The organism is Lacinutrix sp. C3R15 (assembly GCF_018860825.1).
Lineage (GTDB): Bacteria > Bacteroidota > Bacteroidia > Flavobacteriales > Flavobacteriaceae > Oceanihabitans.
The window spans coordinates 57,672-115,342 of sequence record NZ_JAHKPZ010000031.1 but is presented as its reverse complement, the minus strand read 5'-3'; the positions used below and the strand labels follow the sequence as shown (position 1 = coordinate 115,342).

Genomic DNA, 57,671 nt, shown 5'->3' with positions numbered 1-57,671 from the left:
ATTTGTAATACTCTTGTTTTTAGCGTGTTTAAATTGTTTATTTAAACTTTTACTTGATATTAAAGGAAGGTTTCTTTTTTTGGCAATTCCGAAAGATTTTTTTAAAATAGAAGCAGTAATTTGATTAGAAAACATAAAATTGGTAAGCTTCGGAAAAACGCTACCAAGTTGATTTAATTGGTTGTTATACGCAAACAATTTGGTACGTAAAGAAACCCCATTTTCTTTTTGATATTGGTATAAAAACTCAGCTTTTAAACTAGCAACATCTACACTACTTGGGCACTCACTAGAACACGCTTTACAACTTAAACATAAATCAAAAACCTGTTTTAATTCTTGATGGTTAAATTTATTAGCTTTCTCTGAGTTTGTTAAAAATTCACGCAAGGCATTTGCTCTTGCTCTAGTGGTATCTTTCTCGTTTTTTGTTGCTCTATAACTTGGGCACATGGTACCACCAAATTCTGGAAGCTTTCTACAATCACCAGAACCATTACATTTTTCAGTAGCACGAAGAATACCTTGTGATTCTGAAAAATCTAATAAGGTTTCTATTTGTGGCTCTACTCTATCTGCCTGGTAGCGTAAATTTTCATCCATAGCATACGCATCTACAATCTTACCAGGATTAAAAATGTTAGCAGCATCAAAAGTAGCTTTTATGCGTTTTATAATTTTATAATTAGCAGCACCAATCATTAACGGAATAAATTCTGCACGAACAATACCATCACCATGCTCACCACTCATAGAGCCATTGTATTGTTTTACTAACTTAGCTACATCTGTTGTTATTTTTCTAAACAAAACAATATCTTCCTTTTTCTTTAAATTTAAAATAGGTCTTAAATGTAGTTCTCCTGCACCTGCATGCGCATAATATACTGCTTTTTGATTGTAGGTTTTCATTAACCCAGAAAATGCTTCAATATAATTAGCTAAATCTGGTAAAGCTACTACTGTATCTTCTATACAAGCAACCGTTTTTTTATCGCCAATCATATTACCCAGCAAACCTAAGCCTGCTTTTCTTAATTCTACCGCTTTATTAATAGCGCTATCCACTAATAAAGGGTTTGCATAACTTAAACCTTGTTTATTAATAGATTTTACAAGTGCTTCTGCTTGTTTTTTAGCTTCTTCAATGGTGTTTCCTCGCACTTCACACATTAATATGGCTTCCGGATCACCTTGAATAAACTGCCTGTTTTCTTGTTGTGTTTTATTGTGTTTGGTTAAATCTAAAATAGTTTTATCCATCATTTCACAAGTATGCAAATTATGTTGCATCACGTTTTCTACACTTTTTAAGCAATCTGCAATACTCTTAAAATGTGCAGCAACCATAATACTTTCTGTTGGCGGAAGCGTATCTAGTTTTAATGTAATTTGCGTGGTAAATGCAAGTGTACCTTCACTACCAGAAAGTAATTTACACATATTAAAATTAGAGTCTGATTCTGAAAAAACACTTGTTTTTATTAACTCATCTATTGCATATCCTGTATTTCTTCTATGTATTTCTGGATTTGGAAACTCTTTTTTTATTTGTTCTTGAACAGCTTCAAGAGCTAATTCTGAAAATATACTTTTATAAATTTTTCCTTCTAAGGTATCAAGTTTTGTTTTGTCATTAAATGCTTCTGCAGATAATTCTGTAAAGACAACATCACTACCATCACTTAATATAGTATGCATTTCTAAAACCTTATCTCTGGTTACACCATATTGAATAGAGGTGGTTCCTGAAGAATTATTACCTACCATTCCTCCAATCATACAACGATTAGACGTGGAAGTATTTGGACCAAAAAACAAACCAAAAGGCTTTAAGTAATTATTAAGTGCATCACGCACTACTCCAGGCTGTACTGTTACTGTTTTTTCTTCTTTATTAAGGCTTAAAATAGAAGTAAAATACTTAGAAACATCTACCACAATGCCTTCACCAACACATTGTCCTGCCAGAGATGTACCTGCAGTTCTAGGAATTAAAGAGGTGTTATTATTTTTTGCAAAAGCAATAAGTAATTTTATATCCTTTTTGTTTTTAGGAAAAGCGACTGCTAGAGGTAATCTTCTGTAAACCGAAGCGTCTGTTGCGTATATAGAACGCATTAAATCATCATGATATAAGTCGCCAATTAACTGGCTTTGAAGTGATTTTAAAGCATTTTTCATTGTAGTATATTAAATAATGAAATGGTAGTTAAATAAGCCTTAAATTTACGGTTAGTTTACCAATAATTATTAAATTAAAACGTTATTATTTTAATAAAAAAAATGAAACTTATGAAAACAAAATTTTTAATTGGATTTGCTTTATTCGGATTTGCTTTAACAACAACTGCACAGGAAATTGCAGAAAATGCTATAGGATTACGTTTAGGAGATAGTCGTGGTTTTGGAGCAGAAATATCATACCAACGTGCTGTTTTAGATAAAAATAGAGTTGAAGTAGACTTTGGGTGGAGTGATGGAAAAAACTATGATGGAGTTAAACTTACAGGGATTTTTCAATGGATTTGGAAAATAGAAGGTAATTTTAATTGGTATGCAGGACCAGGAATTGGTTTTGGTGCTTATCGATTTAAAAATAACAATGGAAATTACAATAGAGATTCTTTTGTATACCTTTCTGGAGATGTTGGTGTAGAATATAAGTTTGATTTTCCTTTGCTTTTATCTTTAGATATTAGACCAGAATTTGGTTTAGGTGATGATTTGTATGACAACAATGATTTAGATTTAGATGTTGGTGTTGGTGCCAGATACACTTTTTAACCACCTTTAACATAAAAAAAAAGCCATTTCAAATAGAAGTGGCTTTTTTTTATGCGTATATATAATCGTAAGAAACTTAATCTTTAATAAGACACCTACTTAAAGTTCTTTGGTAAATAGCTTCGTATTGTGGTACAATATTATGTATATCAAATTTTTCTGATTCTTTTCTGGCATTTGCTTTAAAAGTATTTAATCTTTCTATATCACTTAAAACGTAAATGGCATTTTTAGACATTTCTTCTATATCACCAACATCGCTTAAAAAACCTGTAACACCTTGTTTATTTACTTCTGGTATTCCTCCTGTGTTACTGGATATAACTGGAACTCCAGAAACCATTGCCTCTAAAGCTGCAAGACCAAAACTTTCGGTTTCACTAGGCAGTAAAAACAAATCACTGAAACACAAAATTTTATCTATTTCATTACTTTGCCCAAAAAAGATTACTTTTTCATTAATACCTAATTTTTCGCATAATAGTTCTGCTTTTTCCTTTTCAGGACCTTCACCAACCATCATTAATTTTGCAGGCATTTCTTTTTGTATGTTATAAAATACTTTTACAATATCTTCAATTCGTTTTACTGGTCTAAAATTACTAATATGTGTAATTATTTTTTCTTCATCTTTTGCCATCATACCTCGTTGACAATCTGTAAAACCATGATTATATTTACCAATATCAATAAAATTAGTAACTACATCAATTTCGTTTTTAATATCAAACAAACGTAAAGTATCTTCTTTTAAACTCTGAGAAACTGCAGTTACAGCGTCTGATTTATTAATACTAAAAGTTACTGCTGTTTTGTAAAAAGGATGCGAACCTACAAGAGTAATATCTGTACCGTGAAGTGTAGTAACTATAGGTACATAAATATTTTCTTCTTGCAACATTTTTTGCGCCATATACGCTGCATAAGCATGCGGAATAGCATAATGCACATGTAACACTTCAATTTTATGAAGCTTTACCATATCTACCAATTTACTAGACAATGCTAACTCATAAGGTTGGTAATGAAACAAAGGATACTCTGGTACATTTACTTCATGATAATGTACATTGTTACTCAACAACTCTAAACGTACTGGTTGGTTGTAGGTAATAAAATGAATTTCATGACCACGTTTCGATAATTCTATACCTAATTCTGTGGCTACTACTCCACTACCTCCAAATGTTGGGTAACAAACAATTCCTATTTTCATTAATTGGTATGTATTATTTTAATAATTTTTAATTAATCAATTATAGCTTCATAAATTGCAGCTTGAATATTGGTTCTAATATCTTCTTTTAGTAACAAGTTTTTTCCTGCTACAGGGTAAGTTCTGTTTGCTAAAAAGATATATACAATTTCTTCTTCAGGATCTGCCCAAGCATAGGTTCCTGTAAAACCAGAATGCCCAAAACTAGTCATAGATATACAACCACATGTTGGTCCTGCTTCTCCTAATTGCGGTTTATCAAAACCAATTCCTCTTCTGTTATTATCATCACAATAATAACAAGTATTAAACTTATCAATAGTTTCTGGTAGCAAATAACGTTTTCCGCCATAAAACCCTTTTTGCAAATACATTTGCATAATTTTAGCTACATCATTAGCGTTGCTAAAAATACCTGCGTGACCACCTACTCCGCCTTGCATTGCTGCTCCCATATCATGCACATACCCTTGAATTTTTTGAAATCTATAATAATCATCTTCTTCTGTAGGAACAATGTTTTTATTACTCACCTTATTATTAGGATTGTACATGGTATAATTAGCACCTAAGGACTCATAAAAACGATCTTTAACAAGCTCATCTAAATCTTTGTCGTAATGTTTCTCAATAAATTTCTTTAAAATGTAATAAGGTAAATCACTATAGCGATAACGCTGTCTACTTAGTAGGTCTGTATCCTTAATTATTTTTTGAATGGAATCTTTATAGTCTTTACGCATATACAATTCATCTGCAATTTTTATACTAAATTCTGGGTCGAAACTTTTCCTGTAATATTTAGAATCTGGACGTTTTGTTACAGAATCTAAGGTGGCATAATAAAAAGGAATCCAAGGTTTTAATCTAGCATAATGTGAAAGCATGCTCTTAATTGTAATATCTTTTTTATTTGAGTCTTTATACTCTGGCAGCATTTCTGATAATTTGCTATCTAAAGAAACAATACCTTGCTCTTCTAACTCCATTAACAATGGTAATGTAGCTAATATTTTAGTTAAGGAAGCCACATCATAAATGTCATTAAACTTTACTTTTTCTGCACCTTTATCATAAGTATGAGTCCCAAAGTTTTTATTGTAAATTACTTTTCCTTTTCGGGCAATAAGTAATTGAATTCCTGGCGTCATTTTACCATTTACAGCATAATTTGCTATAGAATCTACCTTTTTTAATTTATTAGAACTCATACCAACACGTTCTGGAACAGTATAAGACAAACGATTAATATCATTATATAAATCTCCTTGACCAACACTAAAATCTACACCAGAAGAAACAGGTAATCTTCCTTTTGCTGGTAATGCTCCAAAAATAATCTGAGCAGATTTTTGTTGGGCAATGTCACTGTTTTGATAGCTAACTACAACGCTTTTAATATTGTTAATAGGGTCTAAATCTAAAAGCGCATATGGCTTAACAAATATATCTAGTATAACCGTATTATTTTTTGCAATTTCATATAACCAAGTAAGTTCTTCTTCTGTAAACTTATAGCTTTTCCATGGGTTGTCATTAGATCTGTGCAAGCCTACAATAACCGTATTATAAGGTTTTAATTTTTCTAAAATACCATCTAGGTTATCTGCTTTAATTTCATGAACACGTGTGTATTTTTTTAAGGCATTATAGAAAGTAGTACCATCTGCATCACCAAACTTTACATATGCAATACTTTTAGTTTCTAAGTTTTGTAATGGTAATACACCTGCTTTATTTTCTGCTACAGTAATTGCATTTTCTAAAAGCTCTTCATATAAAATATCATCTTTTAATCGGTTTAAATCAGTAATTAAATTAGTAGTACCTATAGGAGAGTAATTATTTAAACCTACTTTATATTTTGCTTGTAGTATTTTTTTAACCGAATGAGCTAAACGTTCTTCTGTAATTACTCCCTTACTAAATGCATCCATAAATTTAGCGATTCCTTTCTCTGGATTTTCAGACATTAGCATCACATCGTTTCCTGCTAAAAATGCCATTAAATCTATTTCTCCGCCAGTAATTATTGTGTTTGCAGTAGTATCATCTAAAGACTTTTCAATATAATCTGCCGCACCTTTCATAGTTAAAGCATCTGTAAAGATTAAACCTTTAAAACCTAAACGTTCTTTTAAAATATTTGTAACTATATGTTTTGATAAAGAGGAAGGAAACCCTTCTCGAGATTCTAAACTAGGCACATTTAAATGCGCAACCATTACGCTTGACAAGCCTTCTTGTATTAATTTTCTATAAGGATATAACTCTATAGAATCTATTCGTTTTTCATTAAAATCAACGGTTGGTAAGGTTTTATGCGAATCGCTTTCTGTATCACCATGTCCTGGAAAATGTTTTGCATTTGCCAAAACGCCAGCACTTTGCATACCTTTCATAAAAGCCAATGCTTTTTCAGTAACATTATCTCTATCTTCCCCAAAAGAACGATTACCAATAATTGGGTTTTTAGGATTGGTATTTATATCTACAACAGGAGCAAAATTAAAATGCACACCTAAACGCTTACAGTGTTCTCCAATATGTTTTCCTGCCTGTTCTACCAAATTATTATCTTTAATAGCACCAAGTGTCATGTTCCAAGGAAAAGCATAAGTAGAATCTAAACGCATACTTAAACCCCATTCTGCATCCATGCCAACCAATAGAGGTACTTTTGAGGCTGCTTGCAATTCATTATTTAATTTTGCTTGTCTTACAGGACCTCCATTAGAATAGATTACACCACCAATTTTTTGCCTTTTAATAAGGTTTACTACCTTGGCTTTATTAGCTACATCTTGATTAGAAAAAACTTGAACCATAAAAAGCTGGCCTATTTTTTCTTGAAGTGTTAAACTGCTATACAAGCTATCAACCCATTTTTTTTGAGCAACACCATCGCCTTTTATAAGCGGATTAACTTCTTGTGCATGATTAAAATTAGAGAAAAATAATATGAAAAATAATATGAAATAGTGACGCATAAAATTGCTTTAAAAGTATAGCATAAAAACTATGCCAAAATAACATTTTTAAAACGAAGTTTTACAGACTTTATGATAGATTTTAGAAGAATTATTAACGAGTTTATTAATAACTTTAGGTGTTTGCTGTAAAAATGAAGTGTAAAAAAACAGATAGCAATTAATTAAAAATCAATTATTAAAACACACCTACTAACCGAACATAAAAAAACAAGCGCTCTTATACAAGCACTAATACATTACAAACTTAAAGGCTATTGCAAAAATGTTTGCAGACAAACCTGTGTTACGTTTATAATTATTGTATTTAAAATCTACATTCTTTAATCCTAATTTCCAGATATTAAATTTTGTAAAAATATCTGTGTATGATACACCGAAACCGTATTGATTTGCTGAAAATTTAGACAAATCATAATCAGAAGTATAAAATTCACTAGTAGACAAGTTTTCTTCATATGGAGCAAAATAATCAGCCTCTGTTTGGTTATAAAATCTGTACGAAGGATATAATGTAAATTTTGAAGTGATTTTAATAGGCACTTCTAGATTAAGGGTATGTGAGTTAATTCCCCAATCATCATAGTAGTAACGATAATAAGTTCTTAAAGAAACCGTTTCATTTAAGTAATAGTTAAAACGTAAGCCTAACGGAATTTTAAACCTACTATCTGGCAATCTTTCTATATCATCTGCTAACTGAAACACCTCTCTATTACTAGAAGATGTATAACTAGAAATATTATCTGCATTACCAACATAATAATTATCAACATCTGCAAAATACACACGCTGCATAGGGTTTGCTAACCAACCTTCTTGTTTTACCAAATCAAAAAACAAAGACATTTGCGCTTTTTTACTTAATATTTGCGAAAAAATAAAAGAAAGCGAGTATGAATTTCTAGATTTATCCTTAATTAATCCAAAACCTGTAACAGGGCTCCAATCTGTACTCACATTTCCATTTTGATCTAATATTTCTATATCTTGAAAAAAACCTTGATTTAAGTTTCCGTTAGTTTGCACATAAGCATCTAATTCTGTTGGGTATTTTGGACTCCAAGCATCTAAATACACATTAGCTTTTACTCCTATTTCTGTGTTTTTTTGGTTAAAAAGTTTTGCAAACCCTCCTCCAAAACCAACAGAGGTATAATCATATTCTGTAGCAAAAGAAACATTAGCATTCCAAATTTCATTTCTATCCTCAGAACTGTGTGCGTAACCAACATTTACATTTCCCCATGTGTCTTGTTGTGATGCACCAGATGAAGCCACCCAAGGGCTAGCTCCTTTAGAACCATCAAAAGGATTTAAATTACTTGAAGAAGCAGAACTATAGGTAGAGATTCCTGCATCAACCGTTAATACATCATCTGCGTTTAAGGGCAAACTAACAATAATAGTTGGCGTAAAATCTGTTAATTTTTCGGTACCAATTCCTCCTGTAACTGCAGCGTTGTCTCCATCTTGCGTATAGTAACTGGTTAAGAAATCTACTTCTGCAGTTTCTAAAACCCGTTTTTTATAGACTGTTGTACTATCTTGTTGCGCTATAGTATTACTAATAACAAATAGAAACACTATTATTAGAATATTTTTCATTTTTAATTTTTTAGATACAATATTGTTCTGAAAAGAAGTAAACTCAGCCTGTAAATTTTATAAGTTAAAAAAATAAGGCCTCATTTAATTACAACCACAACCACCTCCAGATTTTCCTCCATTTGCCCCAGAAGCAGCTTCACGATATACTTGAAAATTAGTTTCAAAACGATCTACTTTTTTTTGCGATAAATTCATATCAGGATCATTTATATACACTTTTTCATATTCTTTTACTGCAACACATGAACTACATGTTGCAACTACCAATACTGTTAATAATCCTTTTTTAATCATTTTTATTTTGTTTAAGTTCAATATTATTTGATGTAATAATTTGATTATTACCATCCACTATAATACACTCTACATCTTTCAGCTGGTTAATAAAATCTAATCCTACATCTTTTCCCATTACAAAAACCGAAGTTGCTAATGCGTCTGCTAATTCTGCAGAGCTAGTAAAAACAGACACACTTAAAATACCTTTGCTTGGGTAACCAGTTCTTGGGTCAATAATATGTGAATACAATTCACCATTTAAACGCACATATTTTTCGTAGTTACCAGAAGTAACCACAGCACTATTATGCACAGGAAGCCAAGAAAAAACTTTATCTTTATTTAGTGGGTTTACAATAGCAACCATCCAATCTGCATGGTTTGGTTGTTTTCCCCAAGCATTTAAATCGCCAGAAGCATTAATAATTCCTGCTTTTACACCTTTACTTTTTAATAAGCGCTTTGCTTTATCTGCTGCGTAACCTTTACCAATAGCTCCAAAACCTATTTTCATTCCTTTTTGTTTTAAATAAACTGTTTGTTCCTTTTTATTTAGAATAACGTTTTGGTAGTTTACTTTTTCAACAGATTTTTTTATTGCTTCAGAAGAAGGCATAGCTGTCATAGAGCCATCAAATTTCCAAATTTCATCCATAGAGGCATAACTAATATCAAAAGCTCCATTTGTTAATTTTGAAATTTTCAAAGCACGCTCTATGAGTTGAAACAATTCAAGATCTACTTTAACTGGTTTAATACCTGCTTGATTATTTATTAAAGAGGTTTGTGAATTTGCATCCCAAGAGGATATTAATTTTTCTATTCTTGTAATTTCTTGTATTGCTATGGCTATAAAAGCATCTCCTTCTGTTTTAGAAGTAGCCACCACAGAAATATCAAAACGACTTCCCATAAGTTTTATGGTTTTATTAAAAACCTCTTGTGAAAAACCTTTGAAACATGCTAAAAAAGCTAATATGAAAAGTGTTTTTTTCAAAAACTATTTAATTTGTTAAAGTATTTTTTTGGAGTAGTTTTTTCGTAACCTAAATTTCCTATAACTTCTCCTTTATGATTTAAAACAACAACAAACGGAAAATAACCATTTGGGTTATATTTTTCTGCTAAGGCATTATTATGTTCTTGTAGTTCTGGAGATAATTTGTTTCCTTTTCTTTTTGGAAAATCTGCCTGTAGCATTATAAAATGGTTGGCTGCTAGCTTTTGAAATTCTTCGGTACTCCAAATTTCTTTATCTAACTTTATACAAGGCGCACACCAATCTGAACCTTGAAACACTAAAATTATTTTTTTATTAGATTGAGTAGCTAACTCCTTGGCATCATCAAAATTTGTAATCCATTCTTGAGCAAAGCTTGATACTGAGAAGAACAGTATAAAAGCCAAAGCAATTATCTTTTTCATGTAAGTAAATTTAATATGTAAAGGACGAAAAAAGTAAATACATATTTGGTAACAATAGTTACATACTCAATAAAAAAATGGCTTTAATCTATTAAATCAATATGCCTGTCGTGATATCCTAAAAGATATAAAACACCATCTAACCCTATACTAGATATAGAGCTTTGCGCATTATCTTTTACGGTTGGCTTTGCATGAAAAGCAATACCTAAGCCAGCCAAACTAAGCATTGGTAAATCATTTGCACCATCACCAACAGCAATGGTTTGTCTAATATCAATACCTTCTGTTTTTGCAATTTCTTTTAGGTATTCTGCTTTTTTGTTTCCATCAACAATTTCACCAAGATATCCTCCTGTTAAAACACCATCTTTTATTTCTAATTGATTGGCATACACATAATCTATGCCTAATTCTTTTTGTAAATAATGACCAAAATAAGTAAAACCACCAGAGAGAATAGCTGTTTTAAATCCGTATTTTTTTAAGGTATCAATAAGCCTTTTTGCTCCTTTTGTTATTGGTAAATTAACTGCAACTTCTTGTAAAACTTCTTCGCTTAAACCTTCTAAAAGCTTCATGCGTTTTTTAAAGCTTTCATTAAAATCTATCTCACCTTGCATAGCAGATTCTGTTATGGCTTTTACCTGCTCACCTACTCCTGCAAGTTCTGCAAGCTCATCAATAACTTCGGTTTGTATTAATGTAGAATCCATATCAAAACACACCAAACGTCTGTTACGTCTATAAATATTATCTTCTTGAAAAGAAATATCTACATCTAAATCATGCGATATTTGCATGAATTTTTCTGTTAGTTCTGTTTTATTATCAATTTTCCCTCTTATAGATAATTGAATAGATGCTCTAGGATATTCGTCTTCTTTTACTAAAGAAATACGACCTGTAAGTCTTTTTATAGCATCAATATTTAGGTTTTTTTCTGAAAGTACTTTAGTTACTTTAGATATCTGTTCTGCAGAGAGTTTTTCGCCTAAAATAGTAATGATATACCTGTCTTTACCTTGTAAATTTACCCAGTTTTCATAATCTTCTAAAGATATTGGCGTAAATTTAGCTTTCACACCAAGCTCATAGGCTTTAAAAAGCAGGTCTTTTAATACTGCTGCAGATTTTTTTTTAGATCCTATTTCAAACAAAAAACCTAATGAAAGTGTATCGTGTATATTTGCTTGACCTATATCAAGAATTTTAGCGCCATAATCTGTTAAAACACCTGTTAGACTTGAAGTTAATCCTGGTTTATCTGGTCCAGAAATGTTTAATAAAAAAATCTCGTTAGTCATATGTATTTATAATTACTAGCTACTAATTTAAAAATCTACTATGCCAGCTCTCACTAGCAGGTACTTCCCAGTTTTCTTTAAATTCTGCTACTGTATTCACTAAATTATTAAAAACAATTGTGTTTTTTGAAACGGCTTTATCTTTAGCCATTTTTCTAAAATCAGTTAATGATTTATAAGCAATGAACTCTCCTTGTTTGTAAGAAACATTCATTTTATCCATTAAATCTACATTGTAATCTTTTTCTAATTGCTGTATAAATTGCACCGAAGCATCAATAGAACAACCTGTTGCATTGTTAATGTTTTGGTTTAACCCAATAACAATAAAGCGCTTATAAACAACCTTGTAGCCTGCTTGCAAATCGCTACCATGAGCAGCCCAGTTTTCAATAAAAATATTTAGCTTATTTGAAATCTCTTCTATTTCTTTTTCTGTAAAAGAACGGTTTGCTTGGTAGATCCAAACACGAGATTCTTCTGGTAATTCGTTGAAATTAATTAACATTAAGTATTTATATTATAGTAAAGATGCTTCGACAGTGCTAGGCATGACATTATTTAAATGAATTAACAAGATTTATAAATTTTGAGAACTAGCTATAAGTTCTGCAATATCTAATACTTTTATTTGTGCTTCTTTTTCTTTTACTTTTACGCCGTCTGACATCATAGTCATGCAATAAGGACAAGCAGTTGCAATAATTTCTGGATTGGTTTGTAATGCATCTTCTGTACGAAGCTCATTAATGTCTTTATTCCCTTTTTCTGGTTCTTTAAACATTTGTGCTCCTCCTGCTCCACAACATAAAGCAGTTGCCTTACTACGTTTCATTTCTACTAAGTTAGCATGTAACGAACTTAATACTTCTCTTGGTGCATTGTATTCTGAGTTTGCTCTACCTAAATAACAAGGATCATGAAAGGTTATTTGTTTGCCTTTATAATCACTTTCTTTAATATCTAATTTTCCGGAGCTTATTAATTCTTTAATAAATTGTGTATGATGCATTACATCATAAACACCACCTAAACCTGGATATTCGTTTTTTAGGCAGTTAAAAGAATGCGGATCACAGGTTACAATGCGTTTTACCTCATACATATTTAAAACCTCGATATTCATCATTGCTTGCATTTGAAACAAGAATTCATTTCCTGCTCTTTTAGCTAAATCACCTGTAGCACTTTCTTCGGTGCCTAAAACGGCAAAATTAACGTTTGCTTTGTTTAGTATTTTTACAAATGCTTTGGTTATTTTTTTTGCTCTATCATCATAACTTCCTGCAGAACCAACCCAGAATAAAATATCTGGTGTTTTACCTTCTGCCATACACTCTGCCATTGTTGGCACGTTAAGTTCTTTACTCATTATGTTGTGATTTTCGAAATTTAAATTTTAGTTTTTAACTGCGTTAGCGATTGAGGCTTTGTTGAAGCTCTTTTTTGTTTTTCTCAAAAAAAGCGACTGCCGAAAGCGCGACCCTTGTGGTAACGCCCAGATTAATTTACTCGTTTTTCCAGTTTAATCTATCTTGTTGGTTGTACGGCCAAGGTGCTCCGTTATTTTCTATATTGGTCATCATATTGTTTAATTCTGATGGCGCTGCGCTTTGTTCCATTACCAAATAGCGACGCATTTCTATAATAATAGACAACGGATCGATGCTTACAGGACAAGCTTCTACACAGGCGTTACAGCTGGTACATGCCCAAATTTCTTCATTGGTAATATAGTCTCCTAATAATTGTTTACCATCGTCTTTAAATTCGCCATTATTAGCATCTATATTTTTACCTACTTCTTCTAGACGGTCTCTAGTGTCCATCATGATTTTTCTAGGCGATAGTTTTTTACCTGTTAGGTTTGCAGGGCATTCGCTGGTGCATCGTCCACATTCTGTACAAGTATATGCATTTAGTAATTGCACCCAAGATAAATCTTGTACATCACTAGCTCCAAATTTTGCAGGAACTTCGTCTTCTGCTCCTTCTGGTGCTGCTGCAAATGGATCTGCATTAGGATCCATCATCATTTTTACTTCTGCTGTTACAGAGGCTAAGTTGTTTAACTGTCCCTTGTTGTTTACACGTCCGTAATACACATTTGGAAATGCTAAAAGGATGTGTAAATGCTTTGAAAAGTATAGGTAATTTAAGAAAATTAAAATACCAACAATGTGTAACCACCAAGCTACTCTTTCAATAACAGGAGCAATAGAATCAGAAAATAAAGGTGCTAAATATTGACTTATTATATTACCGGATTGCATTTCTTGAAAAGTACCATCTGTAGCGTTCATTACTAAGAATAAGGTCATTAAAACCATTTCAAAATACAGAATGAAGTTTCCATCGTTTTTTGGCCAACCTTTCATTTCGTCTTTCCAGAAGCGAGCTAGTTTTATTAGGTTTCTTCTAACCCAAAAAACAGTAACAGCCACTAATACTAAAAAGGCTAAGACCTCGAAAGTACCAATTAAAAATCCGTAAACAGATGTTGGTAATACACTAGAAAATATACGATGTGTACCAAAAAGTCCGTCAATAATAATTTCTAGAACTTCAATATTTATGATGATAAAACCAACATAAACTACTACATGTAAGAAACCTGAAACTGGACGTTTAACAAGTTTACTTTGTCCTAACGCAATATTGATCATGTTTTTCCAACGCTGTGAGGTATTGTCGCTTACGTCTACATCTTGACCTAATTTAATATTACGTACTAGTTTTTTTACATTTTTAGCAAAATAGCCAAGCCCTAAAAGTAGCGCAATAGCAAAAATTATATTTGGTAAATAGTTCATGTAATGGTTAGTTTATTGTCTTTCGTCTTCTGGTTTAATATAGCCTTCTTTATCTTTTTTACCAAATACAGATACTTTTACATATCTGCTTGGGTTTAATTTAAAGTCTTGTAATAATTCTTGTAGTTGTTGTGATGCTACTTCTAAGTTATTATACAACTCTTCATCTGTAAGTAGTTTACCAAGTGTACCTTTGCCTTGATCTAAACCTGTTAAAAGTGTATTTACCTCTAATAAGGTCTGGTCTAAAGTTTTTACGGTTTTAGATATTTCTACATCTTTTAAATCATTGGTAAGTGCTCCTAAGTCTTTGCTTACTTTATCAAAATTAGAAAGCATAGAAGTAAGTGTTGCATCATTTTTTGCAATTAAAGAGTTAAATGAATAGGATAAGGTTTGAAAAGATTTAATAGTAGTGTTTAATTCTCCTATTGCATTTTTTAGTCCTTTATCAGAATCGTCTTCTACTAATTTGTTTAGGTTTACTAAAAGCGAATCTGCAGATTCTAGGGTTTCATCTAATCCAGAACTTAATCCTGAAAAATTAGAAGTTAAGCTTTTAACAAGTCCTTCTTCTACTTCTGATTTTATAAAATCTCCATTTTTTGCAGGAGCTCCACCTTCTGCAGGAATAATAGCCATACCATTTCCTCCCATTAGTCCTAATTCATAAAGACGCATTTTACTGTCTTTAGAAAATTTCAAATTTTTATCTATAGTAAAAGCTACTCGTGTTTTACCAGTTTCAAAATCATATTTAATATTGTTAATTTTTCCTACAATATTTCCTTTTATAGTAACAGGAGATGCTGGTGTTAATGCATTGTAGTCAAATTCAGTATAGAATTCGTTTTTGGATTGAAAGATGTTTATTCCTTTCAAATAATTAATACCAATTATAAGGAAAACAATTCCTAATATAACAAGTATGGCAGTTTTAACTTCTCTGGATAACTTCAACGTAAATTGGATTGGTTATGAAACAAAATTAGAAATAAATTTACAAAGAACGACTCTAATTAGCACTTGTTTTTAAGGCTTGGTCTAGAGCTATTTTTTCTCCGTCTTTAAAAGCGACTAAAAAACAACTGTTATATCCTTTGCTTTTTGCATTGGCTTGTAATTGTTTAGCCTTGGTATAATCTGATGTGTAGCCATAAAAATATTTATAAAGGCCTCCTTCTTTTTCTCTTGAAACATTAGACAAACCTTTAAAATTATATGGTTTTGGCTCTAGTTTTCTGGAACTAGCTGCAATTTGAACTTTAAAAACCACATTTTTTATGATTTGTTCAGAATCATCAGTAACACTAGGGTATTCTTCTTGAGGTGTAAAAACAAACTCACCTACATTTTGGTCTAATGTCTTTTTATATTTTAATATGGCTTCTTTAATTGCTGTAGCCATATCTTTTTGTCCTTTATTAGAATTTAAATACGCACCTTCACTTTTATAAGTTAAAAAACCTGTTTCAATAAGAATACTTGGCATGTATGTATTGTGTAGTACCCAAAAACCAGCTTGCTTAACACCTCTACTCTTACGTTTTAAAGAATTTACAAAATTAGTTTCAACTAATTGTGCCAATTGAATACTTTGATCTAAGTAAGATTCTTGCATTAAGGTAAGCCCTATTAAAGACTCTGGTGCTTTAGGATCAAAACCTTCATAATGCACATCATAGTTTTCCTCTAAATAAATAACTTCGTTTTCTTTTTTAGCTACCTCAAAGTTTCTTTCACTAGCATGCAAACCTAAAACAAAGGTTTCTGTTCCGTGTGCTTGATTGCTAAAAGAATTACAATGTACAGAAACAAATAAATCTGCATCTGCATTATTTGCAATGGCTGCACGTTCACGCAACTCTAAAAATACATCTGTTTTACGTGTATATATTACTTTAATGTCTGAATTTTTCTCTAATTCTTTACCAACCGCAAGTACAATATTTAAGGCAATACTTTTTTCTTTATACCCATTTCCTAGATTTCCTGGGTCATGCCCACCATGTCCAGCGTCTAAAACCACAACAAACTTGTCTGATTTTTGTGCATAAATATTAGAGGGACTAACAAAAAGCGTTAATACTATTATAAAAGATAAGAAAAAATATAATCTATTCGTTTGCATACAGATAATAACTATTTAAGGGCTTAAATTATTTTAAATTGCTTAATATTAAATTAATCATAAAAAATATATGTAATTTTGGCAATTCAAAAACCGAGCCATACTTTTACAAAAATACATTAAAAGCGTTGCGTACAAATAAATTTCAAATACTTTTTGCCCTAAGTTTTACCATGTTTATTAACATGTGTAGCTTTGCTCAAGACAGACCAAACTCTGGCGGAGAGATACATCCTATAAAAAAGGGAGATTCTGTTGCTATTAATGTAAACGATGTTTTAAAGCCAAAAGAGCCTTCATCTACAATAGAACTTACAGAAAAAGGACAAGATTCTACTAAAAACGATTCTGTAAAACCTAAACCAGAGTTTTTAACAGATATAGTTAATTATAAAGCCAAAGACTATACTTCTTTTAATAGAAAAGAACAAAAACTATATTTATATAACGAAGCCGAAATTATCTATGGTGACATGGAAATTAAAGCAGGAACTATTGTTATAGATTATAGTAAAAACGAAGTGTATGCTGGTAGAATAAAAGATTCTTTAGGTGAATACTCACAACATCCCGTATTTAAACAAGGGACTCAAGTAGTAGAACCAGACTCTATTAGATTTAATATAGATACTGAAAAAGCTTTAATTTTTAACTCTAGAACAGAACAAGCAGGTGGTTTTTTTGATAGTGAAATATCTAAAAAAGAAAACGACTCTGTTTATTTTGTACAAAATGCAAAATATACTACTTCTGAAAACAGAGAAGATCCTGAATATTATTTTTTACTACGTAAAGCCAAAGTAGTTCCAGATGAAAAAGTAGCAACAGGATTAACTAACATGTTTATTTATGGTGTACCTACACCTATAGGTTTGCCTTTTGCATATTTTCCGTTAACTAAAAAACAAACTTCTGGAGTTATCTTTCCTAGTTTTGGGGAACAAAACGAAAGAGGTTATTTTTTACAAAATGGTGGTTACTATTTTGCTATTAATGATTATTTAGACTTGGCCGTTCTTGGGGATTATTACACCAATGGTAGTTATGGTACCAACATTCAAAGTAAATATAATGTACGTTATAAATTTAATGGTAATGTTAGTTTTAGGTATGAAAATCTAATTACTAGTGAGCGTGGTTTTGATGATTATGCTAAAAACACCATATACAACATACGTTGGTCACATAGTCAGGACACAAAATCGAGTCCTAACTCTCGTTTTTCAGCTTCGGTTAACTTAGGTAGTAGTTCTTACTATCAAACCTCTATTAACCAAACAAATGTTTCTAGTTTTTTAAATAACACCTTATCTTCTTCGGTTTCATACTCTAAAACCTTTCAAGGAGAGCCACAGGTAAATTTTAGTGCAGCAGCAACACACTCACAAAACACAAATACAGAAACCATAAACATGACACTACCTACAATTCAGGCTAGTGTTAGTAGAATTTATCCTTTTGGTAATAAAACAGGAAGCAATAATGGTATAATAGAAAATCTTAATTTTCAATATAATTTAACAGCAGAAAATAGTATTACTACAACAGATTCACTGTTCTTTAAAAAAGAAATGTGGGATGATGCTTTAATGGGTGTACAACACAGTATACCTTTATCTACTAACTTTAAACTATTTAAGTATTTTAGTTTAAGTGCCAGTACTAATTTTGAAGAAAACTGGACGTTTAATACCGTTAACAAATACTACGATACTGATTTAGAAGAAGAAATAACTGAAGACATAAATGGTTTTGATGCCTATAGAACTTATAATTTTAGTACAAGTTTAGGAACCACAGTTTATGGTATGTTTAACTTTGAAAAAGAAGGTAAAGACCCTAAAATAAAAGCGATTAGGCATGTTATGCGTCCATCGGTAAGTTATAATATAAATCCTGCTTTTGATACCTATTGGGATTCTTATGAAGTAGTGAATGCAGATGGTGAAGTGGAAGAAGAAGTAGATTTTTCTCGTTTTGAAGAAAGCCTTTATGGTGCACCAAATCAAAACTTTTCTAGTTCTTTAGGTTTAAGTCTTTCTAATAATCTAGAAGCCAAAGTACGCGCTAAAGACAGTACTGCTACTGAAGATAAAAAAATTACACTACTAAATAATTTAAACTTTTCTACATCGTATAATTTTGCTGGAGATTCTTTACAATGGAGTCCTTTGCGAGTTAGTGGTGGTACTCAAATACTAGATGATAAAATGTCTATAAATTTTGGTGCTGTTCTTGATCCTTATGCTTTAGATAATAACAACACTAAAATAGATACCTATAATATTAATAATGGTGGAAGCTTATTTAGACTTACTAGTGCAAACTTAACCATGAATTACACCTTAAGTAGCAAATCATTTAGTGCTGAAGATGAAAGTAGAGAAAATAGCAGAAATGAAACCTTACGTAATGGTGGACGTGCAGATGATTTATTTGGTGTAGCCGAAGATTTTGCAGACCAAAGACTAAATAACAACCAGCAAGAAAACAAAGACGAACAAAAAGAATCAGGTACTTTATACAACTATAAAATACCTTGGAGCTTACGTCTTGCCTACGCTGTTAATTACTCTAATTCTACTAGGCAAAACGAAATATCATCACATTCCCTAATGTTTTCTGGTGATATAGAATTTGCACCACGTTGGACGGTTGGAGCTTCTTCTGGTTACGATTTAAAAAACCAAGGTTTCACCTATACGCAATTGCGTTTTGAACGTGATTTATTAAGCTGGCGAATGAATTTTTCTTGGGTACCTTTTAGTTCTAGAAGCTCTTGGAATTTCTTTATTGGTATAAAATCAAGTATTCTTCAAGACATTAAATACGAAAAACGTAAACAATCAGACGATCAACTTTAGTTAACTGTTTGTAAGTGCACTAAACCCTTGGTTAAAGAATTTATAAGTACATAAATGAAGGATTTGAATAAATATGTTTCAATTTATAAAGAACAATTAGAAAAAGGAGACATATTAATCGCTTATAACGAGTTAGTGAAATTTGTTATGCAATTAAGAACAGATTTCATTAAAAGTCTTTCTCACCAATATTCATTTGCAGGAATTCTTCATGGATATTTAGACTATACTTATTTTTACTATACTAACGATTTATTAAAAAGTAAAAAGCTAAAATTTGGACTTGTATTAAATCACTTAGAAATGCGGTTTGAGGTTTGGCTTTTAGGAAATACCATACCGAATCAAAAGAAATATTGGGAATTGTTAAAAACCACAAAATGGAATAAAGGAAAAACCGAAATGCCTAAATATTCTATTCTTGAAGCTACGTTAGTTGAAAACCCTGATTTCAATAACCTGAGTAAATTGACAGAACAAATAGAAACCAAAATGATTCAAGTTTCAGATGAAATATTAACCCATCTGAAAACATTAGATTAAGAACGCCTAACAACATATATAAAACACTTCTTACTTTTATATACTCTAAAAATACTTTGGGTTTTCAACTAGTTTGTTTCTTTTTGTTAAATTAGTTTGCTAAATACACGACGAACTCACACACAAACAGGTTGTACAACATTTTGAAAAAAACTTTTACAATACTATTAACCTTAATTGGAATTCTTGTTTTTGGACAAGAAAACAAAATTACTGAAATTGATAATCAATTAAAATCAATCGATACTGACACCGAACTAATTGAATCTAATTTTGAATTGATTAATGAGTCCTGTAAATTAAAAATTTGGCATAAGGAAAAACAAATTTTTAAAATAGCGCAAGTAAAAAATGTGGATTACGGAGAAATAAAATCAAAAATCTACTTAGTAGCAAATAAACCAATTAAAATAGTGGAATCTGAAAGCACCTACTTTTTTCTTACAGACTCTATTGCAAAAATAAAAGGATACAGTATAGATATTGAGGAAAACTTTAGAGCTATAGCATACATAATCAACTGGAATAAAAAACAAAGAAAGTTAATGGTATCAGGAAAACCAACCGAAGAAAAAAACGCTACCTATAATCGAATTAAATATATTGAAATTTTCAGGAAAGCCGAAAAGTTACTTAATGAATAAAAACCTTATAAAAATGATTGTTAATCTTGGCGTATTGAAAAATCAAAATAATCAAAGTTTAATAAAAAAGGAATAGCTACCTTCGTGATAATAAAAAATAAGTTTTCTATGAAAAAAATAATAACCACACCAAACGCTCCTGCTCCTATTGGGCCATACAATCAAGCAGTACTATCTGGAAACACTTTATATACTTCTGGACAAATTGCTTTACATCCTGAAACAGGAGAACTAGTTATAGATGATATTAAAACCGAAACCAAGCAAGTTATGGAGAACATGAAAGCTGTTCTTGCTGCTGCAAACATGACTTTTGAAAACGTAGTAAAAACATCTATTTTTATTAGTGATATGCACAATTTTGCACAAATAAATGAAGTGTATGGTCAATACTTTAATGATAGCTCTGCTCCTGCTAGAGAAACTGTGGAAGTTGCTAACCTACCAAAATTTGTAAATGTAGAAATTAGCTGTATTGCTATACAATAATACTATATTAAAATTTCATTAAACAAAAAACAAACCATACGTTTTAAAAGCTGCTAGATACACTATATATCTAGCAGCTTTTTTATTTAATCCACAGTTGTAACTTATTTGTTTGCTGGCAAACAACTGCTCCACTACTAGGCCCAAATAACAAACCTAATTTTTTCATGATGATAGTTGTTTTAAAGAATTGCAGCTTTTTAATTAGATCATTACTAAAAAAAAACAAAACTGTAAACCACTTAACAACAATTGATTAAAGGCGCTCTTTATAATACTTATATCTTTTTGGCACGATGCTTGTAATTCAATTTATAAGTTCAACATTAAAACCTAGTATTATGAAACAGATACTCGCAATTTTTACAGCAATCTTATTTTCTGGATTTACTGCACAAGCAAATACAAGCACTACTCAAGATAATTCTAACAGCAATACAGCTACAAGAGGATATGGTAATTCCTTTATTTTTGTAGAGCAAGGTGTTGAATTTTCAATTTTTCCTGACGGACAATTTGATTTTTATATGATGAATTACGGACCAAATGTAAACGTAAACATAAATCATGGCAATACAAGCATTAGTTTTAACTCTGGTTATGATTATGATGCTTATGTACAATATGATGCCTATGGAGCCATTGTACAAGTTGAACATATTCCTGTTTTTTACGATTATTATGGTCGTGTTAGCCAAATAGGTAATGTATTTATAAACTACAACAGTTTTGGTTTAGTTACTCGTGTTGGTGGCTTATATGTACACTATAATAGATATAATCGTTTTTCGCATTATACTGGTTTTATAAATGTTTACAACCGTTTTTACGTATACAGACCTTGGCATGCAAACTTTAGAATACCACATTTTAACCATTGTGTAGTATTTAACAGACCTTACAGACAACATTACACACCTATTAGATATCAATATACAAGACCTTTTGTAAATAACCATAGACGTACAACTGCTGTTGCTAATAGAAGAGGAAACACAGTTACAAGAAACAGATCATTGGCTACTAGAGGAAATGATAGACCAAGAAACGCTGTAACTGCAAATAGTATTAGATCTAGAAACAGAACTACAACTACTGTAAATAGAAACAATACTATAAGAACTACAAATACGCCTAGAACTAATACTTCAAGCACAAGAGTACAAAAAAATAGACAACAGAGTAGAAATAATAACGTTACCAGTACTAGAACAAATAGTAATAGAACTACAGTTTCTAATAAAAATAGAACAGCTACTACACCAAGAGTAACAAGCCCAACAAGAAATAGAAATACAGTATCTACAAATAGATCAAGATCTAACACGCAAGTTGCAAGTACAAGTTCAAGAACTAACAGACAGGTTGCTAGTAATACTAGAAGTTCTAATTCTAATAAAACTTCACCAAGTAGAAGTAGCAGAAGATAAAATTTGATTAGTTAGTTAAAAACCCTATCCTGGTTTACCCCAAAGCAACTGGATAGGGTTTTTCTTTTTACTATTATAAAAACATCAAAAATGTTATGTTTATTTAAACTAAAATATGCTATAAAATAAATCAATTGATCTTTAATAACTTTTTAATTAGCGATGTTATTTCATCAGAAAGTGAAAATTTTAATACAGCAATAGCATACAATAAAGCTACTAAAAAACTTTTTAATGCTATATTAAGAATAGGATGAAAAGGGAATTCCCAGAAATAAAAAGCTAAGCATAATAGTGTAATAATTAAAAAAGTATAAGCTGTTTTTATAGTAAATGGATGCATTTTAAATTTTAAATGTACATACCACATTTTTAAAGTATCATAAACAAAAAAGGATATAAGGCTTGCTATAGCTGCGCCATCTATACCATATTTAGGAATAAGCACATAGTTTAACCCTATAGCTAGAAAAACAATACAAAAACCAAAGGTTAGTATTATTCTATAATAATCAGAATTAAAAATAATAGAACTATTGTTTCCCAATAGGTTGTCTATTAATTTAACAATAGAAATTATAATTACAATAAACAATCCTTTACTATATTCAGGGTTTAATAACGCGTATAATCCGTTAATATTAATAACAATAAGCACAAAAATAAAACCTCCTATAATAAATAAATTTATAGAACTCTTTTTATAGAGCTTTGCTAAATCTTTATAATTTTTATTGTTTAAATATGAAGCTGTTAAAGGGTTTACAATTTGCTGCATCGCTCTTGATGGTACTGCAATTACTGTAGCAATAAAAATAGCAACACTGTAATAGGCAATGTTTTCTATTTCTATTAACTCACCAATCATAAACTTATCTAAGTCTAATAACACCATAGAAACAGATCCTGCTATAATAATAAGGAAACTGTATTTTAAAACCCTTAAATACTCAAAAGATTTTGAGATGCTTAATTTAGGAAAACGTATACTAAAAGCATAAATCATCATGATGAATACACGTATAATGTATATGCTAGTTATTGCATAAATAAAAAACTCTACAGTAAGTAATTTAAAATATACAGCAAAAAGTAAAACCATAGTACCTAACCTATGAAAAGCTTCACGCATGAAATTACCAAATACCGATTTAAAATGAATTTTACTCCAGGAAAAAAAGATTTCAAAGTAAGCAAATGCTACAGCCAATACATATATTAACCCTGTATAATCTTTTATAATTTGATTTTCTTTAGCAAGCCAATTTGCAATACTTTCATAAAAAAAAGAACCAAGTAAACCTGCAGGAATTATAAACAATAAAGGCAAAAACAACATAAAGGTTAAAAAGCTGTTTTGAAGTCTTCTGGTTTTGTAAGATGAATAAAACTTTATTAAAGTATTATTTACACCAAAAATTAGAATTGGCATCATTAAGTTTGCAGTAGAAAGCACAAAGACTACTAACCCAAAGTAGTCTGCAGACAAAAATGCTGTATATAAAAATAGGGTGTTAATAGCTCCTATACCAAAACCAATGTAGGTAATAATGGTGTTTTTAATAGATTGTGAAGCAATTATTCCCATAAATTTTTATAAAGATAAATTTTAAATACTAGCAAGTACTATAAGTAATCAAGTAATTTTTAAAATGTAACCAAGATGCTGTTAAATAGAATGAATTAAATCTGCTAATACGCTTGTTAATTCTTTTCTACTATACTTTTGCAAACCTATAGCGTTTGTATGCAGTTTATTTTCTTGAAAATCATTAAAATGTTTTAATAGGATGTTTTTTAAGTTGTCATAATCTTGATAACTAAAATAGTTACCTGTATTGGTTTCTACAATAATTTTTTCAACATCAGAACCCTTTGGTCCTAATGCAACAATTGGTCTGTTAGATACCATATACTCAAATAATTTTCCAGGAATAATACATTTAGTTTCTTCAGAATCTATTTCAATCAACAACAATACTTGTGCTTTTTTTTGAAAACCAATAGCTTTATTGTGAGACACATAACCCTCTTTATTTAAATAATCACTTAACCTATATAGTTTTATGCTTTTAAGAATATTTTCACTTACAGCACCTACTAATTTCAACTCAAAATACTTTGCAAATTCTTGATTTTCTTCTGTTAATTCCTGCAATACATTCCATAAAACTTCAGGGTTTCTTTTTGCTAATAAAGAACCAATATGCGCTAAAGTAAACTTTTTATCTAAAGAAATTACTTCCGTTTTTTCAACATCATAACCATTAGTAATTACGGTTATTGGTTGTTTTGTTTTTTCTTGAAACTCTTGTTTTGTTATGGTACTAGTTACAATAATTTGATCGGCATTTTGTAATACTTGACGCTCTAAAGTAATATGTTTTTGCTTTGCTTTTTGGGTTAGTTTTAGTTCTTTATGGTATGCAATAGTTGTCCATGGATCTCTAAAATCAGCCAACCACTTCACTCCTAGTTTTGCTTTAAGTTGCATACCTATTAAATGCAAGCTATGTGGAGGTCCTGTAGTAATAATAGTATCTATATTAAAATCTTGAATATAGGTAGAAAGATATTTTACAGAAGGCTTTACCCAACTTTTTCTAGCGTCTGGAATAAAAAAATTACCTCTAATAAGTAAAAGCAAACGTTCTATTAAACTTTGCTTTTTAGCCTCAGTAATCAAGCCTTTACTAATAGATTTTGTGTTTTTTTTAGAAAGAAAAGAAGCAAACTTATACGGCTCACTAATGGGTTGTTTAATAATAGTTAAATCAGTAGCAACTTCGCTTAATAGGGTTTCATCTACTAATGGATAATTAGGGTTTGATGGAATATAAACAATAGGTTCTACATTAAACTCTGGCAAATACTTAACAAATTTTAGCCAACGTTGTACTCCTGGACCTCCTGCTGGAGGCCAATAATAGCTTATAATAAGTGTCCTTTTTTTTTCCATTACTATATTCCTGATAAGACAGGAATCCTATTAAATTATATCTATTGTAATTTACTGACAAAGCAGAAGTACCAATTATTTTTTCTTTATCCCAAAATATAATCCACCAAGAAGTATTAATCCGAAAAGTATGGAACTTGCCAGCGCTATACTACTTCCTGTTTGTATTACTCGAGGTTCAAATTTAAATTCTATAGTATTATCTCCTGCTGGAATTTCCATACCACGTAACACATAATCTACTCGGTAATGATCTTTTGGTTTTCCGTTAATATATGCCTGCCACCCATTAGCATAATAGATTTCTGAAAACACAGCAAATCCAGGATTATTATTTTTAGACTGGTATTTTATATAGTTTGGTTTGTATTCCTTTAAAGCAATATTAGCTAAAGAATCTACTGTATAATTCGTTTTTAAAGATGCTACATTTTTAATATACTTTTCATCTAATAGATTGTTTGAAAGCACAGCACTTCTCTTAGTATCTAAACTATCTAAGGCTATAATTTCTGCATTTGCACTTTCTTTTCTTTTTATATTTTCAATAAACCAAGCATTACCATTAGCATCTGTATTAGTAAACGGAAATATTTTCCCTTCCTCTTCTGCTATAATATATTTAGTATTTAGCATGTTTATTACATTCATATTATTTCTAGCAATATGAAAGTCGAAAAGCTCATCATAACGTTTCAGTTTTGCAGCATGATAACCACCAAGAGAATTATGAAAATAGGAAGCCCTTGCAGAACCATCTGTAATATCGAAAACCCTAAAATGCGTGGTGTCTTTTAGTATTTCAATATCTGCAGCATTAGCTTTATACGGCTTTTTTACTTGTAAAGCAGAAACAAAATTATCTGTATTGACGTAACGTCTATCTACCGAAACTAAATCAAAAACAATTAAAACTGCAAAAGCAACAATAAGCAGGTTTTCAGAAAGTTTTTTCTTTAAGAACATAAATATTGCTCCTGCAGAAAGTAGTACTAGAATAAGGGTTCTTAGAATATCTTGGGTATATAAAGCTTTTCTGTCATCACGTAAAGCATCGATAAATTGTTGTCCGTGATTTTGTTTAAAATACCCATCATTTACACCTGCAAAATTAAAAGCAGATTTAGAAAGCAATAACAAAATTGCTAATCCAGCAGTAATACCAACAGTATATTTTAGTGCTTTTAGCTTTTCTTCGTCTTTTTCAAAATTATTAAACAAACGAGATAAACCAAATATTGCTAAAACCGGAATACATAATTCTAAAATTACCTGAATAGAAGAAACTGCTCTAAATTTATTATAAAAAGGTACATAGTCTATAAAAAAGTCGGTTAAAAAACCTAGATTTTTTCCGTAAGAAAGTAATAAAGATAAGACAGTACCTCCAACAAGCCACCATTTTAATCTTCCTTTTACTACAAATAATGCAAAAACAAACAAGAAAATAACCACAGCACCAACATAAGCAGGAGCTTCAACTATAGGTTGATCTCCCCAATAGGTAGGAGTTTGTTTTGTATATTCTTTAGCTTGTAAAGCAGGAACACCTTGACGTATAAAAAATTCGTAAGAAGCAGAATCTTTACCTACATCTTCGTGGTTTCCTCCTCCTACTATTCTAGAGATGTACAAATTAAGGCTCTCAAAAAAACCATAACTATACTCGGTTATATATTCTTTACTCAATCCAGAGCTAGCTTCTTTAGGTGAACCATCGGCATTAATTGTTAATTCACTTTTACTTCTAGTACTCTCATTTGCATACTCTTTGGTAGCCATAATACTTGTTGCATTTAACCCTAAAGCTAGAATTACTGCAAATACTAATATACCAACAGATTTAAAGTAGTGAGGTAACACCTTTTTGTTATATGCATCCACTAGGTAGGCAATTCCTAAAACAATTACTAACAACATTAAATAATAGGTCATTTGCGGATGATTGGCCACCAACTGCAATGCCATTGCCACAGTGGTTAGTAAAAACCCGAAAATATATTTGCGTTTGAATGTGAGAATAATTCCGCTTAAAACCAAAGGCATATAGGCAATAGCATGTGCTTTACTATTATGTCCAACTCCAAGAATAATAATGAGATAGGTTGAAAAACCAAAGGCTAAGGCACCAAGAGCTGCTAGTTTAAAATCTACTTTTAAAACCAATAAAAGAATATAAAATCCTATAAAATATAAGAACAAATAATCTGCAGGTCTTGGTAAAAAACGTAAGGTTAGATCTAGTTTTTTAATATAGTTATGCGGATATCTTGCACCTAATTGATACGTTGGCATACCACCAAAAGCACTATTAGTCCAATAGGTTTCTTCTCCTGTTTCGGCTTTAAAATCGGTTTGTTGTTTAGACATACCAATATATTGCTTAATATCACTTTGGTAAATCTGTTTCCCTTTTAAAACAGGGCTAAAATAAGCAAGTGAAAGTATGATAAAACCAACAAAAACAAGAAAATGAGGAAGTACTTTTTTTATAGAAAATTGCATGAAATAGATAGATAACAATAAGTCTGAAAAATAATCATAATTTTTGAAACTTAATATGTTTAAATGAGGCTAATTATTTTAAACTTTAAAAAATAGTGATTATTTATAGAATTCTTTTTTACTAGTAATATAAAGATAGAAATAACAATATTAATCTACTTCTTCATAATCTACATACTCGCCTACATCTTTATTAGAAGACTTATTTTCTGGCATTTTATCAATAGTGATTTCCCCTTCATTTTTTGGTTTTTCAGGTTTTCTGTACCCACCAAATTGCTCGCCAAAACGTTGTTCGGCTTTTTTAGTTAAAAACTTTAATAAAATAGGAGCAAAAATTCTAGATAAAATCTTAATTCCGTAATAAATTAATAAAATTATTAAGATAACTTTTACAACTCCTGTAACAGATGCTAATTGCAACATAAAATCATTTTTATACAAAAATACAATTCTTAAATCTTAATTTATGGTTTAAATCCTTAAAAAATATTTAAAATCTATATATTTGAGCCCAAAAAAACTACAAATATGAAGTTCTTTAAATTCTATTTAGCTATTTTTTCTTTTACAGTATCCTTTTCTGGTTACTCACAATACACAGATGTAATAAACTCTAACAGACCTGGTGTATCTAAAAGTGCATTTTCTGTAGGTACTAACGTAATTCAATTTGAAGCAGGTCCTTATATGTTAAATGAAAATCATACGCCTTTAAATCGTGAAGATAAAAGCTATGGTATAGATTTTACAGCTAGATATGGCTTACTTTGGGAACCCTTAGAGCTTAATATTGAAGGGACTTTTCAATCTACAAAAAGAACATTTACAAATACTGTTGCTAATGAAGAGTCTTTTAATAATTTTAAAACATTAACCATTGGTGCTAAATATTTAGTGTATGATCCTTATAAAAAAGCAGGAGAAGAAAAACCAAATTTATACAGCTGGAATGCAAACCATAGCTTTAAATGGAAATCTTTAATTCCAGCAGTAGCAGTGTATGTTGGTGCCAATTTTGACACTAAAGACAATCCTTTTACAGCTTATGGCGTAGAAGGTTTTAGTCCTAAAATAATGATTGCCACACAAAACAACTTCACTGGTGGTTGGGTATATGTAATGAACTTTGTAAAAGATAGAATTGGTACAGACCAATCTGATTTTTCATACATATTAACACTTACTAAATCTATTAATTCGCAATGGGTTGTATTTGGTGAAGCGCAAGGAATAAGTAGCGATTTTTATGCAGATAATTTAATTAGATTTGGTGGCGCATACCTTTGGAGCAGAAACTTTCAATTAGATACTGCTTTAACGTTAAACACTAAAGATACACCATCTGTATTTGGTGTAACTATTGGTGCTTCTTATCGATTAGATTTTCATCAAGACAAAGAAATTGATAATGGTACCGAGTTAGGTAATGGTAAAAAAAGCAAAAAGAAAAAAAATAAAAACAATAAAGAATCAAGAAAATCTAATAAAAATAATAGACAGAAACATGAACAGAATTTTGATGACGAATAAAGACCTATAGATTTTTATGATTACCATAAAACAAGTACATACCAAGAAAGAATTTAAGGCATTTGTTAAATTTCCTTTCACACTATATAAAGATTCTAAATATTGGGTTCCGCCAATAATTAGCCAAGAATTAAAAACATTTGATAAAAATGAAAACCCAGTTTTTAACGATGCAGATGCCTCTTTTTTTCTAGCCTATAAAGACAATAAGATTGTAGGCCGTGTTGCTGCAATTATTAATTGGCTAGAAGTAAATAACCAAAACATAAAGAAAATGCGTTTTGGCTGGTTTGACTTTATTGATGATTTAGAAGTATCAAAAGCACTTTTAGATAAAGTTACAGAAATTGGAAAACAAAACAATTTAGAATACACAGAAGGCCCTGTAGGGTTTTCTAATTTAGATAAGGTTGGGGTTTTAACAGAGGGGTTTGATGTAATTGGCACCATGATTACTTGGTACAACCATCCATATTATGCAAAGCATTTAGAAAAACTTAATTACAAACCAGAAAAAGAATGGATAGAAAGCCATTTTCCTTTTGGTAACATAAACCCAGAAAGCTTTTCTAAAGCAAATGCTTTAATACAAAAACGCTATCAAGTAAAAGCTAAAAAATTTACAAAAACTGCAGAAGTCATGCCTTATGCAGATGAAATGTTTGATTTGTTCAATAATGCATACGCTTCGCTTTCTTCTTTTGTAGAAATTACAGACATACAAAAAGCGTATTTTAAAAAGAAATTTATCAGTTTTATAAACCCTGAATACATCAAATTTGTTTTTGATAAAAATGATAAAATGATTGCTTTTGCCATTGTAATGCCTTCTTTTTCTAAAGCACTACAAGAGATTAATGGTAAACTGTTTCCGTTTGGTTTTTTAAAACTACTAAAAGCTAAAAAGGAAAGTAAAGATGTTATTTTCTACTTAATAGGAATTGATCCAGAATACCAAAACAAGGGAATTACAGCTATTATATTTAACGAATACTACAATACATTTAAAGAAAAAGGAATACAAAACTGTATTAGAACTCCAGAATTAGCAGATAATACTGCAATACAACAAATCTGGAAACACTTTAACCCAAAGATTATTAAAAGAAGAAAAACATTTAGAAAAGAAATTGTTTAAAACTCGATTAAAAAACTCACATTTTTGTGAGTTTTTTTTGTTTATACACCTTGGGTATATAATTATGAATAAATGCTCTAAAAACATTCTTTAAAACACTGCATAGACACTAAGCATCTACTCCCTTTTAACATTAAACTAAAAAAAAGTACAAATAGAAAAATTAAAATAGTTTTAGCACTAATTAAAGTACATTTTTTAAACACAAGAAATGCTTTTGTTTTTAAAATACATAGAGCAGCAATAATATGCAGGGTTTTAAATATCTCTTTACAAAACCATATAAAAACAAAAAAGCCTCACATTTCTGTGAAGCTTTAAGTGAGCCCTTCAGGATTCGAACTTTACTTCATGTTATTAGTATTTATAGTGCTTACCACTACTCTATTGTTTTATGTGTGCCTAAAAGTGTGCCTTATTTTTTTAGTATGCTTTTATCCTGCATTGTTATTTACAGTATCTATTAATGATATAATATGCCTTACCTCTCCTTCATCTTTAAACAAACCAAAAATACCTTCGTCATGATTTTCTGTAAACGGAGGTTTTATTAATAGTGATTTATCTAAAGTACCGTTTACATTTAAAAAATTAATTAAAGTTTGTATGAAAGTAATTTGTTGTGGATTTAAGTTTTCTTTTTGAATATAATCTGAAAACAATCCTTTTACCACATCTAAGTCTAATCCTACAATACTTCTAACAAATTTACCTAAAGGTAATTCTCCATACTCATTGGTGTATACTTCTTTTGACCCAAGAGATTCATTAATTAAAAATTGTTCTAAAAGCTCTAATTCTTTATTTGTAATAGGTATATTTTTATGTAGCTTATCAATGACTAAATGTGACTTATTTTTACGAATAAAGCTTTCCACTCGGTCTTTATAACTCTGTAGTTTAGTATAACCATTTAAAATATCCCTTTCTTCTACACTGTCATGATCAAGAATATCTGTAAAATCTGTATAAACAGGTTCTAAGCTTTCTTTTTCAAGAAATTTCACTAAGTCTCTTACCTCAGCTCTAACCTCTTCTACAGTTTGGATATTGATGTTAGACCAAAAAGATAAATCTCTAATTTTATTTATAACCTCTAATTTATTTGAAACCGCTGGTATATTTCTTTTTTTATACAGTTGCACACCAACATTATAAATAACAGAAATAAAGTTTTCTTGCGATTTAGCATCATTTAATAGTGCTAATTGTAATTTATAAGCTAATAAATCAAATCTTTTGGCAACCTCATCATCTGTCTCACTATAACTAGACAAACCAAATAGATTATCGCATAAAATAGTTTCAGCTGTTAAAGAGATGTTTTCCCAATTGGATTTTATTTTAAAATGCTTTACATGACGTAATTCTTTTTTTACTTCAAAACGTTTTTCATCTAAAGCATCAATACTTTTATGCAGCTTATTAACTAGATCATTTGCAAATTCATCTTGCTCTTTTGTTGCTTCTGTTTTATTTCTTATAACTTGTACAATATGCAACATGGTTTCGTAAATAAGTTGAGATATACCTTTTGAAACACTCGTTTTTGCTCCTTCAGGGTATTCTTCAAAATATTCAAAATTACCACAAAAGTCAAAAATAATAAACTCTGTTTTATCCTTTCCTGGACCAAAAAGATTAGGTCTTAAACGTGTACCTCTTCCAATCATTTGCCAATATTTAGCAAAAGATTTTACTGGTTTAAAAAACACAAGATTTACAACTCTTGGCGCATCAACTCCAGTATCCATCATATCTACAGAAACTGCAATTTGAGGATCTTGTTCCTGTTTGTCATCACAAAAACGTTCTAATAAATCTTGCGCTTTTGATGCATAATTATCTATAACCTCTAAAAAACTACCTTTAAATTGAGGATAGTTTTTATTGAAACGTTCTTGAATAAATACCGCATGATTGTGATTTTTAGCAAAAATGATGGTTTTACCTAGCTTATCTCCTCCATTTACTTTTAGTCCATTATTAAACAGGTAATCTAATACCATGTCTACTGTTTTGGTATTAAATAAATAGGAGTTCATTTGACTTGATGAAATACCTAAACTTTCTAAAACCGCATCTTCATCTTCTAGTTCTGGTACGCCAAATTTCTCTTCATACTTTTCCTTATCTTTTTCTGATAAATCATTGTATTTAACTCCCTCACGCATAAATTTTAGTGGTACACTAATTCCTTTAGGAGGATTTAGATGTCCATCTTTCACAGCCTGATCTAACTCATAAACAAAGGTCGGGTTATCATCTTCAATACCAAATAATCCATAGGTATTATGATGAATATCTTTTTTTGGAGTAGCTGTTAACCCAATTAAAATAGCATCAAAATAATCGAATATAGCTCCGTATTTTTGATACACAGATCTATGTGCTTCATCAATAATAATCACATCAAAATGACCAATACCATAAAACCGTTCTTCATTAGCTCTAACTTTATCTATTTTATTTAGAATAGTTGGATAGGTAGAGAATACTACACGAGTTCCTGTGTCTTCTTTTTCTTTTGTTAAATCTATGGTTGATAAATTAGGTAAATGCTCTTTAAACGCATTTTTAGCCTGAGTAACTAATGCATTTCTATCTGCTAAAAACAAGATACGTTTAGCCCAATGGCATTTAGTTAACATATCTACAATAGCAGCAGCTGTTCTTGTTTTACCACTTCCTGTAGCCATTACTAATAAAGCCTCTCTGTTTTTACCAACTAAGCCTTTATCTGTTTTTACCATTAAAGCTTCTCCAACACGCTTAATAGCTTCTAATTGATACGGTCTTTTATATCCTGCTATATCTAAATTAACTTCAAATGCAGATAAATCTTTACGCGTTTTACGTTGCTCTATTAAATAAGCTAGTTCTTCTTTTGTGTAAAACCCATAAATTAAACGCTCGGTATAAAACGTATCATCCCATATATAAGTATCAAATCCATTAGAGTAAAATATTACAGGTCTTTGCCCTGTCATTTGCTCTAAACAGTCTGCATATAGTTTCGCTTGATGTTTTCCTTTTGTTGCACTATGTAAGGACTGTTTTGCTTCTATAACCGCTAATGGTAAACCATCGTTACCCCATAAAACATAATCTGCAAAACCTTTTCCTGATGGATTTGTACTTAAAGGCATACCTACAACTGGAAACTCTAAATCTGTATTTTGTTTTAGATTTTTCCAACCCGCTTCTTTTAATAACTCATCTATATATAACTGACGCGTTTCCTGCTCTGGTGTTAACTGCGGAATGTCTTTTTCTGGAATAACTACTTTTTGACGTTCTTCTTTACGCTCTAGTAATTGGGTTTGTTGTAATTGAAATTGCTGTTTAAGCAATTCGTTTTCCTTTTGTAATGCAAGTGATTTTTCTTGTTCTGCTTTTAAGGCTTCTAGTTGTTTTTCTGAAGCTTTAACTTTTTGATCAATTTCTGCTTTTAGATTTTTAGAACTAACACCAATACCTTGTGGTAAATTATCTTCACTAAAAACAGGTGTTTCAATTAAATCTTCACCGTAGTATTTAACTAAATAGACTCCAAAACTAAAGATTGATTTTAATGCATGTAACGCCTTTTTTTGAGTTACTAAATTACCATGAGCACCATCATTACCAAAACGTCTTACCAGGTCTAAATTGTGGAATAAAGAGGGTTTTATACTACTTTTAAAGTCATAATGAAATAGTAACGCAGCTAATTTAGTATCGTAAGGTTTTGTAAACTCTACATCATTATCATACAACCAATTTAAGCCTAATTCTAAAAAAGAACGACAAGATACTGCTGCTAATTTAGGCACAGCAAAGGTAATTTGTTCTGCTATTTTAGCTTCTGCATATAACTGCGGAAAGTCTTGTTTTAGAAATTCAAAATTGCTCATACATTTAGGTTGTTATTTCGAGAAAATATTTACTAATTTATGATTAATATAATAGTTATTCTTACCTTGTTTTAACTTGGTTAAAACACCATCATTTGCTAATTGATTAAGATAACTTGAAGCTGTTGGTCTACTAACATCTAAAGCTTGCATTAAAAACTCTATTTTGGTATAAGGATGCTTAAACAAATGATTTATTAAATCATGAGAATAAAATTTATAATTCTCTCTAAGCAGTACCTTCATACTCTGCATAGCGTATTTAATATCTTTAATTTTAATAATGGTTAAATAAGCTGTTTCCTCTACACCTTTTAACATAAATAGTAACCACTCTTCCCATTTATTATCATCTCTAACCGCTTGTAATAATCTATAATAGTCTGTTTTATTTTGAATAATATAACGACTTAAATAAAGAATAGGAATATCTAAAAGTTCTTTAAGTACCAAGTATATTATATTTATAATACGTCCTGTTCTACCATTACCATCGTAAAAAGGATGGATGCTTTCAAATTGAAAATGAATGATTGCCATTTTTAATATAGGATCGTAATCTATTACACTATCATCGTTTATGTACTGTTCTAAATTTTGCATTAAGGCTTTAATAACTTGTGCATCTTGTGGTGGCTGAAAAACAACAGCTCCAGTTTGTGCATTTTTAAGTGTTGTTCCTGGTACTTTGCGTAGTCCTGCTTTATTTTTTTCTAGAACTTCTTGAATATTTAAGATGCTATTAACGGTTAGTACTTTTTTTTCTTTTACTATACTTGTACCTAATCTTAAAGCTTCTATGTAATTTTTAACCTCTTTAGTGGCTGGAGTAATATAATTAGAATCTTCTAGTGTGCTTTTATAAACTTCATCGTGTGTTGTAACAATATTTTCTACCTCACTACTATCTAAAGCTTCTTCTATAGCTAGCATGTTTATTAAAATTTCTTGTTGCGGTATAGATTGTGCTACACCTTTTAACTCTGCTAAAGCTTTATTGGCGTTTAATAGCTTTTTAAGTATAGCCTTAGTTTCAAAGTCTTGCTTATAAGGTAAATTTAAAGGTTGCCAACTCATAGTTATTTTATTTACATGTAAAGATAATTAGATTTTCTTTACGCGTTATATTTATGCGTAAAGATTTTCACATTTTCTTTACATGATAATCTTTATATAAAAACATAATTCATTTTTCTTTATATGTACAACGACATAGCATCATTGCGTCTGCTAAATAAGTGTAATTCTATGTTTGTTTTAAGCATAAACTTAAAATCTTTTTTATCCTTTTCTAACACATCTGGTTTGTACACATTAGCGCGCTGAAAAGCACCACCAATAGTTAATGACCAAATTTCTGAGTTTATAAATTTATTTTTCATAGTTACTTATCTTCTATGGTAATTGCAATATTGTTATTAATACAATACGTACTAAAATCTTGTAATTGCATTAAAGCCTCTTCTTCTGTAAAAAACAAATCTAAATCATAGCCTTTCCAAACCATATTACTGTTTTTTGCTTGCCCTTGTGTATTTAATATAAACTCTTTACTATAATGCTTAACTTCATTCCACCAATTCCACTCGTTTTGTCCTGCAACAAAAATTAATTTTGTTTTAGAGTTTTCAACATCTTTAAATTGGTCGACTTCTAAATGCTCAACTTTTTTATCATTAGCTTCTGCTTTTTCATAATTAACTTCAAAAAAGCCAGAATCATTTAATAAGTAAACCGATAAATATATTTTTTTGTCTTTTACAGAAGTATTATTAAAATGGAATGCATAATAATACATGTATAACCAATCCCAAGACCAATTATTTAATTTATTACTACCTCTTCCACTAAATTTAGGATGCCCTTTTACAAATGGAATATTATAGGTTTGACCAATAAACTTCATTAAATCTAGTATTCTAGATTGATAATCAAATAATAGCCTATAGGCTTTTCTAACTTCTAATAAAGGATTATCTGACATTTGTCTTGTATTTAAAATTGATTAATTGCGTTTGTTTAATTGTATGTTTAGGCATTTTAGACAACCATTTTTTTGTATGGTAGCCATGAATAGCAAGCACATTTATAACATCTTCTAAAAGTAATAGTATTGGTTTTTGATGTGCTAAATCTTGTCTTTCTATTGTTTTTTTAAGCGATGCTATTGTAGTTAATAAACTACTCCATTTTATTTTAGATAGCTTTACAGTTCTTTTATTAAAAAAACCATCTGTAATAGTAATTTCTTTTCTTACGTCTTCTAGATACAGTCCTCCCAATAAAATATAATACACTTCTTTTGTCTCGTTATCACTAAACTCATTAAAATAAGCTACCAATTGATCTCTGTGTTGTTTAGGGTTTTGTTGTTTCTCGTCGTAACGCTTAGCTTCAATAATAACATCAAAATCTGTAAAGTTTATAAAAACATCGGGTTCTATGTAATTAGCATTGTCTATTTCTTCAATATCTTTTACATACCATTTTGGCCAAAATTCTATTTGCTGTATATTTCCTGCTACGCTTGGTAAAGTATCAAGTAATAAGCTGCTTTTTAAAATTTGCCAAAAAAGATCTGCTGGTAAATACTTTAATATATCAAATACACCAGCAGTACAACTATCTTCGCACTTACTTAACTTACCAGAACCGCTTGTAAAATAGGATATCATTAATCAAGCGTTTTTAATGGTTCTACTTCATATAAAATATTATCCTCAAGCACATATTCTTTTGGTTTAATTAACAAGTCATTTAAATTGTTTAATTGAGATATATGATTTTGTTCTTTCCACTTTATGTTATATAAATACTCTCTAAAAGTAAAATACTTAACTGTATCTATTTTTTGTTTTTCTTTTTTCTTTTTGCCTCTGGAAAAGAAATTTGTTTTTATTATTATTTCAGATAAAGCCTTATTATTTTCTATTTCTTTTTCAAATACTTTTGAATAATCACCTCTTAAATTTTCAAAATCTGATAATATGCTTTTTACAGATTCTTCGGTATAAGAAGCTGCGTATTTTAATTCTAACATTTTACCATAATAAAAAAGCTCTTTTAAAATGGTAAAAGCATGTAAAGATTCATTAATCTTATTAAGGTCTTGTTTTATGTCTTTTTGAAACGTTTTTAAGTAGAAATGCAATAACTCTTCTACTAAAATATTTTGACTAATAATATTAGCTAGCATAGCACTCACATAAACTTCATTGTCTTTAATCTTATCATGATTATAATATGCTTTTTTGAAGAATTTAATACACGATTCTATTTTAGCTTCTTTTTTAATAAATTCTATTTCTAACAAGCTATCTACCGTTTCACTAATTTCTTTTAATGAAGTATTAATTTTATTTAAATAATGCTGCCTAACAACTACTGTGGCAATGGTAAAAGCACCACCTGCAATACCAGCAACCATATTTGTAGCATAATGCCCATGACCTATTAAATTATTAGCTCCATCTCTAATCATGGTGCCATAACCTTGTTTTGTTGCTCCTACAACACCAGATACTCCTTGTGGAAAAACAAACCGAAAGGATTTAGCCAACATACCACTTTGAAGTAGTTGTGGTATTGCAGAAAAATGATTTAAAAGCCCTTTGTTGACCTCTTTCTTTTTGGTTTTATCTAATGGAACTACAAAAGAATTATTAGAAGAAGAAAAACTAAACGCAGTAATATCTGTTAACGGATCTATTAAATTAAAGGTGTCTAAAACTTCTTTTTTAGGTGTAACTAATTGCGTTAATGTAGCAAGTGATTTGTTTATATTTTTAAATTCTTCACTTGTGTTCTGTTTATTAATGTTTTTTTCTAAGTTTTCTATTTTAGACGCTAACTGATTATTTTCTTGTTTAATTTCTAATAATGTTTTGTTTCCATTTTCAAATGCACTGCTATAATCTATTGGCTTGTTATTTTTTTCCAAATCTTCTATTTTAGAAGTTAATGCTTTGTTTTTGTTCTCTAAATCTGAAATTAACTTTTTTGAAAAAATTGAACTTAACCATTTTTTTACACCCATAATTTAATAGTTCTTTAATTTACACATTATTTCACCAACTCGCCTTTAAAAGCCTTTTGCAATAAACTATTAAACAAGTCTTCACTTTTTTGTAAGCTTTGTTGAACATTTTGTTTTAACTCCCTAATTGTTTCTAGCTTAGTTATAAACTTTCGTTGTTTTTCAATTGGTGGATAAATAATAGGAAAATCTTCTAAATGATTTTTATTTAACTGCCTCTTATCAATTCCTCCAACACATACTCTTCTAATATGTTCTCTATATTCGTTAGTCGTTAGTATGTGTAGTACGAATTCATTTATTACACCTTCTTTTAACCTAATTAAATAAACGTGACCATTAACATTAGCTGTATCATCTTCTCCTTCAAACATAGCTGCTCTTCCTAAACTACTGTTCTCTGTATTAATTCTCCCTGTCTTAGTCATCAAAATATCTCTATTTTTTAAACTACTCTTCATCATTCTACTTTGAGTTTCTTCATCTATATAAGCCACATCATCTAGCTCTAATCTATTTTTCCATACGTTTTGACTTCTTAAAAAAATAATTCCTTTATCTACATAAACTTTACTTCCTCCTTTAGGAGTATTACCACTATGGATTTTAGTTGAAATCTCTTTCATTTTTTTAACTTCCCAACCCATAGGATTAGCAACAGGATCCCCAAACATCTCTAAAAACAAGCTTTGTGTTAAGGCATCGTATTTTGTAATAAGTTGTTTGTTTAGTTGGCGTAGTGTATCTGCTTCGTCTAAAATGGAAGCTATTTTTTTTTGGGTTGGTAATGGTGGTAGTGGGATTTTGATTGAATTTAAAGATGTTTTAGTTAACTTCCCTCTTGTTGCTCCATTAATATAAAGAGATAAATCTGCAAAATTTAAATAATACATTAAATATTCCAATACAACTTTATCATTAGCTGTAACGACATGTGCGTGATTATTAACCCAACATTTTTCATTATATATTTTTGCACAAGTTTGATTGAAGCCCCAACTCCCTCCATCTTCCGCTATACATAATATTTTTTCATCAAAAATATATTCATCGATATATCCCATAATGTTATTAGCACCAATATATGGATATAAAGGCTTTGATTCTTTTTTACTTCTTTCTCTTGAATTTAAAGGGACTCGTTTATTATCAAGATTGATTGTCAACTTACTTAATTCAACTAACTCCATTACTTCATCATTTTTTCCAAATTCAACATGGCATTGGTTCTTTGTTTATCTAACGCTTTAATATCTGCCAAAATGGTTTCTGGTGCATCGTATTCTATTTCTTCGTAGACAATTTCTTTGTAGCGGTTTATAGATAAGTCGTAATCGTTAGCAGCTATTTCTGCTTTTGGTATTAAAAAGCTTGGTTTGGTTTTGTCTGAGAAGTTTTTTTCTATTTGAGACTTCTCGTCTGCGCTCGCAGTGACCGTAGAGTTCATTATAACCTTAGCATCTAGAAGTATTTGTGCAATGTCACATTTTCCTGCTACCTCTTCAACAATATTTTCTGGTTCTGTAAAGCATTGCTCTAAGGCGTCTTCGGTTACTAAAAGGTTACGTTTATCATCTAGACTTAAACCATCTGCTTTCATATCGTAAAACCACACCTTATCTGTACCACCAGAATTGGTTTTTGTAAAAAACAAAATGGCTGTACTAACGCCTGCATAAGGTTTAAACACACCAGAAGGCATACTAATTACTGCTTGTAGTTGTTGGTTTTCTACCAACTCTTTACGTATGCTTTTGTGTGCTGTACTACTACCAAATAATACACCATCTGGTACAATTACTGCTGCACGACCACCAACTTTAAGCATACGTAGCATTAGGCTTAAAAATAGTAGCTCTGTTTTTTTTGTTTTTGTAGTTTTAAGTAGGCTGCTTTCTACTTCGTCATAATCTAAACTGCCTTTAAATGGAGGATTGGCTAGTATTAAGGAATAGGCGTTTTCTATATCTGCATTAGCTTCACTAAGTGCATCTTTACCAATTAAAGTTGGGTTGTCTAAACCGTGTAATTGCATATTCATGGCACCAATACGTAGCATGGTAGGATCAAACTCAATACCATTAAACATGTTGTTATGAAAATGCTCTCTAAACGTGGCGTTATTAAACCAGTCTAGATGTCTGCTTTGTATATACTCGCCAGCACTTACTAAAAAACCTGCTGTACCACAAGATGGGTCGCAAATAACATCGTCTTGCTTAGGTTGCGTTAGTTCCACCATCATGCGTATAATGTGGCGTGGTGTTCTAAATTGTCCGTTTGTACCAGCTTCTGCTATTTTAGAAAGCATATACTCGTATAAATCGCCTTTTGCATCTTTATTATCTAGCTCTAAAGTATCTATTTGTTGTACTACTTTATCTAGTAATTTAGGTGATTGTATCATGAAAATAGCACCTTTCATGTACTGTGCAAAAACTCCACCTTGCTTACCAATGCCTTTCATAAAATCGAACACGGTAAGATCTCCTAATGCTACTTGTGGTCTTGTAAACAGATCGAACATGGTTTCTGGATCTTTTTCCTTAAAACTAGACCAACGTAATGGTCGTTGTGCTTCCGTATAGATTGGGTTTTCTGTTGGTACACCTAATAGGTTGGCTTTTTTCTCGTTTACGGTTTGTTTATCGTCTAGTTGTTTGATAAATATTAAATAGGTAAACTGCTCTATTACGGTTAATGGGTTAGAGATTCCGCCTGTCCAGAAATCGTTCCAAATTTTATCTATTTTACTTTTAAGTTCTCCTGTGATCATGAATTAGTTTCAATTATATATTTAGCAAAATAACTTAATTATTACATTAAGAAATGTGGATATCCGTAAAAGTGTAAATTATTTAATATATATTTAGATTTAGTAATCTATACACGGATAAATCTTTATGTTACTTTTTATTTTAGGAGTAAATATAAAATTTAATGCGGAGATTATCTTGATATCAATTAAAAGATATTAGCAAAAAAAAAGAGCCTATTACAGCTCTTTTTAAAACAAATATTTTATTTAAACCTCCATAAAAATCCACCAGCAGATTTCCGTTCACCCCTACACACCTTTGCTATAGAAGTTTTATTAACTCCTGTTTGTTTGGACGCTTCACTCACAGATTTAAAGGTTTTTAATTCCTTTTCACTATCATCGTACTGTGTGACACTCTTATTTCTAGCATCTATTAAAGGTTTAAATGGTTCTTTATACTTATAGCTCCAATAAAAGTTGTTAAAGGTTTTATTTACACTTAAACACACTTTTGATAGTGCCTTTTTATCCATACCAAACTGCTCACCAGCTTCTGTTAAAGAATTATAAGTATTAATTAACATTCCTGTTTCCATGTTGTACTGATACACTTGTTTTGGTATTCCTCCACCTCTATCTTGGTTATATAATTCGGTCTCGTTACTATAACTAAATATATAATTAACTTCTTTTTCTGCTAATTCATTATTAGTGCTAGCTTTATCAATAGTTTCCCATGTAAATGCATCCACACCATAGGTTGAAATAGCTTTGTGTAATGGCTTTTCTGAGTTATTAGATACTTTCTTAAAGTGGTCTTGTTTTCTTTCTTCTAAGCTTCTTGTAGTGGCTCCTATGTAAGCTGAGCCTGTTGTTTTGTTTGTTACTTTATATATTATCTTCATCTTCTCTCTACATTTATTATTTTTACTTAAATCTTTAATTCATTTACTTCTAATTTTAGCCTAGTGTAGTATATACATTATGCTTCTGGACGCTTCTTTTCATGATTTCTGAAGCCATAACCTCATCTGAAGCTTTACAATACAGCGCATCATAAACATAAATCACATAAATATTATTACGATTAAGTTCCTCAACACAAGTAGTCATAATGTCTACCTCTTTTTTAAATAATTTTTGAGAAGTTATTTTGTACCCTTTAGATTCTTTATCATCTATGATTTTTTTTAAAATATCCTTTTCTCTAGTGTAATAATATTTGAATAATGGACTTCTCCTCATATCGCTTACACGCTTATTAAAAAATGATAAATGCTCTATTTTCACTTCTAATAAAGGTCTTTCTAAGTCTTTAGCAATCTGTTCATGACTTATTTGATAATCTACACCTCCATAAATAGACATAGCTATATTAGGGTGTAACGCTTTATAATCTAATTCAACTATTGGTTCAGAATCTATTTTAATCATCGACCTAATCCATGATGGCATTAAATTAAAGCTATCTACAACTCTTCCTCCTGACTTATGATCTCCAATTTTAGGTATTAAAAAATTATTTCCTACTAAATATTCAAACTGCTTTAAGTTTTCTTCTACAAATGTTCTATTCTTAGAATTTGAGTAAAACGATTTTGGTTTCTTATTTAAAAATGTAAGAATCTTACCTTTTCTATTCTGATACCCTAATTTTACTAATTCTCGACCTCTTTTTTTTATTTCATTTTCTGTAGGTAATATGATTTTGGAATAAGCATTAATTAAATTTTTTCCAATAGGGTTTTGATTAGCTTGTCCAAATTCTAATCGATGGTATTTTTTTCTTTTATCTAAATTATCTTCAAATTTAATATCTAACTTTTCTAAATTCTGATTTCTATATGAATAGTTAAACCTATACTGTTTTGTGAAATGACCTTCTTGATAAGAATCTTCATCGTGTTCATTTTTTCTACACTCAATTATTGGTAAAGTGCTATTTGTGGAGTAAGACAAGGCTTTTATAATGTTTTTGTAAACATAGGTATTGTCAGATCCTTTCTTTAATTGGTCGTGTAAGACCGTAGAAGATAAACTTTTCCAACAATCGTCATCCCTAAATACACTATAAGTTAAGTTAGACACAAAAATGAAGCATTTCTCAATTGCTACATTAATATTTGAATCTATTTTTTTAAGTACCCTTTTGGGTAATCTTTTTACATTTCTTCTAATTCCTTTTGGTATTTGAATACATTTATAGTCTGATAAGTATATCGGGAAAGTGACATTGCTTTCAGCTTCATAAGACAGGTCGTAACTACTTGAAACACTAGTAGTATCGGTTAATTGGTTAAATTCATCCGAGACTTTTGATTCAGTAACATAATTGATAGTATAGTTACTATTAATTGTATTAGTTGTAAATGTAGATACTGTATTGGTTAATTTAATTAATCTTTCTTCATCTTCATTCTTCATTGTTTTTTTACTTTTATTTTTTAATTATTACAATATCAGCAACTACCAAGCTGATGTTTTTTTGTTTAACACCTTTTTGGGAATAGTTTAAAATAAATGAAAAAAAAGAGAGGCGTTCAAATGACGCTATAATCGAAGTCTTTTTGGATGTTCCGCTTTCATTTTCTCCTTCATTTTACCCAAAACCATATGCAAACTTACAAAAAATAATTGACAATTCCTAATTATATTGCATATAATTTGTTAAAAATGTTAAAATAATGAGATTATGATAATTTATAAGATATAAATAGCATTAAGCAATATTTAACATTGAATTATAATAAAAGTAAAATATTGTCTACATTAGAAGTTGAATAATTTTCGATATTATATAAAAATATGTTTGGATCTAAACCAATTAATCTTGATGTAGATACTAATGATGAATTTGAAGATGCTATAGAAAATGGCATTAAAATTAAAGGTTATTTGTCTGAAAAAAAGGATTTGTTAATAGAGATAATTGATACTTGTAAAAGAGTATTATTACACGCTAATCCCAATACAGGTAAAACTACTTTTTTTGCTGATTTATGTGCTGAACACATTAATAACAAACCTAAAGGACGGATAATTTTTATTAGTCCTTATATAATTATTCAAGAGCAATTTAAATCTCGTTTAAAATCTAAAGGTGTAAAAGTAGATTTTGAGTTAAATCACAAAAATAAGAGAAAACGTCTTTTAGAATCTGATAAAATAATCACATCTACATTTCAAAGCATCTATTTAATATCTAATGATTTAAATTCTAACGACCTTATAATAGTCGATGAATGTCACGCATTGTTTTATTCTTATAATGACCGCAAAAACAATAGCAGGTCTTTTTATTTTAAAACTATCAACGTTCTGCATAACACTTATGCCAAGCTGGTTTTAATGTCTGGCACACCACATCAAGGACTAAAACAGTTTCTTAACCTAATAGAAATTAAAGTGCATAAACCTACTGTTGAATCTAAAATTAAATTAGAATACACAAGTGAAACACAAACTGATATAATTATTGAGTTTGCTAAAAGAAATTTAAAGAAGTATGGTAATGAATCTCTAAATATTATTTACATAAAGAACAGAAAAAAATGTTATCATTTTAAAAAAGTATTAGAAGAAAAATTAAGTGTTAAAGTATTGGTATTAACTTCAGAAGAAAAAGATACCAAAGCCTACAAAATGCTAATTGAAACTTCTAAAATCAATAAAAATTTTCAATTTCTAATTACCACTAACGTTATAAGTACTGGTGCAAATATATTGAATGAAAATATCGGTTCTGCCTTAATGTTTGAAGAATTTAATCCTTTAGAAATTAAACAATTCTCTAAACGTTTTAGAAATAAATTAGACATAAATGTAGATGTCATTAATCCTTCATATACTCAATATACTGAAAACGAACTCACCTTAATTGAAATTACAAATCAAAGGAATACACAGCTTAAAAAACTCAAAGAATATATTCAATATTTTGAAAATGAACACATAGAACACAGAAACCTATTTAATTATGATAATTCATATTATGATGCTTATGAGGGTTCAATTTCTCAATTGAAAGAGAAGTTAATTAAAAGATATCTAATTCAAGAAGTTTATTTTTTAAAACAAATTATTGAATATAACAAACATCCTGAAAGGTTAACTAAGCTCTTAAATAAATATGATGATGTAATGACTGTGGAAGTTGTAAATAAAGATAGTTATAATCAAAATATACCTGAAAACTATGATGACAGTTTAATAAAAAACGAACATAAATCTCATATAAATCAATTATTTATAGATTTTATTAAAAACCCTGACGATTATTTATGTGCATTATATCATTATTTAAAATCAAAAGACAGCTATTTATTGTTCAGATTTGAAAATCTTTTTGATTTCTTTTATTATGAAAGTAGTAGTCCTAAATTGCATATTCTAAAAAAGTTTATAACACCAACAATAAATAAAGATTTAATTATCCCATTATTAGATTTAAAACCTTATGTAAGTGATATTAAAAAGCTATTATACTTTATAAAAACCACCAATAAAAACAAAAGAAACTCATTAATAACTTCTTTGTATTTCAATAAAGTGTTTAAAACATTTTATATTTTTTATACAGATGCATCTGATCTTCCACCTGCTTTTGAATATATTGATGATGAACTTGTTTCATCTACCTATATACCTACTAAATTTCCTAAAATTAAAAAAAAATCATTTGAAAATAGCTACCAACCAAAAGCAAATGATAGTTTAGATAAAAAATTTATAAAAGCAACATATAATTATTTAATTAGAAATGAGGTTGTCACCTACAAAGATTTTAAACAATATCTTTTAGAAAAAAATTTTAGAGTAGCATTTAATGATATTAATAAATTAGAATTTCCACTGAATTTAATTTCTTTAGAAAAATCTACTGGAAGAGTAATAGACATAAAACAAACATTTATTATTGGATTAGTAAGAAGTATCTTTAGAATAAAATCTAATCAAACACATAAACGCATAAATAGCGTAAAAAAACCAGGATATGAGTTTATTAAACTAGAACCAAATCATGATAAAGCTAAAAAAAGAAGTCATTCAGAATATATTGATTTAAAAAAAATCTATTTTGGAAGAATAAATTATCTTCTTCCTACAAAAATTCATAGTAAATTAGATATTAATCCGTCTATAAGAATGAGTACTAATGAAAATATATTGCTATATGATTATCTCGATAAAGATTATTACAAGATTCTAGATGAAAACAACAAATAATGGCAGATTTATCTCATTTATTTTTATATATAACTATTTATTTAATTACATAAATCTGCCATTTTTCTGATTACTTTTCAGTATTTTAAATTTTAATGACCTTAAAAAGTCTCAAAAGAATCGAGTAAAGAAAATTCAACATAAGGGTCAAATCAAATTTGATTATTATATCTAAAACTAGCTATCTATTAAAATTGTGAAATGATAATAGTAATAAGCTACATTTTTAATGATATAAACTGTTTGTAATTCTTGGGTAACCTTGACTTCATCTACCATAACTTTCTGTCCCTTTTTAAGCACACCAATATTGTGATTTACTTTAACTTTAAAGGGACAAAAAAGGAGTTTTAGTAGATTATTCCAAGTTACGATGTAAAGCTCTTTAGAAGAGCTATATTTAAGTAATTCAACTAATTCTTTATCATCCATTTATCAATATATTTAAGTGTATCAGTCTAAGCTGAATTACACGAGTTAGCTATATATTAATTATGAAGGTACCAGCTCATAGTATCATTTTTAATCGATTCTACTAGGTGATTTATAAAGGCATAGCAATTTACATTACGCTCAAAATTTGAATCTATGTAAGAACTTTTATTAGCTTCTGTAAATAAATTATACAAATTCCACATACTAATGCTTCCATCATCACTTCTTCTAAAGTTTGAACAGCTGTAGTAATCTTTCACAACATTATTTACCTGACTATCATTTAGAGTTATTGGGAATTTTTCATGTTGTTCTGCCTTATCTAGATGTTGAAACATTCTTGTCTTGCCAACCAAATTAGCAAACTGATTTTCAGTTAAACTGTAATTAGACATTGCTTCCATATTAGTTAAATGAATATCTTTATTGTAATTACTTAATAGATTTTGAATGTTTTGGTTTAAATCTAGTATAGAACCTATTCTAATTTCATTTGTAAAACCATCTGTGGAAATACACAAATTAGTACAAACCTTATTTTGGAACCCTACAAACATTTTAAATTTTTCTAAACTCTTCTTACTATAAAGGTTCTCTTGATTATAAGCTCTTACACCTCCAACACATAATGATATTTCATTACCATTAATAACTTGTTTAAACTCTGGTATTTCAATTACAAAAGCGCAGCGCTCATAATAAATCGTTTTCTCGTTCTCTAATAACTCCTTTGCTGGTTTACCAATAGCTGTTGGAACACGACCTTTCACCACGTGGCTTACCCTTATGTCTGGTGCTTTAGGATTAGCATTTGGAAATTGCGTTTTAATCATTTCTAAAGTTTCATTAATAAACTGAAAATGACTTATAGTAGACTCATTATCCTTAGCAAAAACAGGAATTGTACATTTTTCCTTAAGATGTTCCAAGGTTACTTTTTCTGTGTTAGCCTCTATAAAATTATTGGAGGTAGTATTTACTACTTCAGAATGGTTTAAAACCATATTTTGAGTATTATTATTTGCTATCAATTCCATTGTTTTCTGTTTTTGAAGGTTTTACAATTTCTTTTTGGTCAATTAGCTGACTATCTATAGTTTCTAATTCTTCTTTACGTTTTAGAATAAGTGGTTTAATTGAATTTTGTACACTTGAATGTTTTGTATAAATGTGTTTTAACTCTTCTATAGATACACAATCTTCAATTTCTTGACTAATCCGTTCTATAGATATGCCTTCATTACACCAAGCAATTAATTTCTTACCTGTAGAAGCATTTATTACAAACTCTGGTTTGTTAGTAAACAATCCTGTTCTGTCTTTTGATGCTTTAGCTAAATGATTGTCATTTATTAATTCAAAATCAACAGTTAACTCGTAACTAAAACCTTCACGTGTTATATCTTTTAAACCATGCTTAATTACTTTAGTCTTTCCGTTAGAATCTCTATCCATGGAATAATCCATTTTCTTCCTAACAGTAGTTATAATGTGACATTTTGATTTTAAAATAGCGTCTATAAAAGCTTGATGACGTGGAGTTACAATACTCCAATCTGCAAACCTACCTCCTAGTTTAGAATGAATATCTAAACAACCACCATTTCCATTCCATTCGTGTGTAATACTATCTATTATAACAACTTCCATAGAAGCATTTTCACATGTTTTTACAGCTTCAATGTATCTTTCTGGACTGTAAGGTTCATCTATTGGTAAAACGTTATAACCTCCTAAATGAGAGTATAAACTAGCACTTCCATTTTCTGTATCTATTATAGCTATTTTAGACCAATCATTTGTGATTCCAAACGCTAGTAATAGAGCGCTGTAAGATTTTCCAAATCCACTAGCTCCACTTAATCCCAGTCTTAATTTAACTTGATGCCTTTTGGTTTGTTGTAGTTTCATATATTATATATTTAATAAAATTAGTAGCTATATAATCTTTTCATATAGCATAAAAAAAAGGCTCTAACCTAAGCTAGAACCTTTCTATTTGAATTATTAAAGAAGTTTAAAATACTTCTTCCTCTTTTAAAACATTATCTTTAATAATGCTTTCTTCTTCTCCCATATACTCATAACGATGAGATAATGTAATAACTTCCCCAGTACTTTCAACTGTGTAGTCATAAGGATCTACTTCAACCTTTTGCACAGTGCCTGGAAAGTCAGTTCCAATTAATGATTTACATACTGCTTCATCAAAAGTACATGCTACTCTTGCTTTTCTTGCAGTTAAATAAGTTCTGTTTGTTTCTTGACTTTTTACAGCCTCAAGTCCTCCTTGTACAATTAAAGTACAAAACTCTTTCCCATCTTCAGATTGATAGGTTTTAAAATCTACAATTTTTACCATAGTCTTTTTAATTTTTAGATTTAACAATTAGGTACGGGCTATCTGCCCAAAACAAACAAAGCGTGGGGGTGATTGTAGGTTCCTTAAAAAAGAGGAACTTTTAAATAAAATTTAAAAAAATTTTAAAAAATTAGAAGGGTATTTCTGTACTATCGTTACTAGATGGTTTATTATTACATAAACGAACTATACAACCATTAGTATCACTATGAATTATATATCTAACAATGAATTTATTGTTTTCTGAATTATAAAATTCAAAAGCATTAGCTAAAGGAAAACAAAAATTACATTTTGATTTTTTATAGGTTAGCTTATTGATTTTTTTTGATTTATAATCTTTAAATACGCGTGTAAATTCTTCTATTAATTCTTTTTTAGAAAGATTGGAATACATCGTATTATCATCCAATGAATTTAAATATTTTACATCTAGATTAGTAAAAGCCGGTATTACAGCATTTTCAATTTCTTTTTGAGTAATAATCTTTTTCATTTTAAAAATATTATAAATTCCTATTTCACTTGCATAGACTGTATTCCCTTCTTTATCTCTAAATATATTACTGAATTTTCGAGAAATATGATATTCATTAAAATATTTATAATTAGTATCTTTTAAAACCAAATTACTATTTACAGTAAATTTATTTTTTATACTTATTAGAATCCCATTATTTATAGACATTTCAAAATTTTCACAAAAGACAACTTCTAAATCAACAATATCACTTCTGAAAGTATTAATTAATTTATTTGAAATTTCTAACAAACCATTTTTAGTTATGGATGAGAATTTAATATTTATGACTCCTCTAGGCTTTTCTACTAGAGCCAAATCACTATTGTCTATTTTAAAGAATTCAATTATATTTCTCTTTGATTTATTATATCTAAAAAAATCTAGCATAACTATATAATTCCCCTTTGATGTATAATATAATTAATAACAATGTCATCCAAGTCTTTAACCTCCTATAAATCTAGCAACCTTAAGAACAACTCTACTTTTTAAGACATAAATTACCTTTCTTTTGTCCATTTAGTTTAATCTAGAATTAAACAATTTATCTAATGATCCCAATTTATCTAACATACTATTAATAGAATTTGTGCACAAAGCACCTTCTACATCATAATTCTTATTATATTTTGACAGATTCATTAAGTTATCTCCTCTAATTTCTCTATATTTTTGAAAATTTTCATCATTAGCTTCAAATAGAAGGTTTTCTAATTTAGATAACTCATTTTCAAAAGCAAGCGTATGATACTCAATAGCTTCTTGAATATTAATAATCTTAGATCTCAGTCTATTGTCATAATTTGATTTATTCAATTCTACAGTTTCATAAAACATTTTAGTCAATTCATTAAATTCAAGATCTAATAATTTGTCAAGTTCATCATTCTCTTCTTCTTCATCTTCTTCTTCGATCTGTTTTAATTGTTGCTCATAACCGAGATTACTCATACCTAATTCAATTCCGATTTTTTCCTTTATTACATCACGAGCTACATCCTCAATTATGGTTATTAATTCTTGCTCACTTAATTCTAACTCCTCTTTTTTAGGTAAAAATTCTTCCTTGAAATGTTCAGTATTAGAAGTAATAATATCTGTAGCCTCTAAAGTTGCCATCATATTACCCCGAATAGTTCCATGTTTTTCTTCTATCTCTTTTAAATTGTTAATTTGATAAATAGTAAGTTCTTCTTTTATACTTTCTATAACCAATTGCTTTTTTTGTTTATTTAACTGTTTTTTCAGTTCTAAATCTTGCTTTATTGGCTTTGCTCCAAACCTAGAATTTTCAACTTTTGCTGCTCCCATTGGATCTGATTCTTTATACTCCTCCCATCTTTTCTCCGTGTTATCAGTCAAGTAAGAATCATAAATAAACTTACCAAAAATTAGTACAACGACTATAATAATTAATGTTACCATATTTTATTTTTATTTTTATTTTTATTTTTATTTTTATTTTTATTTTTATTTTTATTTTTATTTTATTATGAAATATCTGTATAGATTTCTTATTACTAAAAATTATTATTAGGCCTTTAATTCATTTAGATATTTCAAAATCTATATTGTGAATTTCTTTACTCATTTGATTTCAGTTTTAAATTATACCAAGCCTGCATATACTTCTTATTATTAATCATCAAGCTAAGACCATTTTCATTTGAAAATAAAATAGCTTCATTTTTTATATATGTAACATCATTTACACAATTGTATATAATCATATTATATCCATCAATTTCTTTTTCTTCAACAAATCCTGTTATTCTATAAAATAAAGGTCTATCAGGAATTCTTGGATCCTGTATAATGATCATACCGTCATTGATGTTTTTGAACACTAAAGCAATATTAAAGCGTGTTTCTTCAATGAAATTCTGTTTTGGATTTACTTCATTTTTAAATACAGTTTTATTACTAGTGTATTCTCCACTATAATCTTTTAGAAATAATTTTTTCACATCACTAGTTGTAAAATAGTAGTCTGGAGAATCCTTGTTATTGTAAGCAAGAATAGTAGGTATTTTATTAATTGCTGTTGATAAATAATTTCCTCTAGAACCATAATTTACAGTAAATCTAATTTTAGTAATTAAATGATTTCTTAAATATTTTATTTCATTTTCTGAGAGTTTATATATTGCTGTACTCCTATAATCAACAAAATCCTTAATATTTCTGTCAATACATCTGATTTGCACACCATTTTCTAAAAATATAATTAAATCACCTTTTAATTTATTACTATTTTCTCCAACATAAGTTGAAATCATAGCAAAGCCTTCGTTACCATTTCTAGCAATAGTTAATTCAAGGTGATCCTTAGTACCAATCCCATCTTTAGCTTCAAAAGTCCATGACTTTGTGGCTGTATATGATTCATCCTCTATGTAAATATAATTTTGCGCATTACTTATATAGCAAGAAACAAAAAAAAAATAACACTATTAATTTATTAAATTTCATTTTTTAAACATTTTAGTTCATTACCTATTATATTTTTATTTTCTGTAACTATTGAACCCTCAAGATTTTCATCTAAATAAAAGAATATACTTTTTAAAGAGTAATTTTTCAATTCCTTAAAATCTGTATCTGTCAATATATACATTGCATTAGCCAGAATTCTTCCATTCATAGTAATTTGTTTGGAAATAATATTTTCCAATCTCAAACCTTCTGAACTTGTAGTTTGAATGATTAAATCATTTTTTAATTTTTTTGGTGACATATTCATAAATAACACGTTAACACTTAATATATAATCATTCGTATTAACATTTTTATAAATAGCAACCCCTACCTCATAGTTAGAATTTCTAATTATTGGTTTTGGGTTAAAGTACTTTATTGTTACCCCATCTGGACGATTGGTTGTTTTTATATCACATTGCGCATTACTAGTGTAAGCAGATAATGACACGAAGAGTAGAAGAATATATTTCATTTTTTATTGCGTTTTAGTAAGAAATACGCCAACCCAAAAACAATTGCTATTGCAATCAAGTGACCTATAAGTTCTGGTGCTTCGTATTTACCCATAGCTTGAAAAAAGCTTACTAGTGAGCCAATACCACCAACAATTAATAGTATTCCAAAAATTATTTTTAATGTTTTCATAAAGTTTAATTGATTTTAATTTTATTAATATATATAATTTGTTAATTATTATTTTATGGTTTTCCTCAATTGGTCTTTAAAATTGCCAAAGAATAAATTACTCCAAGTAAATACAATAGAGTTTTTGTTTTAGAGTATTTACTATACCTCCAAAAAAGGAAAATGAGTAAAAAGTTTTTTTAATACTAGAAATCGATAATTCCGTAAACAATAGTTTCTTGCGTTTTATGTTTATATTATTTTTTATTATTTGTGTCATTATTTGTATTAGCTTTTTTTAGTAATTTTACAATTGAAATTTTCATATCAACAAATAAAAAAAATATAGTTGCAGTCTATCTGCATTTTTAATATGCCTGTAAACTTAAATGCCCTTATTAGATATAAAACATTAGATAAGTGCTTTAGTAAACGAAGTAGTGTTGCTACTATTGATTATTTAATTGAACAATGCTCTGCTGCATTATATGAAGCTACAGGTAGAAAATCTGGTGTTTCTGAAAGAACAATAAGAAATGATATTAGGATTTTAAGAAGTTCTATTTTAGACTTTAACGCACCTATTATTGTTAAGAATGGGATCTATAGTTATAGTTCAAAAAACTATTCTATTTTTGATAATAATATATCTGACAAAGATTTATTTTTAGATATTCAAGAATTACTTGTAGAAGAGTTTACTAATATATCTAACAAAAACCTACCTTATTTATTAAAAAAATTAACAATGCTAACTAATAAGGAGGTTCCTGATAAATACCTTCCAAAAACTAACGATAAGGACTCTCATATTTTCCAAAAACAAATATCTGTTAGCTATGAAAGTATGCTAGATAATTACATAAATAGACAAAAAGTAAAAAGTAAATTTTGGTCTAAACCACAACCTATAAATTTAAAATGGAATTTAATTTTTGATGCTATTTAATTTCTATTTTTTTTAAGCTTACTATTTAGATCAATCATTTGCTTACTAATATTCTTCTGTACTATTTTACCATAATGAGCCTGTGTGATATTCATATTTGAATGCCCTAATAACTCAGACACAATCTCCATAGGAACATCATTATAAAGCAATACAGTTGTTGCAAAAGTTTTTCTAGCAATATGATGTGTTAACTTTTTATCTATCCCTAAAAGTTCTGAAATCTCCTTTAAATAGGAGTTAAATTTCTGATTAGAAATCACAGGAAGTAAAGTTTCTCTATCCAAGCGACTATACTTATTTAGTATTAATTCAGCCTTACTTAATAGTGGTAATGAAATTACTTTTTGTGTTTTCTGACGTTTAATTTGTATCCACTTATTGCTATCAAAATTTATAATAATATTTTGCTTTTTTAAACTAGACATTTCTTGATAAGCTAACCCTGTGTAGCAACAAAACACAAACATATCTTTTACTTGTTGTAATCTTTTTTGTTTAAATGAATGGTTTTCTAATAAATTTAATTCTTCAACAGTAAGATAAACTATTTGAGTTTTATATTTCTTATTCTTAAATAATGCAAAAGGGTCTCTCTCTAAATAGTTTTCAGCTATAGCAAATTGAATAATTTTCTTTACTCGCTGTATACTCCTATACACCGTAGCCCGTCTTAAATTTAATTCCGTTTTATAGTAATATTCTAAATCCTTTATGAATTTTAAATCCAAGTCATTTAACCTAACATCTTTCTTCTTATAAAATTTAGACATAAAACTAGCCACTTTTCTCCTACTTTCCACATATCTACTCCAAGACAACTCATTAAAATCTACTCCAATAAGTTTTTTGGTCTTTTCATTATGCAAATCATAAGCTCCTAATATGGTAATTTCAGTTTTTACATCTTCGCCTTTATATTTTCTGTAAACATCATCTACATCAAAGTCTTCAGGCAAAATTTGAAGCATTAAAAAAGCCTTATCTATCTGTTGATGAATAAGGCTTAATTTGTTATTTAAAATTGTATTTTCTGAATTAGGTGGTTTAGCTAATTGCTTTCCACTATCCCAATAGCTAGGATTTATGAAAATACCAGTAGAGAATTCTTTTCTGTTTTTTAAATATGTAATTCTACATCTTACTGGGCATTTACCCATTTTATTTATCCTGTTTCTCTGTAAATAAAAGAGTACAGCTAATTTATAATTATTCATAGATTTTGTTTTTTTTAAAATGGTACACCAGAAGAAAATATGGTACACCAGAAAGTACACCTAAATGATGCTATTTGATTAATAATAAGATTGGAATAGTAATATTGAAAAATATGGTGAAGTACTATAAACCCTTACAAAACCATATAAAAACAAAAAAGCTTCACATTTCTGTGAAGCTTTAAGTGAGCCCTTCAGGATTCGAACCTGAGACCGCCTCCTTAGAAGGGAGGTGCTCTATCCAGCTGAGCTAAGAGCCCGTAGATTTTATGTTTCTACGAAAACAATGTCGGGGTGGCAGGATTCGAACCTGCGGCCTCCACGTCCCAAACGTGGCGCGATAACCGGGCTACGCTACACCCCGAAAATGGTTATCAAAAATCAATTTGAAAATTGCGGAGAGACAGGGATTCGAACCCTGGGTAAGTGTTTCCACCTACGACGATTTAGCAAACCGCTCCTTTCGGCCACTCAGGCACCTCTCCAGTAATTTTTTTATGAACTACAGCATTTATTCCTAAACGCGGATGCAAATGTAAGTTATCATCTTGAACCTTACAAGCATTTTTTTCACTTTTTTTAAAAAATTATTCTGGATATTCTATTCTAAGATGGTAAATATTTGCAAGCTTGTGCTTTAGCACTTTTTTAATAGATTGAATTTCTTTAAAAGTAATATTCGCATTTAAAAACTGCTCTGCTTCCATCTGCTTATTGATAATATTTTCTACAAATTTATCAATTTTTGTTGAAGTAGGCTCTTTTAAACTTTTAGAAGCTGCTTCTACACTATCACACATCATTAAAATGGCTGTTTCTTTACTAAAAGGTTTTGGACCAGGATACATAAAGTCTTCTTTGCGTACATCTTCGTTTAAAGCTTTTTCTTTCTTATAAAAATAATATACAAGACTTGTACCATGATGTGTTCTTATAAAATCAATGACACGATCTGGCAGGTTGTTTTTTCTTGCTATTTCTATTCCATCTAATACATGGTCTGTTATAATTGTAGCACTTTCATAAGAAGATAATTCGTCATGCGGATTGATGCCTGTAGATTGATTTTCGGTAAAAAACGTTGGGTTCTTCATTTTTCCAATATCGTGATACAATGCTCCTACGCGAATCAACATAGCATTTGCTCCTATTTCATTTGCTGCTGCTTCAGCTAAATTAGCAACGTTTAACGAATGATGAAATGTTCCTGGTGCTTTGTTTGATAGTTCTTTTAAAAGCTTGGTATTTGTATCTGATAACTCTAAAAGAGATACGTCTGAAACCAACCCAAATAACTTTTCATATACATAAATTAATGGCTGTACAAATAAAGTAGCTAAACCACATAACACAAATAAACCAAAGGTTTCCCAATGTATCGCGTCTACACTTCCTTCGTGTATTACAAAAAAAGCAAAATAAGCAATGATATAAATTAAAGTGATTTGTCCTACAGAAATAAATAAATTAGCACGTTTATACAGTTCTGAAACCGTTAAAATAGTAACAATTCCTGCTATAATTTGCAAAAACATATATTCATAACTATTGGGCACTATTAAGCCTAATAATACAACCGTTATTACATGTGTATACAACCCTAATCTAGAGTCAAAAAAAGCTTTTAATACAAGAGGTAAAATACAAATGGGTATTACATATAGGTATTTAGAGTTATAACTAATAACCAAAGTAGTAATTAGTATTATTAAAATAACATTAAAAAATATAAAGGTCACTTTGGTATTATTATTAAAAACATCTAGTCTGTATTTTCTTAAAAACAGAAGCAACATTAACAAAGCAAGTGCTACTAATAAAGTATAGGCAAAAACTACCCAGTTATAATTTGAAGCAGTCCATACTTGTGATTTATATTCGTTTTTTAAAGACTCTAAAATTTGATATTTCTCCCCTTCTACTACTTCTCCTTTAGATATAATTAAGGTCTCTTTTTCTATACTCCCTCTGGTGTATGCAATATTGTTTAAATCTTCTTGTAAAGCGCTTTCTGTTAAAGATTTATTATACGTTAAATTAGGCTCTACTATATCAAAAAACAATGCTAAAAATTGTGTGTGGTAGTTATTTTGATTATTATCTTTTAATACATTATCTACTAAAGAAGATAGATTTTTTTGTTGTATTAAACTAGAAAAAGGGGCTTGCTTAATGGTAATTTGCTTATTAAGAATAACACTTTTTTTATCTTTAGCAAAAGTGTAGTTTTCATCTAAAACACCATTATCATACAATCTATTAATAATAAGCTCACCTGTTTTAAACAAGCTATTTAGTGTAGTATTAGAAAGCGAATCTGGAAATGTTTTATAAAAACCAACTTTGTAATTAGTTTTAACATTGCTTTCAATGTTTTCATCTAAATTAAAATACAAGCTAGCTTTTTCTTCGGTAAGCCTTTTTTCTTTATTAATTTCTTCCGGAGTTTTTTTTATGGCAAAATTAAAAGGAGCATATAAATTTTCTGATTGCCAAG

At 29.5% G+C, this 57,671-nt stretch carries 48 protein-coding genes and 3 tRNA genes (2 of these 51 cut by a window edge); 10 read left to right on the top strand and 41 right to left on the bottom strand.

Annotation, left to right across the window (positions count from 1 at the left end; all coding sequences use genetic code 11):
• Window positions 1-2,184, bottom strand: the 5' portion of a protein-coding gene (locus KO494_RS11670; RefSeq protein WP_215967787.1) for an FAD-binding and (Fe-S)-binding domain-containing protein. It extends 732 nt beyond the left edge of the window; only the first 2,184 of its 2,916 coding nucleotides appear in the window; its start codon is at window positions 2,182-2,184; the stop codon falls past the left edge of the window.
• Window positions 2,185-2,295: 111 nt separating this feature from the next.
• Between KO494_RS11670 and KO494_RS11665 the strand changes: the two genes are divergently transcribed.
• Window positions 2,296-2,787 carry a hypothetical protein gene (locus KO494_RS11665; protein ID WP_215967786.1) on the top strand — a complete coding sequence of 164 codons (492 nt, stop codon included), beginning with the start codon at window positions 2,296-2,298 and terminating at the stop codon, window positions 2,785-2,787.
• Window positions 2,788-2,863: 76 nt separating this feature from the next.
• Here the strand turns inward: KO494_RS11665 and bshA are convergent, their stop codons facing one another.
• The 12 genes from bshA to KO494_RS11605 form a co-directional block, all read right to left on the bottom strand.
• On the bottom strand, window positions 2,864-4,003 hold the full coding sequence (gene bshA, locus KO494_RS11660) for an N-acetyl-alpha-D-glucosaminyl L-malate synthase BshA (RefSeq protein ID WP_215967785.1): 1,140 nt from the start codon (window positions 4,001-4,003) through the stop codon (window positions 2,864-2,866).
• Between the two features lie 32 nt (window positions 4,004-4,035).
• Window positions 4,036-6,993 carry a glycoside hydrolase family 3 N-terminal domain-containing protein gene (locus KO494_RS11655; protein WP_215967784.1) on the bottom strand — a complete coding sequence of 986 codons (2,958 nt, stop codon included), beginning with the start codon at window positions 6,991-6,993 and terminating at the stop codon, window positions 4,036-4,038.
• A 231-nt stretch (window positions 6,994-7,224) separates the two neighbouring features.
• A complete protein-coding gene (locus KO494_RS11650) occupies window positions 7,225-8,601 on the bottom strand; it encodes a DUF3570 domain-containing protein (protein ID WP_215967783.1) in 1,377 nt (458 codons plus the stop codon).
• An 84-nt stretch (window positions 8,602-8,685) separates the two neighbouring features.
• On the bottom strand, window positions 8,686-8,898 hold the full coding sequence (locus KO494_RS11645) for a DUF4266 domain-containing protein (protein ID WP_215967782.1): 213 nt from the start codon (window positions 8,896-8,898) through the stop codon (window positions 8,686-8,688).
• Window positions 8,891-9,880 (bottom strand): FAD:protein FMN transferase, encoded by a 990-nt coding sequence (locus KO494_RS11640; protein ID WP_252730380.1) that lies wholly within the window; start codon window positions 9,878-9,880, stop codon window positions 8,891-8,893. Before KO494_RS11640 ends, KO494_RS11645 begins: the two co-directional genes overlap by 8 nt.
• Window positions 9,877-10,308 carry a thioredoxin family protein gene (locus KO494_RS11635; protein ID WP_215967781.1) on the bottom strand — a complete coding sequence of 144 codons (432 nt, stop codon included), beginning with the start codon at window positions 10,306-10,308 and terminating at the stop codon, window positions 9,877-9,879. Before KO494_RS11635 ends, KO494_RS11640 begins: the two co-directional genes overlap by 4 nt.
• Window positions 10,309-10,391: 83 nt before the next feature.
• On the bottom strand, window positions 10,392-11,615 hold the full coding sequence (gene serB, locus KO494_RS11630; RefSeq protein ID WP_252730379.1) for a phosphoserine phosphatase SerB: 1,224 nt from the start codon (window positions 11,613-11,615) through the stop codon (window positions 10,392-10,394).
• Window positions 11,616-11,637: 22 nt separating this feature from the next.
• Window positions 11,638-12,123, bottom strand: a complete 486-nt coding sequence (locus KO494_RS11625; RefSeq protein WP_215967780.1) for an ABC transporter ATPase — start codon at window positions 12,121-12,123, stop codon at window positions 11,638-11,640.
• Window positions 12,124-12,195: 72 nt separating this feature from the next.
• Window positions 12,196-12,987, bottom strand: coding sequence for a (Fe-S)-binding protein (locus KO494_RS11620; RefSeq protein ID WP_215967779.1), 792 nt, complete (start codon window positions 12,985-12,987; stop codon window positions 12,196-12,198).
• Window positions 12,988-13,123: 136 nt separating this feature from the next.
• On the bottom strand, window positions 13,124-14,428 hold the full coding sequence (locus tag KO494_RS11615; protein ID WP_215967778.1) for a (Fe-S)-binding protein: 1,305 nt from the start codon (window positions 14,426-14,428) through the stop codon (window positions 13,124-13,126).
• A gap of 12 nt (window positions 14,429-14,440) precedes the next feature.
• Window positions 14,441-15,388, bottom strand: coding sequence for an MlaD family protein (locus tag KO494_RS11610; RefSeq protein ID WP_215967777.1), 948 nt, complete (start codon window positions 15,386-15,388; stop codon window positions 14,441-14,443).
• Between the two features lie 55 nt (window positions 15,389-15,443).
• Window positions 15,444-16,559, bottom strand: coding sequence for an N-acetylmuramoyl-L-alanine amidase (locus tag KO494_RS11605; RefSeq protein ID WP_215967776.1), 1,116 nt, complete (start codon window positions 16,557-16,559; stop codon window positions 15,444-15,446).
• A 173-nt stretch (window positions 16,560-16,732) separates the two neighbouring features.
• Between KO494_RS11605 and KO494_RS11600 the strand changes: the two genes are divergently transcribed.
• The 5 genes from KO494_RS11600 (at window position 16,733) to KO494_RS11580 (ending at window position 22,529) form a co-directional block, all read left to right on the top strand.
• Complete coding sequence (locus tag KO494_RS11600) at window positions 16,733-19,423, top strand: putative LPS assembly protein LptD (RefSeq protein ID WP_252730378.1); 2,691 nt, start codon at window positions 16,733-16,735, stop codon at window positions 19,421-19,423.
• A 54-nt stretch (window positions 19,424-19,477) separates the two neighbouring features.
• Complete coding sequence (locus KO494_RS11595) at window positions 19,478-19,966, top strand: hypothetical protein (RefSeq protein ID WP_215967774.1); 489 nt, start codon at window positions 19,478-19,480, stop codon at window positions 19,964-19,966.
• Between the two features lie 143 nt (window positions 19,967-20,109).
• On the top strand, window positions 20,110-20,610 hold the full coding sequence (locus KO494_RS11590) for a hypothetical protein (RefSeq protein ID WP_215967773.1): 501 nt from the start codon (window positions 20,110-20,112) through the stop codon (window positions 20,608-20,610).
• 108 nt (window positions 20,611-20,718) lie between these two features.
• Window positions 20,719-21,099: a RidA family protein gene (locus KO494_RS11585; RefSeq protein ID WP_215967772.1), complete on the top strand. Its 381-nt coding sequence runs from the start codon at window positions 20,719-20,721 to the stop codon at window positions 21,097-21,099.
• A gap of 341 nt (window positions 21,100-21,440) precedes the next feature.
• Entirely contained in the window at window positions 21,441-22,529 is a 1,089-nt protein-coding gene (locus KO494_RS11580) for a hypothetical protein (RefSeq protein WP_215967771.1), read from the top strand.
• A 130-nt stretch (window positions 22,530-22,659) separates the two neighbouring features.
• On the opposite strand, the gene KO494_RS11575 is transcribed toward KO494_RS11580, so the two are convergent.
• From KO494_RS11575 to KO494_RS11560, 4 genes are all read right to left on the bottom strand, one after another.
• Window positions 22,660-24,117 (bottom strand): lipopolysaccharide biosynthesis protein, encoded by a 1,458-nt coding sequence (locus KO494_RS11575; protein WP_215967770.1) that lies wholly within the window; start codon window positions 24,115-24,117, stop codon window positions 22,660-22,662.
• Between the two features lie 81 nt (window positions 24,118-24,198).
• Window positions 24,199-25,488, bottom strand: a complete 1,290-nt coding sequence (locus tag KO494_RS11570; RefSeq protein WP_215967769.1) for a glycosyltransferase — start codon at window positions 25,486-25,488, stop codon at window positions 24,199-24,201.
• A gap of 75 nt (window positions 25,489-25,563) precedes the next feature.
• Window positions 25,564-27,993 carry a YfhO family protein gene (locus KO494_RS11565; protein WP_215967768.1) on the bottom strand — a complete coding sequence of 810 codons (2,430 nt, stop codon included), beginning with the start codon at window positions 27,991-27,993 and terminating at the stop codon, window positions 25,564-25,566.
• A gap of 150 nt (window positions 27,994-28,143) precedes the next feature.
• On the bottom strand, window positions 28,144-28,419 hold the full coding sequence (locus tag KO494_RS11560; RefSeq protein WP_215967767.1) for a DUF4834 family protein: 276 nt from the start codon (window positions 28,417-28,419) through the stop codon (window positions 28,144-28,146).
• A 105-nt stretch (window positions 28,420-28,524) separates the two neighbouring features.
• Between KO494_RS11560 and KO494_RS11555 the strand changes: the two genes are divergently transcribed.
• Window positions 28,525-29,526: a transporter gene (locus tag KO494_RS11555; RefSeq protein ID WP_215967766.1), complete on the top strand. Its 1,002-nt coding sequence runs from the start codon at window positions 28,525-28,527 to the stop codon at window positions 29,524-29,526.
• Window positions 29,527-29,542: 16 nt separating this feature from the next.
• Entirely contained in the window at window positions 29,543-30,664 is a 1,122-nt protein-coding gene (locus KO494_RS11550; protein ID WP_215967765.1) for a GTP cyclohydrolase, read from the top strand.
• 434 nt (window positions 30,665-31,098) lie between these two features.
• Here the strand turns inward: KO494_RS11550 and KO494_RS11545 are convergent, their stop codons facing one another.
• The 10 genes from KO494_RS11545 to KO494_RS11500 form a co-directional block, all read right to left on the bottom strand.
• The gene (locus tag KO494_RS11545) at window positions 31,099-34,560 is read right to left on the bottom strand and encodes a DEAD/DEAH box helicase family protein (RefSeq protein ID WP_215967764.1); all 3,462 of its coding nucleotides are present in this window, start codon (window positions 34,558-34,560) and stop codon (window positions 31,099-31,101) included.
• Between the two features lie 12 nt (window positions 34,561-34,572).
• Entirely contained in the window at window positions 34,573-35,637 is a 1,065-nt protein-coding gene (locus tag KO494_RS11540; RefSeq protein WP_215967763.1) for a Fic family protein, read from the bottom strand.
• A gap of 119 nt (window positions 35,638-35,756) precedes the next feature.
• Window positions 35,757-35,942 (bottom strand): hypothetical protein, encoded by a 186-nt coding sequence (locus KO494_RS11535; protein WP_215967762.1) that lies wholly within the window; start codon window positions 35,940-35,942, stop codon window positions 35,757-35,759.
• Window positions 35,943-35,944: 2 nt separating this feature from the next.
• Entirely contained in the window at window positions 35,945-36,544 is a 600-nt protein-coding gene (locus KO494_RS11530) for a hypothetical protein (protein ID WP_215967761.1), read from the bottom strand.
• The gene (locus KO494_RS11525; protein WP_215967760.1) at window positions 36,534-37,235 is read right to left on the bottom strand and encodes a hypothetical protein; all 702 of its coding nucleotides are present in this window, start codon (window positions 37,233-37,235) and stop codon (window positions 36,534-36,536) included. Before KO494_RS11525 ends, KO494_RS11530 begins: the two co-directional genes overlap by 11 nt.
• Window positions 37,235-38,596, bottom strand: a complete 1,362-nt coding sequence (locus tag KO494_RS11520; RefSeq protein WP_215967759.1) for a hypothetical protein — start codon at window positions 38,594-38,596, stop codon at window positions 37,235-37,237. Before KO494_RS11520 ends, KO494_RS11525 begins: the two co-directional genes overlap by 1 nt.
• A 26-nt stretch (window positions 38,597-38,622) precedes the next feature.
• Entirely contained in the window at window positions 38,623-39,786 is a 1,164-nt protein-coding gene (locus tag KO494_RS11515) for a restriction endonuclease subunit S (protein WP_215967758.1), read from the bottom strand.
• Window positions 39,786-41,372: a class I SAM-dependent DNA methyltransferase gene (locus tag KO494_RS11510; RefSeq protein WP_215967757.1), complete on the bottom strand. Its 1,587-nt coding sequence runs from the start codon at window positions 41,370-41,372 to the stop codon at window positions 39,786-39,788. The genes KO494_RS11515 and KO494_RS11510 overlap by 1 nt, the downstream gene beginning before the upstream one ends.
• Before the next feature lie 245 nt (window positions 41,373-41,617).
• Window positions 41,618-42,262 carry an NUMOD1 domain-containing DNA-binding protein gene (locus KO494_RS11505; RefSeq protein WP_215967756.1) on the bottom strand — a complete coding sequence of 215 codons (645 nt, stop codon included), beginning with the start codon at window positions 42,260-42,262 and terminating at the stop codon, window positions 41,618-41,620.
• A 55-nt stretch (window positions 42,263-42,317) separates the two neighbouring features.
• The gene (locus KO494_RS11500) at window positions 42,318-43,781 is read right to left on the bottom strand and encodes a hypothetical protein (protein WP_215967755.1); all 1,464 of its coding nucleotides are present in this window, start codon (window positions 43,779-43,781) and stop codon (window positions 42,318-42,320) included.
• 381 nt (window positions 43,782-44,162) lie between these two features.
• On the opposite strand from KO494_RS11500, the gene KO494_RS11495 reads away from it, so the two are divergent.
• Window positions 44,163-46,583 (top strand): DEAD/DEAH box helicase family protein, encoded by a 2,421-nt coding sequence (locus KO494_RS11495; RefSeq protein WP_215967754.1) that lies wholly within the window; start codon window positions 44,163-44,165, stop codon window positions 46,581-46,583.
• A 177-nt stretch (window positions 46,584-46,760) separates the two neighbouring features.
• Here KO494_RS11495 and KO494_RS11490 read toward each other — a convergent pair whose 3' ends face one another.
• The 9 genes from KO494_RS11490 to KO494_RS11450 form a co-directional block, all read right to left on the bottom strand.
• Complete coding sequence (locus KO494_RS11490) at window positions 46,761-47,015, bottom strand: hypothetical protein (RefSeq protein WP_215967753.1); 255 nt, start codon at window positions 47,013-47,015, stop codon at window positions 46,761-46,763.
• A 56-nt stretch (window positions 47,016-47,071) separates the two neighbouring features.
• Window positions 47,072-48,055 (bottom strand): DUF3871 family protein, encoded by a 984-nt coding sequence (locus KO494_RS11485; protein WP_215967752.1) that lies wholly within the window; start codon window positions 48,053-48,055, stop codon window positions 47,072-47,074.
• Entirely contained in the window at window positions 48,036-48,929 is an 894-nt protein-coding gene (locus KO494_RS11480) for an AAA family ATPase (RefSeq protein ID WP_215967751.1), read from the bottom strand. The genes KO494_RS11485 and KO494_RS11480 overlap by 20 nt, the downstream gene beginning before the upstream one ends.
• Before the next feature lie 106 nt (window positions 48,930-49,035).
• The gene (locus tag KO494_RS11475) at window positions 49,036-49,380 is read right to left on the bottom strand and encodes a hypothetical protein (RefSeq protein ID WP_215967750.1); all 345 of its coding nucleotides are present in this window, start codon (window positions 49,378-49,380) and stop codon (window positions 49,036-49,038) included.
• A 130-nt stretch (window positions 49,381-49,510) separates the two neighbouring features.
• Window positions 49,511-50,290, bottom strand: a complete 780-nt coding sequence (locus tag KO494_RS11470) for a hypothetical protein (RefSeq protein WP_215967749.1) — start codon at window positions 50,288-50,290, stop codon at window positions 49,511-49,513.
• 132 nt (window positions 50,291-50,422) lie between these two features.
• Window positions 50,423-51,328 (bottom strand): hypothetical protein, encoded by a 906-nt coding sequence (locus tag KO494_RS11465; protein ID WP_215967748.1) that lies wholly within the window; start codon window positions 51,326-51,328, stop codon window positions 50,423-50,425.
• A 158-nt stretch (window positions 51,329-51,486) separates the two neighbouring features.
• On the bottom strand, window positions 51,487-52,182 hold the full coding sequence (locus KO494_RS11460) for a hypothetical protein (protein WP_215967747.1): 696 nt from the start codon (window positions 52,180-52,182) through the stop codon (window positions 51,487-51,489).
• A gap of 182 nt (window positions 52,183-52,364) precedes the next feature.
• Window positions 52,365-52,856: a hypothetical protein gene (locus KO494_RS11455; RefSeq protein WP_215967746.1), complete on the bottom strand. Its 492-nt coding sequence runs from the start codon at window positions 52,854-52,856 to the stop codon at window positions 52,365-52,367.
• Complete coding sequence (locus tag KO494_RS11450) at window positions 52,853-53,029, bottom strand: hypothetical protein (RefSeq protein WP_215967745.1); 177 nt, start codon at window positions 53,027-53,029, stop codon at window positions 52,853-52,855. The genes KO494_RS11455 and KO494_RS11450 overlap by 4 nt, the downstream gene beginning before the upstream one ends.
• Window positions 53,030-53,381: 352 nt before the next feature.
• Between KO494_RS11450 and KO494_RS11445 the strand changes: the two genes are divergently transcribed.
• On the top strand, window positions 53,382-53,957 hold the full coding sequence (locus KO494_RS11445; RefSeq protein ID WP_215967744.1) for a hypothetical protein: 576 nt from the start codon (window positions 53,382-53,384) through the stop codon (window positions 53,955-53,957).
• Here KO494_RS11445 and KO494_RS11440 read toward each other — a convergent pair.
• The 5 genes from KO494_RS11440 to KO494_RS11420 all read right to left on the bottom strand — a co-directional run.
• Window positions 53,954-55,174, bottom strand: a complete 1,221-nt coding sequence (locus KO494_RS11440; protein ID WP_215967743.1) for a site-specific integrase — start codon at window positions 55,172-55,174, stop codon at window positions 53,954-53,956. The genes KO494_RS11445 and KO494_RS11440 overlap by 4 nt on opposite strands.
• Window positions 55,175-55,360: 186 nt before the next feature.
• Window positions 55,361-55,434 (bottom strand) — tRNA-Arg (locus KO494_RS11435).
• Between the two features lie 29 nt (window positions 55,435-55,463).
• A tRNA-Pro gene (locus KO494_RS11430) sits at window positions 55,464-55,538 on the bottom strand.
• A gap of 32 nt (window positions 55,539-55,570) precedes the next feature.
• Window positions 55,571-55,659 (bottom strand) — tRNA-Ser (locus KO494_RS11425).
• 102 nt (window positions 55,660-55,761) lie between these two features.
• Window positions 55,762-57,671, bottom strand: the 3' portion of a protein-coding gene (locus KO494_RS11420) for an HD family phosphohydrolase (RefSeq protein ID WP_215967742.1). 139 nt of this gene lie beyond the right edge of the window; 1,910 of the gene's 2,049 nt are visible here — the last part of the coding sequence; the start codon falls outside the window, past its right edge; it ends in the stop codon at window positions 55,762-55,764.

What these genes read in the sequence shown, in the direction of transcription:
- bshA (WP_215967785.1), bottom strand. Translation starts at nt 4,003, where the DNA reads ATGAAAATAGGAATTGTTTGTTACCCAACATTTGGAGGTAGTGGAGTA.
- KO494_RS11665 (WP_215967786.1), top strand. Translation starts at nt 2,296, where the DNA reads ATGAAAACAAAATTTTTAATTGGATTTGCTTTATTCGGATTTGCTTTA.
- KO494_RS11580 (WP_215967771.1), top strand. Translation starts at nt 21,441, where the DNA reads ATGAAACAGATACTCGCAATTTTTACAGCAATCTTATTTTCTGGATTT.
- KO494_RS11475 (WP_215967750.1), bottom strand. Translation starts at nt 49,380, where the DNA reads ATGGTAAAAATTGTAGATTTTAAAACCTATCAATCTGAAGATGGGAAA.
- KO494_RS11570 (WP_215967769.1), bottom strand. Translation starts at nt 25,488, where the DNA reads ATGGAAAAAAAAAGGACACTTATTATAAGCTATTATTGGCCTCCAGCA.
- KO494_RS11495 (WP_215967754.1), top strand. Translation starts at nt 44,163, where the DNA reads ATGTTTGGATCTAAACCAATTAATCTTGATGTAGATACTAATGATGAA.
- KO494_RS11465 (WP_215967748.1), bottom strand. Translation starts at nt 51,328, where the DNA reads ATGGTAACATTAATTATTATAGTCGTTGTACTAATTTTTGGTAAGTTT.
- KO494_RS11535 (WP_215967762.1), bottom strand. Translation starts at nt 35,942, where the DNA reads ATGAAAAATAAATTTATAAACTCAGAAATTTGGTCATTAACTATTGGT.
- KO494_RS11605 (WP_215967776.1), bottom strand. Translation starts at nt 16,559, where the DNA reads ATGCAAACGAATAGATTATATTTTTTCTTATCTTTTATAATAGTATTA.
- KO494_RS11525 (WP_215967760.1), bottom strand. Translation starts at nt 37,235, where the DNA reads ATGATATCCTATTTTACAAGCGGTTCTGGTAAGTTAAGTAAGTGCGAA.
- KO494_RS11455 (WP_215967746.1), bottom strand. Translation starts at nt 52,856, where the DNA reads ATGAAATATATTCTTCTACTCTTCGTGTCATTATCTGCTTACACTAGT.
- KO494_RS11650 (WP_215967783.1), bottom strand. Translation starts at nt 8,601, where the DNA reads ATGAAAAATATTCTAATAATAGTGTTTCTATTTGTTATTAGTAATACT.
- KO494_RS11450 (WP_215967745.1), bottom strand. Translation starts at nt 53,029, where the DNA reads ATGAAAACATTAAAAATAATTTTTGGAATACTATTAATTGTTGGTGGT.
- KO494_RS11485 (WP_215967752.1), bottom strand. Translation starts at nt 48,055, where the DNA reads ATGGAATTGATAGCAAATAATAATACTCAAAATATGGTTTTAAACCAT.
- KO494_RS11555 (WP_215967766.1), top strand. Translation starts at nt 28,525, where the DNA reads ATGAAGTTCTTTAAATTCTATTTAGCTATTTTTTCTTTTACAGTATCC.
- KO494_RS11510 (WP_215967757.1), bottom strand. Translation starts at nt 41,372, where the DNA reads ATGATCACAGGAGAACTTAAAAGTAAAATAGATAAAATTTGGAACGAT.
- KO494_RS11655 (WP_215967784.1), bottom strand. Translation starts at nt 6,993, where the DNA reads ATGCGTCACTATTTCATATTATTTTTCATATTATTTTTCTCTAATTTT.
- KO494_RS11520 (WP_215967759.1), bottom strand. Translation starts at nt 38,596, where the DNA reads ATGGGTGTAAAAAAATGGTTAAGTTCAATTTTTTCAAAAAAGTTAATT.
- KO494_RS11505 (WP_215967756.1), bottom strand. Translation starts at nt 42,262, where the DNA reads ATGAAGATAATATATAAAGTAACAAACAAAACAACAGGCTCAGCTTAC.
- KO494_RS11560 (WP_215967767.1), bottom strand. Translation starts at nt 28,419, where the DNA reads ATGTTGCAATTAGCATCTGTTACAGGAGTTGTAAAAGTTATCTTAATA.
- KO494_RS11645 (WP_215967782.1), bottom strand. Translation starts at nt 8,898, where the DNA reads ATGATTAAAAAAGGATTATTAACAGTATTGGTAGTTGCAACATGTAGT.
- KO494_RS11620 (WP_215967779.1), bottom strand. Translation starts at nt 12,987, where the DNA reads ATGAGTAAAGAACTTAACGTGCCAACAATGGCAGAGTGTATGGCAGAA.
- KO494_RS11460 (WP_215967747.1), bottom strand. Translation starts at nt 52,182, where the DNA reads ATGATTTCAACTTATGTTGGAGAAAATAGTAATAAATTAAAAGGTGAT.
- KO494_RS11500 (WP_215967755.1), bottom strand. Translation starts at nt 43,781, where the DNA reads ATGAAGAATGAAGATGAAGAAAGATTAATTAAATTAACCAATACAGTA.
- KO494_RS11565 (WP_215967768.1), bottom strand. Translation starts at nt 27,993, where the DNA reads ATGCAATTTTCTATAAAAAAAGTACTTCCTCATTTTCTTGTTTTTGTT.
- KO494_RS11445 (WP_215967744.1), top strand. Translation starts at nt 53,382, where the DNA reads ATGCCTGTAAACTTAAATGCCCTTATTAGATATAAAACATTAGATAAG.
- KO494_RS11470 (WP_215967749.1), bottom strand. Translation starts at nt 50,290, where the DNA reads ATGCTAGATTTTTTTAGATATAATAAATCAAAGAGAAATATAATTGAA.
- serB (WP_252730379.1), bottom strand. Translation starts at nt 11,615, where the DNA reads ATGACTAACGAGATTTTTTTATTAAACATTTCTGGACCAGATAAACCA.
- KO494_RS11595 (WP_215967774.1), top strand. Translation starts at nt 19,478, where the DNA reads ATGAAGGATTTGAATAAATATGTTTCAATTTATAAAGAACAATTAGAA.
- KO494_RS11600 (WP_252730378.1), top strand. Translation starts at nt 16,733, where the DNA reads ATGTTTATTAACATGTGTAGCTTTGCTCAAGACAGACCAAACTCTGGC.
- KO494_RS11575 (WP_215967770.1), bottom strand. Translation starts at nt 24,117, where the DNA reads ATGGGAATAATTGCTTCACAATCTATTAAAAACACCATTATTACCTAC.
- KO494_RS11635 (WP_215967781.1), bottom strand. Translation starts at nt 10,308, where the DNA reads ATGAAAAAGATAATTGCTTTGGCTTTTATACTGTTCTTCTCAGTATCA.
- KO494_RS11615 (WP_215967778.1), bottom strand. Translation starts at nt 14,428, where the DNA reads ATGAACTATTTACCAAATATAATTTTTGCTATTGCGCTACTTTTAGGG.
- KO494_RS11550 (WP_215967765.1), top strand. Translation starts at nt 29,543, where the DNA reads ATGATTACCATAAAACAAGTACATACCAAGAAAGAATTTAAGGCATTT.
- KO494_RS11490 (WP_215967753.1), bottom strand. Translation starts at nt 47,015, where the DNA reads ATGGATGATAAAGAATTAGTTGAATTACTTAAATATAGCTCTTCTAAA.
- KO494_RS11625 (WP_215967780.1), bottom strand. Translation starts at nt 12,123, where the DNA reads ATGTTAATTAATTTCAACGAATTACCAGAAGAATCTCGTGTTTGGATC.
- KO494_RS11480 (WP_215967751.1), bottom strand. Translation starts at nt 48,929, where the DNA reads ATGAAACTACAACAAACCAAAAGGCATCAAGTTAAATTAAGACTGGGA.
- KO494_RS11515 (WP_215967758.1), bottom strand. Translation starts at nt 39,786, where the DNA reads ATGGAGTTAGTTGAATTAAGTAAGTTGACAATCAATCTTGATAATAAA.
- KO494_RS11530 (WP_215967761.1), bottom strand. Translation starts at nt 36,544, where the DNA reads ATGTCAGATAATCCTTTATTAGAAGTTAGAAAAGCCTATAGGCTATTA.
- KO494_RS11585 (WP_215967772.1), top strand. Translation starts at nt 20,719, where the DNA reads ATGAAAAAAATAATAACCACACCAAACGCTCCTGCTCCTATTGGGCCA.
- KO494_RS11440 (WP_215967743.1), bottom strand. Translation starts at nt 55,174, where the DNA reads ATGAATAATTATAAATTAGCTGTACTCTTTTATTTACAGAGAAACAGG.
- KO494_RS11545 (WP_215967764.1), bottom strand. Translation starts at nt 34,560, where the DNA reads ATGAGCAATTTTGAATTTCTAAAACAAGACTTTCCGCAGTTATATGCA.
- KO494_RS11540 (WP_215967763.1), bottom strand. Translation starts at nt 35,637, where the DNA reads ATGAGTTGGCAACCTTTAAATTTACCTTATAAGCAAGACTTTGAAACT.